The following is a 56570-nucleotide window of genomic DNA, read 5'->3' on the forward strand; positions in this document are numbered from 1 at the left end:
GCGCCATCGCCGCGACGCCGGTGCGCGCGACTTCCTCCAGCCCCAGCGGGCGCATCAGATCGACGAAGGCGTCGATCTTCTTCACGTCGCCGGTCAGCTCGAAGACGAAGCTCTCCAGCGTGGTGTCGACCACCTTGGCGCGAAAAACGTCCGCGAGGCGCATCGCCTCGACCCGCTTCTCGCCCGTCCCGGCGACCTTGACCAGCGCCAGCTCGCGCTCGACGGCCGGCCCCTCGACCGTCAGGTCGTGGACGCCGTGCACCGGCACGATGCGCGACAACTGCGCCTTGATCTGCTCGATCACCTGCGGCGTGCCGGTGGTGACGATGGTGATGCGGCTGAGATGGCCGAGATGGTCGGTCTCCGCCACCGTCAGGCTCTCGATATTGTAGCCGCGCCCGGAGAAGAGCCCGATGACCCGCGCCAGCACGCCGGCCTCGTTGTCGACGATCACCGAGAGCGTGTGCCGCTCCTCGACATCGGAAAAAGTCGGCCGGAGGTTATAGGCGCTCTTTCGGGAAGAGCCTTTCTTGATGGCGAGGGCGTTCATCGGGCGTCTCTCTCACTCTCATGTATCGGGGCGCGGCGACGGGCCGCCGCGCCGGTCTCCGGCGTCGGGGTCAGACCAGCACCGCGCCTGCGTTCTCGATCGCGCCGGCCGTCTCCGCCGCGCCGAGCAGCATCTCGTTATGCGCCTTGCCGGAGGGGATCATCGGGAAGCAGTTCTCGTGCTTCTCGACCAGGCAGTCGAAGATTACCGGCCCGTCATAGGCCAGCATCTCCTCGATCGCATCGTCCAGCCCGTCCGGATCGGAGCAGCGGATGCCCTTGCAGCCGAACGCGTCCGCCAGCTTTACGAAATCCGGCAGCGCCTCCGAATAGCTGTGCGAGTAGCGTTCGCCGTGCAGCAATTCCTGCCATTGCCGGACCATGCCGAGGCGCTCGTTGTTCATGATGAACTGCTTGACCGGCAGGCGAAACTGCACCGCCGTCGACATCTCCTGCATGTTCATCATCCACGAAGCCTCGCCGGCGACGTTGATCACCAGCGCGTCCGGGTGCGCGATCTGCACGCCGACGGAGGCCGGCAGGCCATAGCCCATCGTGCCGAGCCCGCCCGAGGTCATCCAGCGGTTCGGGTCCTCGAAGCCGAGATACTGCGCCGCCCACATCTGGTGCTGGCCGACCTCGGTGGTGACGTAGCGATCGCGGCCCTTGGTCAGCGCCTCCAGCCGCTGGAGCGCGTATTGCGGCTTGATCGTGGTTTTGGACGGCGCGTAGCCGAAGCAGTCGACTGCGCGCCAGCCGTCGATCACGCCCCACCATTTCTTCACTCCCTCGGCGCGCGTCTTGGCGCCGCGGGCTTTCCAGATCTTCAGCATGTCCTCCAGCACGTGGCCGACATCGCCGACGATGGGCACGTCGACGCGAATGTTCTTGTTGATCGAGGACGGGTCGATATCGATATGGATCTTCTTCGATTTCGGGCTGAACGCCTCCACGAGCCCGGTGATCCGGTCGTCGAACCGCGCGCCGATGCAGATCATCACGTCGGCGCCATGCATCGCCAGATTCGCCTCGTAGGCGCCATGCATGCCCAGCATGCCGAGCCAGTTGTCGCCCGAAGCCGGATAGCAGCCGAGCCCCATCAGCGTCGAGGTGATCGGGAAGCCGGTCCGCGCGACCAGTTCGCGCAGGAGCTGGCTGGCGCCGGGGCCGGAATTCACCACCCCGCCGCCGGTATAAATGATCGGCCGCTCCGCTGTCTCGATCAGCACGACAGCCTCCTCGATCATGGCGATATCGCCCTTCATGATCGGCTGGTAGTGCGACGGCTTCGCGCCCTTCAGCCCGGCGTAGCGGCCGGAGGCGAACTGGACATCCTTCGGAATGTCGATCAGCACCGGTCCGGGACGCCCCGAGGTCGCGACATGGAACGCCTCGTGAATGATCTCGCCCAGCTTCGACGGGTCCTTCGCCAGCCAGTTATGCTTGGTGCAGGGCCGCGTGATGCCGACGGTGTCGGCCTCCTGGAACGCGTCGTTGCCGATCAGGAAGGTCGGCACCTGCCCGGAAAGACAGATGATCGGGATCGAATCCATCAGCGCGTCGGTCAGCCCCGTCACCGCGTTGGTCGCGCCCGGGCCGGAGGTGACGAGCAGAACGCCGGGCTTGCCGGTGGAGCGCGCATAGCCCTCCGCCGCGTGCGCCGCGCCCTGCTCGTGCCGGACGAGGATGTGGCGGATGTCGTTCTGCTGGAAAATCTCGTCATAGATCGGAAGGACGGCGCCGCCCGGATAGCCGAATACGGTGTCCACACCCTGATCCTTCAGAGCCTGAACCACGATCTGTGCGCCGGTTTTCTCACGCGACATCGTCTCTCTCCGTCTCCGCCCCGCCTGTCGTCGTCCGGGGTCGTTCAGCCAATAAAAAAGGCCCCGTCGGGGCCCATGCGCGCACTCTCGCCGGATGTCCTACATCCGCCGGGGGGCGCGCTTCGCAATTACGAGAATGCAGCTTCGCATCGTGCCTCTCCAAGTTTGCGCTTCCCGCTTAGCCGCCCCGGGCGGAAGGGTCAACCCGAAAGCAGGAAAGAAAACTGCGAATTTTTCGATCCTGAGACATTTAACGGCGCTGATGGGCCAATTTCAGCAACTTTCGGAAATTCTGCTCAGCCCGACTCGGCTTTCGGCCAGTCATTCATGCGGCTGCGCGCCCAAGTCATCTGCCGCTTGGCGTAGTTTCGCGTCGCCCGCCGGGCGCGCTCGGCGGCCTCATCCAGGCCGATCTCGCCGTCGAGATGGGCGAAAAGCGCCGGCGCGCCGACCGCCTTCATCGCCGGCAGCGCCGGGTTGAGCCGGCGCGCCCGCATCGCCCGCGCCTCCTCCAGAACGCCCTCGGCCAGCATCGCGTCGAACCGCCGGTCGAGCCGCGCATAGAGCGCGCCGCGCTCGGGCAGGATCAGCATGCGATCGGCGTCGCCGATCAGCGGCGGGCCGGTCTCTTCGCGCCAGGAGGCGAGGCCGCGGCCCGTCGCCTCCAGCACTTCGAGCGCGCGCGCGACCCGCATCGGGTTCTGCAGGTCGGCCGTGGCGGCGGTTTCCGGGTCCCGCGCCGTCAACTCATGCGCCAGCGCCGCGAGGCCCTCCGCCGTCAGTCGCGCCGCCACCCCGGCGCGCACCGTCTCGGGAACCTGCGGGATCGGCGCGAGCCCCTGCGTCGCCGCCGCAAAATAGAGGCCGGTGCCCCCGACGATCACCGGGCGAAGCCCGGCCTCGCGCGCTTCGGTCAACGTCAGGGCGAGATCGCGCAGCCAGTCGCCGACCGAATAGCGCCGCGCCGGATCGACATGACCATAAAGGCGATGCGGCGCCAGGCCCTCATCCGCCGCCGAAGGGCGCGCCGTCAGGATGCGCCAGCCCGCGTAGACCTGACTCGCGTCCGCATTGACGACGACGCCGCCTTCCGCCGCCGCCTTTAGCGCGAATGCGGACTTTCCCGCCCCTGTCGGCCCCGCGATCAGCAATGGGCGCATGGCCGCTCCCCCCTTCGATAAACCGGCGCGCCTCACCCCTAGCACCCGCGCCCCGGCGGCGGGAGGGGCGCGCAGGCCCGCCGCCCGCGCAGATCGGGCTTTGCGCATCGCGTTGACCAGCATACCATACTACCATATTTCCAGCCTTGAACCGGCGAAGGCCGGGGCGAAAACCGGCGAGAAGGGAATACCGACGATGGCCCGACTGGACGCGGACAGGCTCTTTCCACTCGACGAACGCGCGCGCGGGCTCGCCCGGGCGCTTTATGACGAGATACGCGCGCTGCCGATCGTCAGCCCGCACGGCCATACCGATCCGCGCTGGTATGCGCTGAACGAACCCTTCCCAGATCCGGCGCAACTCTTCATCACCCCGGACCACTACGTGTTCCGGATGCTCTTCTCGCAGGGCGTGGCGCTGGAGGCGCTCGGCGTTCCCCGCATCGACGGCGGCCCGGTGGAGACGGACGGGCGGAAGATCTGGCGCCTCTTCGCCGCGAATTATCACCTTTTCCGCGCCACCCCCTCGCAGATGTGGCTCGACCAGGCGTTTCAGGATGTCTTCGGCTTCGATGAGCAGCTTTCAGAAGCGACCGCCGACGCCGCGTACGATCATATCGCCGAGCGCCTCCAGCGTCCCGACTACCGCCCCCGCGCGCTTTTCGAGCGTTTCGGGATCGAGGTGATCGCGACCACCGAGAGCCCGCTCGACGACCTCGAATGGCACCGGATGATCCGCGATTCGGACTGGGGCGGCCGCGTCGTCACCGCCTATCGGCCCGACGCGGTAATCGACCCCGAAACCCCGGATTTCGCCGCCAATATCGTCCGTCTCGGCGAGATGACCGGCGAGGATGCGACGACATGGGAGGGGTATCTCGCCGCCCACCGCGCCCGGCGCGCCTTTTTCAAGTCGATGGGCGCCACCTCCACCGATCACGGCCACGCCACCGCGCGGACCGAGGACATGAAGCAGCAAGACGCCGCGGCGCTGTTCCGCAAGGCGCTGACAGGCGATTGCAGCGCCGCCGAGGCCGACGCCTTTCGCGGCCAGATGCTGACCGAAATGGCGCGGATGAGCCTCGACGACGGGCTGGTGATGCAGATCCATCCGGGGAGCTTCCGCAACCATTCCGCCCCGATCATGGCGCGTTTCGGGCGCGACAAGGGGTTCGACATCCCGACCCGCACCGATTACGTCCGCGCCCTGAAACCGCTTCTCGACGCGATGGGAACCGACAAGCGGCTGACGCTGATCCTCTTCGGGCTGGACGAGACCGCCTATTCGCGCGAACTCGCGCCGCTCGCCGGGGTCTACCCGGCGCTGAGGCTCGGCCCCGCCTGGTGGTTCTTCGACAGCTACGAGGGGATGCGCCGCTACCGCGAGACGGTCACCGAGACGGCGGGCTTCTACAACACCGTCGGCTTCAATGACGACACCCGCGCCTTCTGCTCGATCCCGGCCCGCCACGACGTCGCCCGGCGCGTCGACTGCGCCTATCTCGCCACGCTGGTTGCGACCGGGCGGCTGGCCGAGGAAGACGCGCACGAGGTCGCCCATGACCTCGCTTACCGGCTCGCCAAACAGGCTTATCGACTTTGACCGCAGAGCGAGGACGCGCCCCGTGAACCCCTCCGCACCCCGCCTCGCCCGCTCCGCCGCCGCGCGGCCCGGCGCAGGAATCGTCCATCTCGGGCTCGGCGCGTTCTTTCGCGCCCACGGCGCCTTCTACATCGCCGAGGCGATCGCGAAATCCGGCGGCGACTGGGGCGTCGTCGGACTCAGCCTGATGAACCCGGCGATGCGCGACCGGCTCGCGCCGCAGGATTTCGCCTACACCGCCGTCGACCTTGGCCCCGAGGGCGAGATCCCGCGCGTCGTCGAGGTCGTGCGCGACGTCCTCGTCGCCCGCGAGAATCCCGAAGCGGCGCTCGCCGCGATGGCCGATCCCGCCATCCGCATCGTCAGCCTTACCGTCACCGAAAAGGGCTATTGCCATGAGCCGGCGACCGGCCGGCTCAACCCGGATCACCCCGACATCGTTCACGATCTCGCCAACCCGGCCGCGCCGCGCTCCGCGCCCGGCTATCTCGTCCGCGCCCTCGCCCGCCGACGCGAGGCGGGACTGCGCCCCTTCACCGTCCTGACCTGCGACAACCTTCCGCAAAACGGCCGCGTCGTCCGGAGCGTCGTCCTCGATCTCGCCGCGGCGGTCGATCCGGCGTTAGCGGACTGGATCGCGGCCGAGGGGCGCTTCCCCGCCACCATGGTCGACCGCATCGTTCCCGCCACCAGCGCGGCGGACATCGCGCGCGTCACCGAACTCACCGGCTTCGCCGACGCCGCGCCGGTGGTGCACGAGCCCTTTCGCCAATGGGTGATCGAGGACGATTTCGTCGACGGCGCCCGCCCCGACCTCGCCGCCGCCGGCGCGCGGATGGTGAAGGATGTCGCCGCCTTCGAGCACATGAAACTCAGGATGCTGAACGGCGCGCATTCCGCTCTCTCCTATCTCGGCTATCTCGGCGGCCATGAGACCATCGCGGAGACCGTCGCGGACCCGGTCTATGCGCGCTTCGTGAAACGGCTCTGGCGCGACGAGATCATTCCGGCGCTGACCCCGCCGCCCGGCGAAGACCTCCACGCCTACGCCGACGCGCTGTTCTCGCGCTTCGCCAACCCGGCGATCCGTCACCGGACATGGCAGATCGCCATGGACGGCAGCCAGAAACTGCCGCAGCGGATCCTCGGGACCATCGCCGAAAACCGCGTCGCCGGGCGCCCTTGCCCCGGCCTTCACCTCGCGGTCGCGGCCTGGATGCGCTATGTCGGCGGCGTCGATGAAAAGGACGATCCGATCGACGTGAGGGACCCGTTGGCGGAGCGGCTCCGGGCGCTCTCCGACGCCGCTCCGGACGGCCCCGCCAAGGTCGCGGCGCTTCTCGGCCTCCGCCAAATCTTCACCCCGGAACAGGCGGCGGCGATGCGCGATGACGTGAGCGCAGCCTACGCGACGCTGACCCGCCTCGGCGCACGGGCGGCCATCGAAGGAGCCGCATGATGAAGGAGACTTGGCGCTGGTATGGCGGCCTCGACCGCATCGGCCTCGACGAGATCGCCCAGACCGGCGCCGCCGGCGTCGTCACCGCGCTCCACGAGATCCCCTATGGCGCGATCTGGCCGCGCGAGACCATCGCCGCGCGCCGCGCGCAGATCGAAGCCGCCGGGTTCGACTGGACCGTCGTCGAAAGCCTGCCGATTGATGAGCGCATCAAGCGCGGCGAGGGCGATCTCGGCCCGCTTTTCGCCAATTACCGCCAATCCATGGCCAATCTCGCCGCCGAGGGCGTGACGGCGATCTGCTACAATTTCATGCCGCTTCTCGACTGGACGCGCACCGACCTCGCCGCGCCCGTGGCGCGCGGGGGAACCTGCCTTCGGTTCTCCGCCCCGAAGATGGCGGCGTTCGAGCTTCACATGCTCGGGCGGGCGGCGGCCGAGGACGACTATCCCGAGGATGTCCGCCGCGAGGCCGCGGTCTGGTTTCAACGCTCGGACGAGACCGAGCGCGAAACCCTCCTGACCTCGATCATGGCGGGCCTCCCCGGCGCCTATGACCGCTATGACGTCGCCGGGCTCAAGGCCGCGCTCGCCCGCTATGACGGGCTCGACCGCGCCACGCTCCGCGCCGGTTACAAACGGTTCCTCGCGGAAGTGACGCCGGCGGCGGAGGAATTGGGCGTTCGCCTCTGCGTCCATCCCGACGATCCGCCGCGCGACATTCTCGGCCTGCCGCGCGTCGTTTCCAACGCCGACGACATCGCCTGGATCATGGCGGCGGTGGAAAGTCCGATGAACGGCCTCACGCTCTGCTCCGGCTCGCTCGGCGCCAATCCGCTGAACGACGTGCCTGAAATCGCCCGCCGCTTCGCCGACCGCATCCATTTCGCGCATCTGCGCAACGTCGCCAAGGCGCCGGACGGCTCGTTCGAAGAGGCCGCGCATCTCGACGGCGACACCGACATGGTGGCGCTGATCGCGGCGCTGCTGGACGAGGAACAGCGCAGACGAGACGCCGGCCGCGCCGACAGCGAGATTCCCTTCCGTCCGGATCACGGGCACGAATTGCTATTCGACGCCGCGCGCGGCGCGCATCCCGGCTATCCGCTGATCGGGCGCCTGCGCGGGCTGGCGGAGCTGCGCGGCGTGATCCGCGCGCTCGCGCATCAGGGCGCCTCGCCCTCCGGGCCGAACCCGCCGCGCTTCAGCGCTTCGACCGATGCGGGCGATATCTCTCCATCGTGAACGATGATGGTACAACGCTGAATGGTCTCGTCCCCCGCCTCCAGCGTCAGCGCCCGGTCGCGGAACGTCCCTACCGTGACGACGCCCCAGTCCGCGACGAACCAGGTCGCCGTCTCCCCCGCCGCCGGGCGCGGGATGACGGTCAGCCCGGCCCGCGCGCCGCCGCCGACCGGGCCGGTGAAATCCACCCATTCCGCCCCCGCCGCCGAAATCGCCGCGCCGTCCGCAACACCGCGCTCGCTGCGGATCACGCCGCCATTCGCACGCACCATCGTCTCCGCGACCCGCACATTGAAATAAGCGTGCCGCGTCGGGCCCAGCCGAACCGGGATCTCTCCCGCCGCAAGTCGCGACGAGATGTCCATCCGATAGGCGCCCTCGATCTCGCGGATCGTCGTTCTCCGCGTCTCGCGGAGCGCCAGCCGCCCTTCCGGCGCGCCCCATTCGGCCGGGCCGCGCCAGTCGATCTCCTGCGTCACGGCGAAACCCGCCGCGCCCAAGGGCGCGCCTTCGCAACTTCGCTCGATCAGCCGCCCCGGCGCGCGCCCCTGGAAAACCTCGTCGACATAGAAATTGTACTCGTAGCTCTCGACGCCACCCTCGCCCGCCGGGACCTGAAGCCCGACATGATCGGCCGCGATCCAGAGCGAGTTGTGATGCGGATGATCCGCCGGGGATTCCGCCGTCGTGGCGAACCCGGCCGGCGTCAGAACGGGGTGGCAACAGGGCCGGAAGCGCCCCGCGACAAACCCGAGAACGCGCGTTCCCCGATGAACCACATGCCGCCGCGCGGCCCGCGCCACCGCGCCGCGCGGCAGGGCGAGCCGGTCGGTCAGAAAGTCGTAGTCGTCCCTGCTCATCGAACCTCTTCGTCCCTCCGCCCGCTCGCCGGCGCCCGCGTCGCCGTTCACTTTACCCGCCCGGAGGCGCTCTCTGGTCTTGGCCCGCGCAAGCGCAGCAGCTAGGGTGGTATGGTAGTCGTCATGAAACAAGGCCACAAAGCAAAAAAGGGGAGGCGCATGAAAACCGAGTCCGCCATTCACACCGCCGTCGGCAGACGGTTCTTTCTGAAAACCGGCGCCGCCGCGCTCGCCGCGCCGGCGCTTCTCGGGCGCGCCCGCGCGCAGGAGGTCTACGTCTTCAAGATCGCCCATTCCGAGGCGATCGGCTCGCCGCTCACCAACGCCTTCCAGCGCTGGGCGGACATCCTGAACGAGCGGAGCGAAGGCCGGATCGAAGCGCAGCATTTCCCCGCCAGCCAGCTTGGCGGCCTCTCGCAACTGCTCGAAGGCAGCCGCATCGGCACGATCCAAGCGACCACCGCCGGCCCCGACAGCGAAGAGGCGATCGCGCCCGAGATCGCCGCGTTCGGCGGCGCGCCCGGCTTCATCTACAAGGACGAGGCGCATGTCGACCGGGTCCTTCAGGGCCCGCTCGGCGAGGAAGTCTCGATGATCGCCCGTGAGAAGACCGGCGTCGAATTCGTCGCTTACGGCGAAAGCGGCTTTCGCCATGTGCTGGCGAAGGAGCCGGTGACAGATCTCGCCACGCTCGAAGGCGTGAAGCTCCGCGTTCCCGAACTGCGCGTCTGGGTCGATTTCTGGAGCATGCTCGGCGCCAACCCGACGCCGCTCCCCTATTCGGAGCAGTATTCCGCGCTCTCCACCGGCGTGATCGACGGGCTGGAGTCGGATTATTTCTCCGTCCTCGGCTTCAAATGGCATGAGCAGGCGGCGCATATCACCCCGACCTATCACTGGTTCCTGCCGAAGGCCGTGCGCGTGAACGCGGCGTGGCTGGACAGCCTGCCGCCCGAACTCGCCGAGATGGTCAGGGGCGTCGCGGTCGAGGTCTTCGCCGAACAGCGGACGGAAAACCGCGCCAAGGCCGGACAGGCGCTCGAGGACCTGAAGGCGGTCGGCGTCACCGTCCACCCGTTCCCGGCCGAAGAGCGCGCGCGGTGGGAGGAAAAGACCGAACCCCTCTTCGCCGAATTCGGCTCCAAGAGCCCGAAAACCGCGGAGATGATCGCAAAGATCAGGGCGCTGGGCTGAGCGTCGTCCGGAACGGCCGGCGGGCGCGTCCCGCCGGCTTGCCGGAACGGGGCCGACGCGACGAGGGCGACGGGAGCCGAGCATGAGCGATACGGCACAATCGGCCGGCCGGGCCGCCGCGCCGCGGCCCGCCAGAGGCGGGGCCTTCGCCATCTGCGACGCGCTGCTGGAGGCGATCTCCGTCGCGCTCCTCCTCGGCGCGGCGGCGGTGGCGATCCTTCAGGTGTTCTGCCGCTACGTCCTCAACGCCTCGCTCCCCTGGCCGGAGGAGCTGGCGCAATGGTTCTTCGGCTGGGCGGTCTTTCTCGGCATGGCGCTCCTGACCGGGCGGAACAGCCACATCGCCATCGGCTTTCTCGGCCCGCGCCTGCCGCCGGCGGCGCGCGCGGCGCAGCGCTTCCTGATCCGCGCCGTGGTGACCGCCGCCAGTCTCGCGCTCATCCTGCACGGGATCGACTTCATGGGCCGGGCGATGCAGGTCTCGCCGGCGCTCGAATGGCCGATCAGTTATCTCGTTCTCGCCGTGCCGGTCGGCGCCGCGCTCAACATCCTCTTTCTCTTTCGCGCCGGCCCGCCGGTCGCCACCCTCGCCGCGGCGCTGGCGGGCGGCGCGCTCTATTTCGCGGTGCGCGCGGGCGCGCCGCTGCTCCTCTCGCCGCAGGACGGCGCCGCGGCGCTGATGATCGTCGGCCTCACGCTGATCTTCCTCGAAGTCCCGATCGCATTCGCCCTCACCTTCGGGGCCTTCGCCGGGCTGGCGCCGATGGGCGACATGATGCTGATGACGGTGGCGCAGAACATCTCCGCCTCGCTCAACTCGTTCACCCTTCTCGCCATTCCCTTCTTCATCATGGCGGCCGCGGTGATGAACGCCGGCGGCGTCACCGGCCGGCTGCTGGAGCTCGCAACGCATCTGGTCGGGCATTTCCGTGGCGGGCTGGGGCAGGCGAATGTCGTCACCAACGTGATGCTCGCCGGTGTCTCCGGCTCCTCCACCGCCGACGCCTCGGCGATCGCGAAGCTCCTCGCGCCGGAGATGGAGCAACGCGGCTATTCCCGCGCCTTCGCCTGCGCGCTCACCAGCGCCTCCTCGACGCTGGCGAACCTGATTCCGCCGGGGCTGGGGCTGATCATCTACGCCGCGCTCGCCTCGGTTTCGGTCGGCGCGCTCTTCGTCGCCACCATCGTTCCGGGGCTTCTCGCGGCGACGGCGCTGGCGTTCGTCGTCTACGCCGTCTCCCGCCGGCGCGGCTATGGCGCGGGCGTCGCGCGCTCCTCCGGCGAAGAGCGGCTGACGGCGTTCTGGTATGCGATCCCGGCGCTTCTCCTGCCGGTGTTCATCGTCGGCGGCGTGCGGTTCGGCGTCTTCACCGCGACCGAGGCCGGGGCGATGGCCCTGGCTTTCGCCATCCTCTGCGGCGCGCTGGTCTATCGCGGCCTGACCGCGCGCAGCTTCGTCCACGCCGCGCGCGAAGCGGCGTCCGACACCGTCGCCGTGGCCATCATCATCGCCGCCGCCGCGCCCTTCGCATGGATTCTCACCTTCGAACAGGCGCCGCAGAAGATCGCCGCCGCCCTCAGCGCGATTTCCGGCGATGAAATCACCCTGCTGCTGCTGATCAACGCGTTCCTGCTCTTCGTCGGCCTCTTCATGGAGATGATCGCGGCGATGGTGATCCTCGTCCCGATCCTCGTCCCCGTCGTGGCTGCGGCGGGGGTCGATCCGATCCAGTTCGGCGTCGTCCTCGTTCTCAATCTCGTCATCGGCGCGCTCACGCCGCCGCTCGGCGTCCTCGTCTTCACGACCGCCCGCGTCGGCGGCGCCGATGCGGTGGCGGTCTTCAGGGAGATCATCCCTTTCGTCATCGCACTGATCGTGGTGCTCCTGCTCGTCACCTTCGCGCCGGCGCTCACGCTCTGGCCGGTGGCCTGGTTCGGGCCCTGATCGCGACTGAAACCGCCTTTCGAAGGAAACTCCCCATGTCCGGAAAAATCCGTCTCGCCATCATCGGGCTCGGCATGGCCGCGAAACCACATCTGGAGGCGCTGGCCGAGCTGGAGGACGAGATCGCGGTCAGCGGGGTTCTGACCCGCAGCGGCGCGAAGGCCGCGGCGACCGCAGAACTCTTTGGCTGCAAGACCTTTTCATCGCTCGAAGAGCTCGCTTCGGACAACGGGACCGACGCCGCGCTCGTCCTCACCCCGCCGAACCAGCGGGCGGAGATCGTGCGTGCGCTCGCAGGCGCCGGAAAGCACATCCTGATGGAGAAACCTGTCGAGCGGACCGGCGCCGCCGCTCGCACCCTCGTCGAGACCTGCGAAGCGGCGGGCGTCACCCTTGGCATCGTCTTTCAGCACCGATTCCGCGCCGGGGCGCGCCGCCTGGCGGAGTTGATCCGCGAGGGCGCGCTTGGCGAAGTCGCGCTGGCGCGCATCGATGTGCCCTGGTGGCGCGATCAGGCCTATTACGACACGCCCGGACGCGGCTCCTATGAGCGCGACGGCGGCGGCGTGCTGATCTCCCAGGCGATCCACACGCTCGACCTGGCGCTCAGCCTGACCGGGCCGGCGAAAAACGTCTCGGCGCTGACCGCGACGACCGCGATCCACCGGATGGAGTCGGAGGATTTCGCCGCCGCCGGTCTCCGCTTCGCCTCCGGCGCCGTCGGCGCGCTCATGGCGACGACGGCGTCATGCCCCGGCCATGTCGAAAGCATCGCCATCGAGGGAACTTCGGGCGCGGCGATCCTTCGCGGCGGCGAGCTGACCGTCACATGGCGCGACGGGCGAGAGGAGTTCGTAGCGGAATCGGCCGAGACCGGCGGCGGGGCCGACCCGATGGCCTTCCCCTGCGACTGGCACCGCGACCTGATCGCCGATTTCGCCCGCGCGATCCGCAGCGGCGGCGCGCCCGCCGTCACCGGGCGCGCGGCGCTGCGGGTTCACGCCCTGATCGACGCCATCACCGCCTCCTCCCGCGAGGGGCGCATGGTCGAGGTCGCGGATATGGAGGCGCTCTGATGCGCGCGCCGCTCCGCTTCGCCGCGCTCGGCCTCGACCACCGGCATATCTACGGCATGGCCGAGGGGATGATCGAGGCGGGCTGCGAATTCGCCGGCTGGTGGACCGAGGGGGAACCGCAGCCGCTTGAGGGTTTCCTGAAACGCTTTCCCGACATCCCCCGCGCCGAGGACCGCCGGCGCCTCCTAGATGACGAAAGCATCGCCCTCGTCCTGATCGCCTGCCCGCCCGACCGGCGCGCGGCGCTGGCGGTGGAGGCGATGCGCCATGGCAAGGACGTGATGCTCGACAAGCCCGGCTGCATCACCGAGGCGGAACTGGCGGGGATCCGTAAAACCGTCGCCGCCACCAGCAGGATCTGGTCGGTAAATTTTTCCGAGCGGTTCGAGGTTCGCGCCGTCACGCGCGCCACCGAGATGGTGCGCGAAGGCCGGATCGGCAAGGTGATCCAGACAATCGGCCTCGGCCCGCACCGGCTGAACGCTCATCTTCGCCCGGACTGGTTCTTCGATCCCGCGCGCTATGGCGGCGTCCTGACCGATATCGCCTCGCACCAGATCGACCAGTTCCTGCATTTCACCGGGCTGGAGACGGCCGAGATCGCCCATGCCGCGATCGGCAACTTCGCCAATCCCGACCACCCCGCCTTCCAGGATTTCGGCGAGATCGCCCTCGCCGGCGCCGGCGCGCAGGGCTATATCCGCGTCGACTGGTATACGCCCGACGCGCTGCCGAACTGGGGCGACGGGCGGCTCTTCATCTCCGGCTCGGAGGGCGCGATCGAGTTGCGGAAATATGTCGATCCGGTCGGCCGGCCCGGAACCGATCATCTCTTCCTCGTCAACGGAACCGAATACGAGCATTTCGACTGCTCCGGGTCGGAACTCCCGTATTTCCGCAATCTCGCGGCGGATGTGCGCGAACGCACCGAAACCGCCTGCGCGCAGGCCCACACCTTCACCGTCACCGAACTGGCGCTGGAGGCGCAGGCCCGCGCGACGCGGCGCGGCGCCCTCGCCGGCGCAGGCTGACGGCCCCCTTTCCCCCGCGCCGCGGCGCCGCTATAGCCCGGCTTCATGAGCCGCACGCACAACGCCCCCGAACTCCCACCCGAAATCGCCCGCCGGCGCACTTTCGCGATCATCTCGCATCCCGACGCCGGCAAGACGACGCTGACCGAGAAACTCCTCCTGCATGGCGGCGCCATCAACATGGCCGGCCAGGTCCGCGCCAAGGGGGAGGCAAGGCGCACCCGCTCCGACTTCATGAAGATGGAGCAGGAGCGCGGCATTTCCGTCTCCGCCTCCGCCATGTCCTTCGAATTCGCCGATTACTGGCTCAACCTCGTGGACACGCCCGGCCACGCCGACTTCTCCGAGGACACCTACCGGACGCTGACCGCGGTCGACGCGGCGGTGATGGTGATCGACGGCGCCAAGGGGGTCGAGAGCCAGACGCGGAAGCTCTTCGAGGTCTGCCGGCTACGCGACATGCCGATCCTCACCTTCTGCAACAAGATGGACCGCGAAAGCCGCGACCCGTTCGAGATCATCGACGAGATACAGGAAAGCCTCGCCCTCGACGTCGCGCCGGTCTCCTGGCCGATCGGCATGGGGCGGGACTTTCTCGGCGCCTATGACCTCGTGAACGACCGGTTAGAGTTGATGGACCGGGCGGAGCGCAACGTGAAGGGCCGGTCCATCGCCATCGCCGGGCTCGATGACCCGAAACTGGCCGAGCATCTCCCCGCCGACCGGCTTGAGGAGCTGCGCGCCGAGGTGGAGATGGCGCGCGGCCTCCTCCCCACGTTCGACCGGCAGGCCTTTCTCGACGGGACGCTGACGCCGATCTGGTTCGGCTCCGCCATCAACTCCTTCGGGGTGAAGGAGCTGCTGACCGGCCTCGGCGCCTACGCCCCCGCCCCGCAGCCCCGCGCGACGGAGACGCGGCAGATCACCGCCGATGAACCGAAGGTCGCCGGCTTCGTCTTCAAGGTGCAGGCGAACATGGACCCCAAGCACCGCGACCGGGTCGCCTTCGTCCGCCTCTGCTCCGGCCATTTCAAGCGCGGCGCGAAGCTGAAACATGTCCGCTCCGGCAAGCAGATGGCGATCTCCAACCCGGTGCTTTTTCTGGCCAACGACCGCGAGATCGCCGACGACGCCTGGGCCGGCGACATCATCGGCGTGCCGAACCATGGCCAGCTTCGCATCGGCGACGCGCTGACGGAGGGGGAGGACCTGAGATTCACCGGCATCCCCTCCTTCGCGCCGGAGCTGCTGCAATCGGTGCGCGCGGGCGATCCGCTGAAGGCGAAGCATCTCGACAAGGCGCTGACGCAATTCGCCGAGGAAGGCGCGGCCAAGCTCTTCAAGCCCGAAATCGGCGCCGGCTGGATCGTCGGCGTCGTCGGCCCGCTGCAGTTCGACGTGCTGGGGAGCCGGATCGAGATCGAATACGGCCTGCCAGTGCGCTTCGAGCCGACGCAATACGCCTCCGCCCGGTGGCTGCGCGGCGCGGCGGCGGATGTCGACGCCTTCATCAAGGCCAATCGCGGCCAGATGGCCCGCGACCATGACGGCGACCCGGTGTTCCTGACCCGTATCCAGTGGGACATCGACCGCGCGGAGAAGGATTTTCCGAATGTCGAACTGGCCGCGACCAAACAGATGATGGTCTGAGCCGAGCCCCGGTCCCGGACCCCGCCCCGCGCCGCGCAACCGCTCGGGACCTCGCGCCGCGCCCGGCGCCCTGATCCGCCGCGCGCCGCTACAGGTCGAGCGCGCCCTGCCCGCCGCTTTCCTCGCGCTTCGCTCTCCGGAACGCGTCGTCGCGCCGCGCCGGCAGCCGCACCGCCCGGTCGCGGAGCGTCAGCGCGTCCTCGACCGTGACGATCTGGATGCGGGGGACGGCCGAGAATCCCTCCATCTCGAACTGCCCCGCCGCCGCCGCCTCCGCCACCATCGGTTTCGTCGGCGCGGTCAGGGTCAGGAAAACCCCGATCTCCGCCTTCTCCCGCTCCACCACCCCGCGCAGATCGCGGATCATCGCGACGCCGACATTGTCGCCCGCCTTCACCGAGACCACGGCGCGCTGCGTCTTGCCGAAATAGATATTGCCGTCGATCCCCCGGTCGGCGCCCTTTTTCGACTGGTTCCCCGGCTGCGCGGCGATGAGCGAAAGCGCCCATTTCTCGAACTCGAAATAGTAATTCTTGTCCTCCCGCCCCCGGCGGGCGAGGTCCCGCGCCCCGGCGAGGTCCTCCGGCACCCCGTGCGTGGTGAACTCGACCCCCGCGAACGCGTCGCGCAGCCGCTTCTCGATCAGCCCGATGGCCAGATGCGTGACGTCGATGCCGATCCAGCCCCGCCCCAGTTTCTCGGCGGCGTGAACCGTGGTGCCGCAACCGCAGAACGGGTCCAGCACCACGTCGCCGGGATTGGACGAGGCGGAGACGATGCGTTCGAGTAGGGCGACAGGTTTCTGGGTCGGGTAGCCGAGGCGTTCTTGGGCGCGGGCGTTCACCGGCGGGATATCTGTCCATAGGGATTGAACGGGCATGCCCTTAAGTTCATCGGCAAAACTCTTTCGTCGAATTCGCTTAGATTTATCTGCTGGAAAGTGGAGCCTCCCCTCAGCATCCCACTGCTCCATCTTTGCCTTGGAAATCATCCACCCATTTGATGGGGACTGATAACCCTTATAATCGTATCTTAAATTTGGCCTAGGCGCTGGGTTTACGAGGCTAGTTGCTTGATAAAGGCGGCCGTCTTTGTCTTTAAGGGTAAATCTAGTATCAATATAATTTTGATATTCTGGACTATCTCGATTGTATTGCACGGAAAACTTGGCTTCGGACGACTTTGCGAAGAAAAAAATCGTGTCAGTGGTTCCGCCAAAGCGGTTGGCCTCGTGGACCGCGCTACTCATCCCCGGACGGCGATGCCAAATAATCTCATTCCGAAAATTCCGCGCCCCAAAAATCGCATCCAGCAAAATCTTGAGATAGTGGCTCGCGGTCGGATCGCAGTGCAGGTAGAGGCTCCCGGTCGGCTTCAGCACCCGGTGCAGCTCCAGCAGCCGCACCGCCATCATCGCCAGATAGGCCATCATGTCGTTCTCGCCGAGGAACGACCGCATCGCCCGCAGCATCTCCGCCGCCGCGCCGTTGCCCGACCGCAGCACCTCCCCGAACGCCTCCTCCGCCGCGTCGGTCCAGTGCCATGTGTCGTCGAACGCCTCGATCTGCGCCGCGCTCTCCTTTCCCTTCGGTCCCTTGAAGAGAACGTTGTAGGACGCGTTCGAATTGAACGGCGGGTCCAGATAGATCAGATCGACGCTCTCGTCGGCGATGCTGTCGCGCAGCACCGCCAGATTGTCGCCGTAGTAAAGATGATTCCCCATCGCGCCCTCCCGCACGCATCAGCCTAGCCGCGCCCGCCCCGCCGGGGCAATCGACGAACCGCGCCAGCCCCGGTCCCGGCCCGGGGCCGGAATCGCGGAGCCCCCTCACCGCCGCAGCTTCATAGCCGCTTTCGTCCGCTCCATGATCCAGTCCGCCGCCAGCATCACCCGCGTCAGCCGTTTCGATTTTCCCGCGATCTCCATCCAGAGGTCGCGTTTGCGCGTCAGCTCCATGTCGCGCGGCTCGATTCCCGGCTCGCGCATCGCCAGCGGCGTCGGCAGCCAGCCCCGGCCCGCCCCGCTGCGGATCAGCGCCAGCGCGCTCGCCTCGTCCTCCGCCTCCGCCCGCGCCCAGCCCGAAGCCGCCGGCGCGTCGTCCAGCCATTCCCTGAGATCGGAGCCCGGCGGCCCCTGTTCGATCCAGAAGGGGCCGAAGGGCGTCTGCCGGTCCGTCCACGGCGCGGCGTAGACCCGGTATTCGATCCGCCCGATCCGCCGCGCGAACGGGCCGGGCCGGAAGGCCAGCGTGATGTCCGCCGCCGAGCCGGCCGCATCCGCCCCGACGAAGAGCAGCCGCACATGGCGGGCCTCGAAACTCTCCGCGAAGGGCGCCAGCAGCCAACTCGCCAGCCCCTCCGGCGCCGCGATCCTCACGGACCCGGCCTCCCCCGACGGCCCGGCGACGCCGAGCAGCGCCGCATCCCACACCGCCGCCATCTCGTCGGCATGGTCGAGCGCGTCGCGCCCCGCCTCGGTCAGCCGCAGCCAGCGTCCCCGCCGCTCCAGCAGGCGGGCGCCGAGCACCCCCTCCAGCGCCCCGACCCGGCGCCGGATGACATGCCGGCTGATTCCCAGCATCCGGGCGGCGGCGATGAAGCCGCGCCGCTCCGCGACAGCGCGGAAGATGCGCAGATCGTCCCAGTTCTCAGCGTGCATGAGGCGGCCTCTGGAATCGCGAAAAACCCGGTCGAGACCTTACCGCGCCCCCGTTAACGCGCCGGAAACCCATCGCGCGCTGGCCCGAATCGAAAACGCCCCGGCGGTTCGGGCCGGGGCGTTTCGGACGCACGAAAGGGCGGGGTGCGCCTCAGTCGTCGCGATAGACTTTCTCACGCCGCTCATGGCGCTCCTGCGCCTCCAGGCTGAGCGTGGCGATCGGCCGCGCGTCCAGCCGTTTCAGGCTGATCGGGTTGCCGGTGTCCTCGCAATAGCCGTAGCTCCCATCCTCGATCCGCCGCAGCGCGGCGTCGATCTTGCCGATCAGCTTGCGCTGGCGGTCGCGGGTGCGCAGCTCGAGCGCCCGGTCGGTCTCCTCCGAGGCGCGGTCGGCGACGTCGGGAAGATTGCGCGCGTCCTCCTGCATCTCGCGCATCGTGCCCCGGCTCTCGTCTAGAATGGAGGCTTTCCACTCCTGCAGCTTGATTCTGAAATATTCTTTCTGCCGTTCGCACATGAACGGCTCATCCTCGGACGGAACGTAGTCGGAAGAAAGTTCGACATGTTTGTTCATGGATCATTGGTCCCCAACACATGCGACGCCATGGCGCCGCTCTGGTCTCGCGGGCGGGTTATAGGGTGGATTCGTCGGGAATGTCACCTAAAACCCTCGCTGGGGTGAATCAATTTTCCTTCAAACCCGCGAGGCGTTAGAAGGCCCGGCTGAGAGATGAAGGGGTGAGACGTGCGATTCGACGGAACCAGGGACTATGTGGCCACTGACGACCTGACGGTGGCCGTGAACGCCGCGATCACGCTGGAGCGCCCGCTCCTCGTGAAAGGCGAGCCAGGAACCGGCAAGACCGAACTCGCGCGCCAGGTCGCCAGCGCGCTCGATCTTCCCATCATCGAATGGAACGTGAAGTCCACCACCCGCGCGCAGCAGGGCCTGTACGAGTACGACGCCGTCAGCCGCCTCCGCGACAGCCAACTCGGCGACGAGCGGGTCGGCGACGTCGCGAACTATATCCGCAAGGGCAAGCTCTGGGAGGCGTTCGAGGCCGAGGGCAAGGTCGTCCTGCTGATCGACGAGATTGACAAGGCCGATATCGAGTTTCCGAATGACCTCCTGCAGGAACTCGATCGGATGGAATTCTTCGTCTACGAGACAGGCGAGACCATCCGCGCCCGCCATCGCCCGATCGTTATCATCACCTCGAACAACGAGAAGGAGCTGCCGGACGCGTTCCTGCGCCGCTGCTTCTTCCACTATATCCGCTTCCCCGATCTCGACGTGATGCAGGCGATCGTCGATGTGCATTTTCCGGGCGTCAAACAGAGCCTCGTCCGCGCCGCGCTCACGCAATTCTATGAGCTGCGCGAAACGCCCGGCCTGAAGAAGAAACCCTCCACCTCGGAAGCGCTAGACTGGCTGCGCCTCCTGATGGCGGAGGATCTCTCCGCCGCAGATCTGCAGGGCGAGTCGAGCGACGCGCTGCCGCGCCTTCATGGCGCGCTGCTCAAGAACGAGCAGGACGTCCACATGCTGGAGCGGCTCGCCTTCATGAACCGCGCGCGCCAGAGACAGTAAGGAGCGCGCCGCCGGCGCTCTTGCGGGGCCATTCCGCGCGGCCCCGGGGCCGGATAGGGGCGAACTCGTCCCGCATGACGCTCCGCCGTTGCGACGAAGACGTCGCGCCGCCGAATCTCGGCGCCAAACGCCAGATTGGTTGCAATGGTGAGACGCCACTCCAAGTGGATCATCCTGCGCCGCGCGGAACCGAAAACAACCTTCGGGTGCAAAAACCAGGACTTCAGCCCATTTCATGTTGACCATGCCGCGTGACTGCGGTGTGAGTCGGGCATGTGTAATTGTGTATTTCATGCAGACCAGATGATGGGGGAAAATTCATGCGTAATCTCGTATGTGCGGCGGCGCTTTCCGTAAGCGCCGGCGCCGCCCACGCCGCGACGTTCGAACCACTGACGCCGGGCGCGCTCGGAATAGATTCCGGAACGGAGATCAGAGGCAGCATAACGGTCCTCGACCCGACGCGTCAGGAGCGCTTCAATACCGTTTCGACCGGCGCCCAGAACGTCGAGCGGACGCTTCTCGACGGCGAATTCAAGAACCGGGCCAGTCTCGCGACCGGCGAGGTGGGCGCGTTTCTGGGCGTGACGCCCAGCACGAGTTTCGCCGGCGCATCGACCAATGCGCTTCTTTTCGACGTCCTGAGCTTCGATTTCGGGGACGCGGAGAGCGGAAACGTCAGCTACGCGGTCAATTATGACGGCATCCTCTCCAACACCGATGACGGAACGGGTTCCGACAACCTCGTCATAGGGTCCACCTCGATCAGAATATTCGATGTGACCGACCTCGACTCGGCCTTCAAGGTGTTCGGCAGCGAAGGAAGCCTCGGCAACCTTGTCGGTCCGAATTCGGTCGGGGAATACGATCCCGAACTGGACGAGTTCGTTTTCGAGAATCTCGTCTCGAGCACCAGCGGCGGTCTCGCCGTGATCGGCGCCGGACTCGAGGCCGATGTTCTGAGCGGCAATTTCTCGATCGGCGGCGCGGACAGTTTCATCGTCGATGGAAGCGGGGCGGCGAACCTGTTCGACGGCACGCTCACGGACACCTTCTTCGCCGAGGAGGGCCGCATTTATGCGCTTTCCCTGACATCGTCCGTGACCACCAACGGCGATCAGCCGAGCATCGGCGACCTGTTCTCGACGTCGGTGCTTTCACTATCCGCCGATCCGGGAGCGACGATCTTCAGCGCATCCGGCATGCTGCCTGGAACGGACGCCGCGCCCGACATCGGCGCAGTGCCGCTGCCCGCCTCGGGAGTTCTTCTTCTCGGCGCGCTCGCGCTCCTTACAGGGGGGGCCGTCAAGCGTCGCAGGGGCGCGGCATAGATCGCAGAACGGTGTGACCACGCGCGCCGGGCGCGCTCCCGAAGAACGAGCAGGGGCTTCAACTTCGGGAACGGCCGACCTCCATGACCGGAAGAAGCCGGGACCGGCAAGCCTCGCCTGATGGAGGCTCTGCTCGGTCCGCTGCAATACGCGATTCTGCCGGTCTTCGCCTTTCCGGCACTCGGCTTCGTTCTGGGGCTGCGCGGCGCGTTCAGCCGGACAGCGGCGGAGGGGACGAACACCTTCGTCGTCAGCGTCGCGGTTCCCTGTCTCCTCTTCCGGCTGATCGCCCTCGCCGATCTCTCGAAGATCGACTGGCCGGTTCTCGTCGCCTATGAGGGCAGCCTGATCGCGCTCTACGCGCTCGGTTATCTCATCTGCCGCCACGTCTTTCGGCTCGCCCCGCTGGAGGCGCTGCTGATCGGCATGACCGGCGCCTTTCCGAACCACGTCTTCTTCATCCTTCCCATCGTCGAGACGCTCTACGGCCAGGGCGCCACGCTTCCGGTGGCGACGACGGTCGTGTTCGACACGATGATCATCTTCGCCGGGACGATCATGATTCTGGAGGCGATGACCGGCGGCGCCGGGCCGCTGGCGACGCTGGGCTCGATCCTGAAGAACCCGCTGATCGTGGCGATCTTCGGCGGCTTCGCGGTGAACTGGGCGGGGATCGGCCTTCATGACGGGCTCGAGCGCTTTCTCGCCCTCGCCGGCGCCGCCGCCGCGCCGGGCTCGCTCTTCGCGCTCGGCGTCATCCTCTCCGGCGCCGATCTGCGCCGCGTCGGCGGGCCCGCATGGTCGGCGACCATCCTCAAAACCTTCGTCCACCCGCTCTGCGCGCTTGCGCTCTTCGGGACGGTCGTTCCGGTCTCGCCCGAATGGGAGGACCCGGCGCGCCTCGTCTTCGCCGCACCCTGCGGCGCGATGGCCTTCATCCTCGGCCTCCGCTACGGAGTTCCGGTGGACAGCGTCGCGAAGGCGGTTATCCTCTCGACCGTTCTGTCCGTCTTCACCGTCGCCCTTCTCGCCTGAGGCTCCATGCTCACGATCCGTCCGCTCAAAGCCGCCGATCACGCCGAATGGCGCAGACTCTGGACGCGTTACCTGGAGTTCTACGAAACGAGCGTTCCGGAGGAAGTCTACGAGACGTCCTGGCGCCGGCTTCTCGGCGACGATCCGCAGGATTTCCACGGCCTGATCGCGGAGGCGGACGGGCGCGCCGTCGGCCTCACGCATTACGCATTTCAGCGCCACGGCTGGAAAGTGGAGAATGTCTGCTATCTTCAGGATCTCTACGTCGATCCGGAGATCCGCGGGACCGGCGCCGGTCGGGCGCTCATCGAGGCGGTCTACAAGGACGCCGACGAAGCCGGCTGCCCATCGGTCTACTGGCTGACGCAGGATTTCAACGCGACCGCGCGCAGGCTTTATGACCGGATCGGCACGTTGACGCCGTTCATCAAGTACCAGCGCTGATGCGACGAGCGCTGGCGGCGCTCGCGCTCGTCGGCTGCGCAGCCCCGCCCGAACCGGTTTCAATCTATCGCGAGCCGGCGCGGACCACGCCGCACATCGTCGCGCCGCGCCCCGACTGGCCGGGCTGGGGCGCCGCCCTGAACCGCGAGGAAATCCGCTGGAGCGCGGAGACCCTTGCGGACGACTTCATCGAGTTGACCTTCGTCTCCGAGTGGGGCGCCGTGCGCGACAGATTGCTGCGCTGGGAGGAGCCAGTGCGCGTAGCGCTCTCCGGACCCGAACTCGCAGCCTATCGCAGCGACGCGGCGGCGCTGATCGCCCGGATCGCGGCGGGTGCTCCGGGGCTAGACATCGCGCTGGCGCCAGAAGACGAGGCCAACATCACCCTTCGCACCGCGCCGGCGGAGGCGATGGCGCAGGTCGCGCCCGACGCGCTCTGCTTTCTCATTCCGTTCTCGGGTGAATGGCGCGCCTGGCGCGAAGCGGAGGCGCGCGGCGTGAGGGTCTGGGAAGGGCTTGAACGGCTCGACGCGATCACGATCTTTCTCCCGACCTTCGCCGCGCCGCACGAGATTCGCGCCTGCATGGAGGAGGAGATCGCGCAGGCGCTCGGGCCGATGAACGACATCATGCGCCTTGAGGATTCCGTTTTTAACGACGACAACGCCCGGGGCGCGCTGACCAGCTTCGACCTTCTGATGCTGCGCATCCTCTACGATCCGGAGATGCGAACCGGAATGTCGCCGGTCGAGGCGCGACGGACGGCGCTCACGGCCCTCGCCCGCCCCGGCACGCCAAGGACGGGCGACAGGCTAAGGCGGCGCGCCCCGGCGGACCCGATCTACGCCGACCTCGTCACCCGCGCGGCCCTCGCCCCCGTTCCGGCGGCGGAGGCGCTCTGGGCCGAACGCGCGCTGGTCCTCGCTGAGAGCTTCGGCCCCTACGACCACCGCCGTGGCGCCGCGACGCTGGAGGCCGGCCGCGCCGCGTTTTTCGACGGGCGATCGAAGGATGCGATCCGGCTCTTGCGGCGGGCGGAGGAAATATTCCTCGCCACGCTCGGCCCCGACAGTCCGCGTCTGGCTGATACGCGCACGGATCTCGGCGCGATCCTGACGCAAGCCGGCCGGCCAGAGGAAGCGCTCGTCGTGCTTGACGCGGCCATCCCGGCGCTCGGCGCCAACGCCGACGCCTGGTCTTTGGCGCATGCGTTTCGCTGGCGCGCGCTGGCGCTCGCGGAGAGCGGGAACCTTCACAATGCGGCCGAAACTGCGCGCGAGGCGCTCGACTGGGCGCGCTATGTCTACGGCGCGGACAGCGCGGCGGCGCGGGGTTGGGCGCTCGACTTCGCGGCGATCGGTCTCGCCCCAGGATGAGCGTCGCCTCTTGCCCACGCCGCGCCAATGGTTCAGGGGTTCGGGCGGACCCGCTGAAAGGATCGTGACGCCGTGCTCCCGCTGATCTCGTTCATTATTGGCCTGATATTCGGCTGGGTCCGCGCCGCGCGGCGCGGCGGTGGAACCGCCGACCGGCTGCAATACGCAATCGGGCATGGCGTCGCCTTCGGGATCGCCGGGCTTGTGTTCGGGGTCATTCTTCTGCGCGCCGGGCTTCTCGGCCCGGCCTGAGCGGAGTAAACTCACCCGATGTTCAATCGCTTCTTTCTCTCCCTTCGCGAAGCGAAGGTGCCCTGCTCGCTTCGCGAATACCTGACGCTCATCGAGGCGCTCGACCGGGGCGTGGCGATGTACGATGTCGAAGCTTTCTATTACCTCGCCCGCGCGGCGCTGGTGAAGGACGAGCGCCATATCGACCGGTTCGATCAGGTCTTCGCCTCCTGTTTCAAGGGTCTTGAAGGCGTCGACCTCGCCGAGGCCGTGGCGGAAGTCGATCTGCCAGAGGAATGGCTCCGCCGGCTCGCCGAGAAGCATCTGAGCCCCGAGGAAATGGAGAAGATCGAGAGTCTCGGCGGCTGGGACAAACTGATGGAAACGCTTCGCAAGCGCCTCGCCGAGCAGGAGAAGCGCCATCAGGGCGGCTCGAAATGGATCGGCACCGCCGGCACCTCGCCCTTCGGCGCCTATGGATATAACCCCGAGGGCGTGCGGATCGGCCAGAAGGAAAGCCGCCACAAGAAAGCGGTGAAGGTCTGGGACAAGCGCGAATACCGCAACCTCGACGACACCGTCGAGATCGGCACCCGCAACATCAAGGTCGCGCTCCGGCGCCTGCGCCGCTGGGCCCGCGACGGGGCCGAGGAGGAACTCGACCTCGATGGAACGATCCGCGCCACCGCGGAGCATGGCTATCTCGACGTGAAGACCCGACCCGAGCGGCGGAACGCAGTGAAGGTTCTGCTTTTTCTCGACAATGGCGGCTCGATGGACGGCCATGTGAAGATCGTGGAGGAGCTGTTTTCGGCCGCGTCTTCCGAGTTCAAGCACATGGAGCATTTCTACTTCCACAACTGCCTCTACGAGGGTGTCTGGAAGGACAATCGCCGGCGCTGGGACCAGCAAACCCCGACATGGGAGGTACTGCGTACATTCGGGCCTGACTATCGCGTGGTTTTCGTCGGCGACGCCGCGATGAGCCCTTATGAGGTCGTGCAACCCGGCGGCGCGGTAGAGCACTGGAACCCGGAATCCGGAGAAACCTGGCTCCGCCGCGCGCTCGACTGCTGGCCGCACAGCGTCTGGATCAACCCAACGCCGGAAAAGCACTGGCGTTACACCCATTCGACGCAGCTCATCTCGCAGATCTTCGCCGAACGCATGTTTCCAATGACGCTCCGCGGCATCGAGGGCGCGATGAAGGAACTGACGCGCTGAGGGGTGCGGGGTGGTTCGAAGCGGGTCGCGGTCCCGGCCTTGCGCCGGGATCTCGCGCGGTGGCTCGCGAGGCGGCTCGCGAGGCGGCTCGTAGCGAGCCGGCCTCGCCTCAATCCACCAGTTCGTAGTTGATCGTGCTGACGACGCGGATGCGCTTTCGCCGCTCGGAGCGTTCGTCGTAATCGCCATCCGCGGCGAAGATCGCGACCACGCCCTGATTGGCGGTGATGATCCGGCCGACGGCGGAGCCGCTATCAGCGGCGAAGCGTTGTGCGGATTCGCGGGCGTTCCGCGTCGCTTCGGCGATCATTTCCGGCTTGATCTCGTTCAGCCCGGTGAATGTGTAGACTGGCCGCGCGGCGCCGGAATAATCGTCTCCACCGAGAAGAACGCCGCGGTCAAGCAACTCGGCTGTCCGCCCGGTCAGCCCCTCAATCAACCCGGCGTCGTCAGAGCGCATCCTGACCGCGCCGGCCGCGACAAAGCGCTGTTTCTCCTCCTGCCCGCCGCCCGGTTTCTGTAGAAATGTGCGCTCGATCGACAATGCGAACGGCTCGACGCTCATGGCCTCCGCCGGCAACCCGCCGTCACGGCCCAGATCCAACACCGCGTCGCGTGCGCGCATCGCCTCGTCAATCGCCGCATCGCGCGTTGCGCCCACGCCGCGAAACGGCGCCCGCCAGACGGCGGCGTCCGCCTCCACAACCCGCTCGGCGAGGCCCTTCACCGTTACCTGTCGCGCGGGCGCCCGCGATTCCACCAGCGCGGCGCCAAGGAGCCACCCGCCAACCGCGGCGCCCACCCCCAGGCAAAGTCCTGCGACGGCCATTCCGGCGCCAGTGAGTTTTCCAGCCATTTCGATTTCCCCTTTTCGCCTTGCGACACGATCAAACTCCGGCCTCGGCGCCGAAGCTTGGCGCGATGGTGAAGATTTGACGCAGTCGACGGGGAGAAGCTGGTGGCGTCGCGCCCGCGCACGGCCTATCTCCGGTGTTGTTCAACGGGAGCAAAGCGATGAGATCCAGAAAATTGGCCGCGCTGATATTCGGTTGCGCGCTTGCGTTATCGGCGCCCGCCATCGTCATCGGGGCGGAGGACGAAGCGCTGGCCGCGCTTCGCGCGCTCGCGGCCGATCCGGCCGCGCCGCAGCCCGCCGCCCTCGCCGCGCTCGAATTCACGGACGCGACCTATCTGCTCGACGACCTTTCGCCGGGCGAGATCAGGCGGCTCTCCGAATATCTCGAAAAGGGCCGGCTGACATTGCCCCCCGACGTCGCAGGCGCGATCGAAGCGCGAACGCTGAAGATCCAGGGGCCGGGCGATCAGGGCGGCCGCTGACGCGCGAGACAAAGAGGGCGGCGCCAGCAACGCCGCCCCCACTCTGCAAGCCGATCTTCAGAGCGCGGCCGAAAGCTCCCGCACCGCGGCGACATATTTCGACGGCACAAAGCGTTCATCATCCGCGACGGCGTTGTAGACGTCCTCCATCATCGCCGACATCCGCTTGTAACCGGCGCCGTCGATATACCCCGCGACGCGCATCGCCTCGATGATCGAACCCAACGCCATGGTCGACTGTTCAGCAGCTTCGTAATCGACGAAGTAACCGTCGACGCCGCGGGCGATCAGCCCCTCCATCGCCTTCTTCATCGTCGCCGCGTCCATCTCCTTCGCGGCCAGCGCGTTCACTGCGGCGCGCGCGGTCGCCTTGGTCTTCTTCGCCGCCTCAACCATCGCCGCGCGCGACGTTTGGCTACCCTTGTGGATCGCGAGGATGTTCTGGCTCATCGCCTCCACCATTTCCGGGCCGGCCATGTCGAGCGCGATCTCCAGCATCAGCATGTTGGCGTCGTTGAATTTCGGCACGCCCGGCCCAAGCCCAGTGCCGGGGCGCGGGGTCCATGCGGTCGGGAAATCGCCATTCTTGTCCGGCAGCGCGCTCGACATCGGCTGATGGCAGGCATGGCAGTCAAAGAACGCCAGTTCAGGAAACAGACCATCGGTCGCGTATTTTGTGCTGATCAGCAGGTCCATGCGCCGCTCGACCATCAACGCCTGGCCGATCGCCCAGGTGCGAACCCCGTCGACCACCTTCTTGCGCTCGCGGTAATCGTCATCGATGACGAAATGCGCCGGCTGGAAATCGGTGAAACTGTCCATTTCGAAACTGATCCGCGGATGGCCCGCACCCATGATCCGATGCGTCGCGAACTGGCTGTCGTCGCCGAGATGGCATTGCAGGCAGACGCCGGCGCGGACGATCGGGTCCTCGAGTGGGCGAAGCCCGTTCTGGACATTCTGGTCATGCGGAGAGCCGCCGATATGAAGCCCCATCCAGGGCGCCGCGCCGGCGCCGTGGCACGCTTCGCAGCCGACGCCGTCGGCAAGCACGAATTGCGGTCCGCGCAGTTCGGCGGCGACATTGTCCGCGTGGCAGTCGAGGCAGATCTTCGCCTCATGCGCGTTCGGGAGTCCGAGATTCTTCGCGATGCGCTGCGAACGCGGCTCCATGAGGACCTTGTATGCGGTAGCGTGGCTATCGTATTTCTGCCAGGTGACATACTCGTTGAGAAGCACCGGCGAGGATGAGGAGGCGACCTGCCCGTGGCAGCCGCTCGAGCCGCAGCTCTTGACCCCAAGATGCACATCTTGCGCCATGGCCGGCGGCGCGAGCCACCCGAAAACCATGAATAATATTGCTACCGCGCTTAGCCTCGACATCGCGTCCTCCTCTGTCGCCGCCGGCTGGGTGAATTAGGCCCCCCACCCAAACCACATTTGAGCGAGAATACGGCTTGCGCGCCGATACGCCAAACTCGAATATGGGATTCATGTCGAAAAACGACGCCATTTCAGGGGTGGAGCCGCCGGATTCGCCGGCGGACGCGTGTATTTTGACACTGATCGATGAAGGCGCGCTCGCGGTCGCCGACGCTGAACGCGCGCGAAAAGCCGCCCGGCGAGGCGAATCCGGCCTCGCCGCCGCTCGCCGTCTCGGGTTGATTCCCGCGGCGCGCGCGGCGGCGGCGGCGGCGGAAACGCTCGGTCTTACGCTGCTCACGGACGCGGAGACCGCGGCGCTCGGTCCACCGCCGGAGACGGGCGCCCCGCAACCCGCCTTCGTCGCCTCGCACTGGATGGCGCTGGCGAGGGCGCCGGATGGGTCCGGGCTGATCGCGGCGCTCGCCGACCCGTTCGATGACAATCTCCGTCGCGCCGTGACGATGGCGGCGGAGAGCCCGGTCCGCTTCGCGGTGACCACCGAAGCCGGGATCGCCGCCTGGCGAGCCAGCCGGGTAGAGAAAGGCGCCGCCGCACCCGCCACGCCCCGCGCGGAGCCTGTTGCGGAGGGCGCGGCGGTAGAGGCGATCGAGGCGTTCCTTGAGACCGCGGCGCGGCTCGGCGCCTCCGATCTGCATCTCGAACCGGTGGAGGCGACCGGCGGAGGACGCGTCCGCGCGCGGGTCGACGGCGCGATGCGCATCCTCGGCGCGCTGGACGCCGCGACCTATCCCGCCGCGCTCGCACGCGCCAAGGTGCTCGCCCGGCTCGACGTCGCGGAGCGCCGCCTGCCGCAGGACGGCCGCGCGCGGATGGACCTGGCCGGGCGACGCATCGATTTGCGCCTCTCCACCGCCCCGGCGATCGGGGGCGAGACGCTCGCGATCCGGTTGCTCGACCCGGAGGCGGCGCCGGGCGATCTGGCGAAGCTTGGATTTCCGGCCGAATACGCCGAGGCCGTGGACGCGGCCAGCCGCGCCGCGCACGGGCTTTTCCTGCTGACCGGCCCGACCGGGGCCGGCAAGACCACAACGCTCCATGCCGCGCTCTCCGGCCTGAACGGAGCGGAGCGCAAGATCATGACGGTGGAGGATCCGGTCGAATACGCCCTGCCCGGCGTCGTCCAGATGCAGGTTCGCCCCGAGATCGGCTTTGATTTCGCCCGCGCCCAGCGCGCGATGCTGCGCCACAATCCGGACGTGATGATGGTCGGCGAGATTCGCGACAAGGAGAGCGCCGCCGTCGCCGTGCAGGCGGCCCTGACGGGTCATCTCGTCCTATCCACCGTTCACGCCAATTCGGCCGCCGGCGCCGCGATCCGGCTGCTCGATCTCGGGGTCGAGCCGTTCCTCGTCGCAGCGGCGCTGATCGGCGCCGGGGCACAGCGCCTGGCGCGGCGGCTCTGCGACGCCTGCGCCGAAGAGGACGCGCCGGCGCAGGCGTCGCTCCGGCGGATCGGCGCGCCCGAGAACGGGGACTGGCGACGGGCGCGCGGTTGCGCGTCCTGCGGCGGGACCGGAGTGAAGGGCCGGGTTCCGGTCGCAGAAGCCTTCCTCGCCTCGCGCGCCTTCGCCGACGCAGTGCGCGGCCCTTCGCCGTCAGAAGCCGCGCTCGGCGCGCTAAGCGGCGCGACGCCCCTCCATCTGGCGGCGCTTGAACTCGCGGCCAAGGGACTGATTTCACTCGACGAAGCGCTGCGCGTAGCGCCGCCGCAGGGCGCATGAGCGCCAGCCTTTTTCGCTACCGGGCGACGCTTCCGGGCGGTGGGCGCCGGCGCGGCGTTCTCGCCGCATCATCCGAGGCGGAGGCCGCCGCGATGCTTGAGCGCGCGGGATTGACGCCGCTTACCCTCGCCCCCGGGCGCGCGCCGTCGCGCCCGCGCGCCCGACTCAGCCATCGCGCCGCGGCGATGCGTCGTCTCGCGGCGCTGACCGCGGCGCGCGCGCCGCTCGACCGCGCGCTCCGTCTCGCGGGCGGGACCGAGAGCGCGCAACCGCTCTTCGCCGACCTCGCGATCGCCGTCGCGTCGGGGCGTCCGCTTTCGACCGCGATGGCGGACTGGCCGGCGGATTTTTCGGAGGCCGAGGTCGCGCTGATCGCCTCCGGCGAGACCTCGGGCGGCCTCGCCCGCGCCGCCGAAGCCGCCGCAGCACTGGTGGAGCGGCGGGCGGCGGGGCGCGGCGCGCTGGTTTCCGCTCTCGCCTATCCGGCCTTTGTGCTGGTCGCGGCGCTCCTCGCGCTCGGCGTCTTCGTCGGCTTCGCCCAACCCCGGTTCGAGGAGGTGCTGCGCGCCACCGGAGCGGAGGTCTCCGCCGCAACAACGGGTTTCTTCGCCGTCTCGCGCGCGCTCCGCGAATGGGGCGGGCCGCTTCTCGCGGTCCTCGGCGTCTCTGGCCTCTGCGCGCTGATCGCATCGGGAACCGTCGCCAGCAAGAAATGGGTTGCGGGGGCGATGCTCCGCGTCCCGCTGGTCGGCCCGCTGATACGCGACCGCGCCCTTGAAGCTTATGCCGGCGCGCTCGGCGCGATGCTGGCCGGCGGCGCGCCGCTACCCGACGCCGCTCGCCTCGCTTCGCGCACGTTGGGCGCGCCGCGGCTGGAGGCTGCGGGGGCGGACGCGGCGCGGATGGTGGCGGAGGGACGGCCTTTTTCCGAGGCGCTGTCCGCCGGCGCGGCCTTCCCAGAAAGCCTCTCCGCCTTCGCGGAGATTGGCGAGGAGACCGGCGCCCTCGCGCCGCTGATGACCGGCGCCGCCGGCCATTTCAGACAGGAGGCCGAGGCGCGCGCACGCCGGCTCTCCGCTGTCGCGGCGCCGGCGGCGACGCTGTTTCTCGGGCTGTTGATCGGCGTCGGCGCTTACCTGATGATGACCGCCGTGCTCGACGTCTATGACGCCGCTCTCTAAGGATCACGCCAGATGCTGTTTCGCCGCCGCCTTCGCCGCCCCAACCGCCGCCTTCGCCGCGGCGGCCCCGAGGCGGGCTATTCACTGATGGAGATCCTGATCGGCCTCGCGATCATCGCGCTGCTCATCGGCGTCGCCGGCCCGCGCGTCTTCTCCCTTTTCGAGCGTGGCAAGCAAAAGGTCGCGACGATCCAGATGGAGCAATTGCAGGCCGGGCTTGACCTCTTTCGGCTCGACATGCGTCGCTACCCGACCGGCGAAGAAGGACTTCATGCGCTCATCGAGCGCCCCGTTTCGGGGGCGGAGCGCTGGTCCGGACCGTATCTCGACAAGGCCTCCGGCCTGATCGATCCCTGGGGCACGCCGTATCGGTATGATGTCGCGGGCGCCGGCGCATACGATCTCATCAGCTATGGCGCCGATGGCGCGCCGGGGGGCGATGGCGAGAACGCCGATATCAAGGCGGAATAAGCCGGAACGCGGCGCAGCGTTGATCGAGGCCGCGCTCGCGCTCGGCCTCGTCGCGCTGATCGCCGCGACCGGGCTATCCGCCTTCAGTCGCGCATCGACGACCGGCGCAAAAGCAGAGGCGAGGCTGGAGGCGCTCACCCTCGCAGAAAACGCGTTGGAGCGCGCCTCCGCGCCGGATTTCCTCGACCGCGCCCTGAACGAAGGGAGCGCCTCGCTCGAAGGGCCGGGCTGGCGTGTCAGCGGCGCACCTTACGTTGATGCGGCGACCGAGGATGGAGAAGCCTGGGGCTCTCGTCTGGCTCTCATCCATCTGGTCGCCGAAGCGGGGGCGGACGCTGATGGCGCGCCGCTCGTTCGCCTCGAAACGCTGCGAAGCCTGCCACGATGAACATGAAAGAAAGCGGGGCGGCGCTTCTCGAGGTGCTGATCGCCGTCGCCCTTGCGGCGATGCTGGCCGGGGCGGCGGGTGGCGTCGTCAGGTTCGGACTCACCGCGATCGAACGCGCCGGCGCCGCGTCGGATCGCGGCTCGGCGGCGCTGTCGCGACGGCGAGCGATCGCCGATATGCTCACTCGGATCGATCGCGCCGCGCCGGGTGCGCCAGCGTTCGAAGGCGCGGCTCACGGGGTGAGATGGCGCGGCGTCGTCATAGACGCCTCAGGCGAATGGCGAAGCGGAATCTGGCGGCTCTCCGGCTCCGGGCTCGCGCTTTCGCGCTGCCGGAGCTTCGACGGCCCGTGCCCGGCGGAGGCGGACCTGCGCGCCGCCAGCACCGATGTCCGTTTCGCATATGCGGGCGCGGACGGCGAGTGGCGGGAGGAATGGCCGCCAGGCGCGCCGCCCATGCTCATCCGTTTGATGCTGTCCGACAGCGCCGGCTCCACCGCACCGCTAGGGGAGATCATCATCGCCCCCCGCGTCAATAGCGCGTTCCGATGAGGACGGGTATGCGGAACGCCGAGCGCGGCGCGGCCTTCCTGATCGCGCTCGGCGCCCTGGCGCTCGTCGCCGCCCTCGCCGCCGCCGCGCTCTCGCTCTCCACCGGCCCGGCGACGCGCGCGGCGGCGGCGGTCGAGCAGGCGAAAGCCGCGCGCGCGGCGGAGGCGGCGATCCACCGGCTCGCCGCTGCGATGGCGACCGACGCCCTCCGCAGCGCGGCGCCACTCGACGGCACGGTGATCTCGACCGAGTTTTTCGGCGCGAAGATCGACTTCGCTGTTCAGGACGTCGGCGGCCTGATTGACATGAACGCGGCTTCGGGCGCCGTCCTCGCCCGCCTGCTTGTTCTCACTGGCGCAAGCGGAGGCGACGCGACGGAGATCGCCGAAATCTGGACCCGCGCCCGCGCCGATCTGGAGGGTCGCGCCGGCTTTCTGACACCGGAATCCGTGCTCACCGTCCTACCTGAACGGCTGCAACCGATCGCGCATCCCGCGCTCGCCCATGCGACGGTCTGGTCCGGCCGCGCAGCGGTCGACCCCTGGCTCGCCACCGCGCCCGCGCTCGCCGCCGCCGCCGATCTGCCGCTTGCGACGGCGCAGGGTTTCGTCGCTCGCCGCGCGCTCGAAGGGCGCGGCGCGGAACCGCCGCCGGACGCCGATATCGACGGGCTTGCGGTCTCAGATGGGCGCGTCGCGCGGCTAACCGTCAGGGCGGAAACCGAGGGCGGCGGGCGCGCCGCGCTCAGCGCGACGATTCGCGTCTCGGATTCGCTTCGCGCGCCGGTCGCGATCCTCGCCTGGCGATAGGACAAACGCGGGAATGGGTCATGGACAGCGCCGGCCCTCCCCTTATCATGTCCGTCCGCCGCGACGCGGGCGGCGGCGAAAGGGTGAGGCATGAGCGGGCTCGAACGCATCGGCGATTTTTTCATCTGGCTGGGCGAAACAGCTGCGGCGCTCTTCCCAACGCGCCCGCCCGCGCGCGCGCTTGGCGTCGAGGCTGGCGGCGCGGCGCTGTATCGCCACGCCGCCAGCGGTTATGTCGTCGAGCGGCCCGCGCAATCCGGCGATTCCGCGCCGCTTCTGCTTTCCAGCGAACAGGCGTTCACGGCGCGTATCACCGTTGCGCCGGAAGCCGCGCCGCACGGCTCCGGCCCGGCCCGACTGGAGGCGGCGCGGCGCTCGCCTGTGCCGCTAGAAGAGGCCGAATGGGCGCTCACCCGCGCGCCGGACGCCTGGGACAACGGCGCGCCCTGGCGCTTCGCAGCTTCGCCCCGCCGCCGGGTGGCGGCGCTGCGCGAGACGCTGCGCGCCGCCGGCGCGCGCCCCGGCCCAGCCTTTACGATGGTCGAAGGCGCGCCGCTCCACCTCACGGCGAATGGACCGCGCGCGCCGCGCCTGGTGCTCGCCGCCGCCGCGCTGGCGGTCTTCGCAATTCTCGGCGCGGCGTTGTCCGCTCCGCTTGGCGCGGCGCGCATAGAAGCGGCGGCCGAGGCGCGGCTCGCGGACGCGCGCGCCGCGCTCGACGCCGCAGAATCGGAGGCGGCGGAGGCGACCGGACGCCGGGACGCCGCCACCGCCCCGATCCGGGCGGCGCGCGCCGGACGCGCGCTTCTCGCCTCGAACCCACCCGCCGCAGCCGCGCTTGCACGTCTCGCCGCGGCGACGCCGGACGACGCTTACGCGACGCGTCTCACGATCCGCCCCAACCGGGTAGAGGGAGAGTTCAGCGCGCCCGACGCCGCGAAACTCGCCGCAACCCTCGCCGCGACGCCCGGTTTCGCGGCGGCCCGGTTGCGCGGCGCCGCGCGCGCCGCGCCTGGCGGGTTGCAGCGCGCCGCGATCGAACTGACGCCAGCGCGGGGTTCAGAATGAGCGGCGCGCCCCCGTGGCGACGGCTCGCGCCAAACGGTTTCAATGCGCGGCTCGCCGCCGCCGGCGCGGCGCTAGTCGGGGCGGCGCTTCTGGCGCTTTTTGTCGCGCTGCCGCTGATCGAGCGGATCGAGGCGGCGCAGGAGCGCGCGGCGCGGCTCGACCTCAGAGCCGCCGCCCTTTTGACCATGGCCGCCGAGCGGAGCGCGGAAGCGGGTTTCGAGAGGAGCGACGCCGCGCGAATCGACGCCGCCTCAACTTGGCTCGACACCAACGCCCCCCGCCTCAGTGATGGGACCGCCATGCTCGAGCTTCTCTCCGGCGTCCGCCTGCTCGCGGAAGCGACGGGCGTCGAACTCGGCTCCGCCGCGCCGCTCGACGCAGACCGCGCCGACGCCGCGCTTTTCACCGCGGCCGACCTAGCCGGATTGCGCGTCACCGCGGTGGAGGCGCGGGTCACCGCCGACCATGCGGGACTTGCGCGGTTTCTGGCCGCCGTCGAAGCCGCCGAACCTGCGATGCGCGCTGCCGCCATCGAAATCACGGCGCGAAGCGACGCGGTGCTCGATGAAAAGAACCGCCTCACCGCCAGCGTCGTGATCGGCGCGCTTTCACGCCCGGAGGACGGCTGAAACCATGCGCATGGTCGCCATCCTCACGCTCTTCGCCCTCACAGCCGGCTTCGGCTGGATCGGCGCATTCCCTTGGCTGCAACGGACGCCGCCGGCGGCGCCCGCCGCGCCGTCTGCGGCGCTTGAGACGCCCGCCCCCGCCCCAACGCCGGAAGCCGACGCGAAACCGACCAATCTCGCGCCCTTTGTCGCGCGCCCGCTCTTTTCCGCTGCGCGTCGTCCTCCGCCGCCGCCGGAAGCTCCCGGAGTCGCGATCGAGGCGCCACGGCCAGATCTTCTCTTCGGGCGATACGAAATCGCCGGCGTGGTCATGCTGGGCGACTCCGCCCTCGCGCTCTTGCGCGACGCCGATGGCGGACTTATCCGCCTGCGCGCTGGCGACAGCATCGCGACGGGCCCGGCCGGGCATGAAACAGGCGAAGCGGATATCGTCAAAATCACACTAGATTCCTTGACCTTCCGCCATGACGGGGCGACGGTCGCCGCGCCGGTCAGACGCGAGGGGTCGAAGACGGAATGATCTTTGTTTCGGTGGGAATTCTCTCCACGCGCCGCCTCGCGGCGCCGCTGCTGACATTCGCGCTGATGGCCTGCGTGGAGGGACAGGGGCTCGCGCCGCCCTTCTCCGACGCGGGGCATCTTGGCGAGCCGGACGCAGCGGGCGCCGCCGCCGGCGGACCAAACGCCTCGATCATCGCCGAAGCCGGCGCCGGACGCGCCGGCGGCGGCGCGACGCTGCTCGGCCAGTCGCGCGGCGGCGCGTCGGGCGCGACGCTGCTCGCCGGCGATCCGCCGCTCGCCGGAGAGCCGATCAGCCTCGCCATCGAGGAGGCGCAGATTTCCGAGGCCGCCGCCATCGTCCTCGGCGACGCGCTCAACCTGCCCTATGTCGTCGCACCCGAAGCAAGGGGAACGATCAGTTTTCGAACAGCGGCGCCATTGGCGCCGAACGATCTGCTCTCCGCCTTTCGCGGCGCGCTGGAAGCGCGCGGATTCTCGCTGGTCCGCGTCAACAGCGTCTGGCGTATCGCGCCCGCCGGCGCGGGCGCCGGCGCGACCGGCGACACCGAACTGATCCCGCTCCGCTACATCGCGCCGGAGGAGATCGCCAAGGCGCTGGAGCTCGCCCTGCCGGCGGACCGCATCCGCGTCGTGACCGGGCCGAGCGGAAACGCCGTCGTCGTCACCGGCTCGGCGGAGGAGCGCGACCTCGCCCGCGCCACCGTCGCAGCGCTCGACATCGACGCTCTGGCGGGAAATTCGGTGATGCTCGTCGGCCTGACGCACGCGCCCGCCGACGCGCTCGCGGCGGAACTTTCCGCGATCTTCGGCGGCGACGCCTCGCCCGGCGTCCGCAACGACGAAGGACCGATCAAGGCGGGCGGGCTCCGCATCGTGCCGCTGGTCCGGCTCAGCGCCGTCATGCTGCTGGCGCGCGACGGCGCGACGCTCGACCGCGCCTTCGCCTGGGTTCGCCGGCTCGACCAGCCGCGCAAGGCCGAGGCGCAGCGGCTCTTCGTCTATCGCGTGCAGAACCGACCAGCCGCCTCGCTCGCTGAGGCGTTGAACGCGCTCTTCGCCGGTCAGGCGGTGGAGGGCGAGACCGCCGCGCCGGTCGATTTTCGCGGCGAGCCGGCGCCGCGAATCGTCGTCGACGCGGAGAAGAACGCGCTCGTCATCTCCGCCGCCTCGCGCCAGTTCGACACTCTGGTCGATCTGATCCGCCAACTCGACAGCGCCCCGCTCCAGGTGCTGGTCGAGACGACGATCCTTGAGGTGACGCTCGGCGACAGCCTGCGCTACGGCGTGCAATACGCCTTCTCGGTCGGCGAGCTCTTCAACGATCGCGACGGCGTGGTGACGCTGACCAACACCGGCGCCCAAATCACGCCCCAGTTCCCCGGTTTCGCCTTCACCATCGGCACGAGTCTCGGCGCAGAGGCGATCATCGAGGCGCTGGACAGCGTCACCGATCTCACCGTCGTCTCCTCGCCCAAACTCCTGGTGCGCGACGGGCAGACGGCGACGCTGCAGATCGGCGACCAGGTGCCCATCGTGACCCAGACGGCCGAGGGTTTCGACGACAACGCGCGCATCGTCAACGCCGTCGAATACCGCGACACCGGCGTCACGCTCCGGGTGACGCCGCGCGTGAACTCCGGCGGATTCGTCAGTCTCGAGGTGGATCAGGAAGTCTCCTCGGTCACAGCGACGACCACTTCCGGCATCGACAGCCCCACGATCAGCCGCCGCTCCGTCACGACCGACGTCACCATTCGCTCGGGTCAGACGGTGGTGCTCGGCGGACTGATCCAGGACAGTTCCTCGGCGGGGCGGAACGGCATTCCAGTGCTCGGCGAAATTCCGGTGCTCGGCGCCGCATTCGGGAGGCGGAACCAGTCCGCAGGCCGGACCGAACTGCTCGCGCTGCTGCGCCCGCACATCCTCGCCTCGCCAGAACAGGCGGAGGATTTGACCTCGCGGCTTCGCGCTGAATTCGAAGCGATCGCACGCAGTTCAGCTGTCCGGCTCCGCACGCCGGGGCGCACCAAGCTCCCTGATTTCAGCGCCGCCAATCAGTAAGTCGCCGCTCAGAAACGCCCCCGGGATGCGCCGCGCGAACTGTTGTCCAACCGGCGGAGCCACGCCCGCGGCGCGCCGAGAACCTGGCGCATGTCGGAATGAACCCGCGGCCGCCGCCGCCGCATATCCGGCATCGGCAGCGCACCGCGAGCGGAGCGATGCGGGGAAGAAACGGCCGACGCCGCGCCTCTTTCACGCTACGCCGCAGCGCCTTCCGTGAATTGTAGGCGCGCGAGCCGCGCGTAAAGCCCTCCCTCCGCGACCAATGCGTCGTGACCACCGGTCGCAACGATCCGTCCGCCCTCCATCACAACGATCCTGTCCGCCTGCTTCACCGTCGCCAGTCGGTGCGCGATGACGATCGTCGTCCGCCCTTCCGCCAGCGCCGCGACCGCGTACTGTACAAGGCGTTCGGATTCCGCGTCCAGCGCCGAAGTCGCCTCGTCGAGCAGAAGCACCGGCGCATCACGCAGAATCGCGCGCGCGATGGCGATGCGCTGCTTTTGGCCACCGGAGAGCATCACGCCGCGCTCGCCGACGAAACTGTCGTAGCCCTCCGGCAGCGCGGCGATGAACTCATGCGCGGCGGCGGCGCGCGCCGCCGCCTCCACATCTTCATCTGAGGCGCCGGGCCGGCCGAAGCGAATATTCTCGCGCGCCGAAGTGGCGAAGATCACCGGCTCCTGCGGCACCAGCGCGATGCGCGCGCGAAGCGCCGCCGGATCGGCTTTAGCAACGTCCACACCGTCGATCAGGACCTCGCCCTGATCGGCGTCATAGAAGCGTTGAAGGAGCTGAAACACCGTCGTCTTGCCGGCCCCCGACGGACCGACCAGCGCAACCGTCTCTCCCGGGCGGATTGTAAGATCGAAATGTGATAGCGCGGCGGTCGCCGGGCGTTGCGGATAACAAAAGGAGACATCTTTGAAAACGATCGCGCCGGCCGGCCGCTCCGGCAGCGGCGCAGGGGGTGATGCGGCGGCGACCGGATCCGGCGTCGCGAGCATCTCGACCAGCCGGTCGGTCGCGCCGGCTGCGCGCTGCAATTCGCCCCATATCTCGGCCAGCGCTCCAACGGCGCCCGAGACGAGAACCGCGTAGATCAGGAATTGCGCCAGTTCGCCCGGGCTCATCGCCCCGGCGCGCACATCCCTCGCCCCGATCCAGAGCACCCCTACGACACCGGTGAATACGAGAAAAATGACGATCGCTGTCATCCAAGCCCGCACTGCGACCCGCTTTCGCGCAGCGTCGAACGCCGCCTCCGTCAGCGCGCCGAACCGCGACCGGCTCGCGTCCTCGGCGGTGAACGCCTGCACCGTCTGCGCCGCGAGCAGCGTCTCGGAGGCCTGAGCGGAGCTATCGGCGACCCGATCCTGGCTCTCGCGGCTCAGCTTCCGCACCCGTCGCCCGAGGATTAGGATCGGCGCCACCACCAACGGCACGATCAGCAGCGAAAACCCGGCGAGCTTCGGCGAGGTCCAGACCATCAACCCCATCCCGCCGACGAACATCAAAACGTTGCGAAGCGCGATGGAGACCGAAGAAGAAATCACCGAGAGCAGAAGGGTCGTATCCGTTGTGAGGCGCGAGATCACCTCGCCCGTCATCACCCGCTCGTAGAAACCCGGGCTCAAGCCGATCACGTGGTCATAGACCGCGCGGCGGATATCCGCGATCACGCGTTCGCCCAGCCGCGTCACCAGCCAGTAGCGGAGCGCGGTCGCGACCGCGAGGAGCGCGGCGATCGCGATCGCCGCGGCGAAATACTCGTCCATAAGCGCCGTGCTCTCCTCGGAGAACCCGTCGATCACCCGGCGCACCGCGAGCGGCAGGATCAGACTCAGCGTCGCGGTCGAAACGAGCGCGCCCAGCGCGCCGACGATCCAGACGCGGTAGGGGGCGAGAAAGGGCGCCAGCGCCTTCAGCGGCTTCACCGTCCTCGATTTTTCTCTCACCTCGGCCATGCGTCCTCCCTTTGGGCCGGGCGATCTAACCGGCGCCGGACGCCGGCCGCAAGGCGGCGGTGCGCCACGGCCAACGCGGTGCGCCGCCCGGCGCAGCGCGAAGCGGGCGTCAGGATGCGGCGCGCTCCGCCTTCAACGTCTCTATCGCGCAAGGGCGCAACTGGCGCCGCATCGGCGTGAACGCGCCGGCGCCACCCGCCGCGAGAAGGGGAGACGAGACCCGCGCTCGCCTCCCTCGCCCTCCCCCGGCCGATCCGCTATACCCGCGCGAGTCATCAAGGAAGGTCAGCATGGCGCGCATTCTCATCACCTCCGCCCTGCCCTACATCAACGGCATCAAGCATCTCGGGAATCTCGTCGGCTCTCAGCTGCCGGCGGATGTCCACGCGCGCTACATGCGCCAGCGCGGTCATGAAGTCCTCTTCATCTGCGCCACTGACGAGCACGGCACCCCGGCGGAGCTCGCCGCCGCGGCGGCCAACCAGCCCGTCGCGGATTTCTGCGCCGAGATGTGGGGCATGCAGAAACGGATAGCCGACGGCTTCCGGCTGTCCTTCGATCATTTCGGTCGCTCGTCTTCGGCTCGCAATCACCGGCTGACGCAGCATTTCGCCGAGCGGCTCTCCGGCGCCGGCCTTATCGACGAAGTCGAAGAGAAGCAGGTTTACTCCAACGCCGACCACCGCTTCCTTCCCGACCGCTATATCGAGGGAACCTGCCCGAATTGCGGTTATGAGCGCGCCCGCGGCGATCAGTGCGAGAACTGCACCAAGCAACTCGACCCGACCGACCTGATCAACCCTCGCTCTGCGATCTCCGGCTCGACCGATCTTGAAGTCAGGACGACCAAGCATCTCCACCTTCGCCAGTCGGCGATGCGCGAACATCTCAGGGAATGGATCGACAGCCAGAGCGGCTGGCCGATCCTCACCACCTCGATCGCGAAGAAATGGCTGGATGACGGTGAAGGGTTGCAGGACCGCTCGATCACCCGCGATCTCGACTGGGGCATCCCCGTCCGCAAGGGCGAGAAGCCTTGGCCGGGGATGGAAGGCAAGGTCTTCTACGTCTGGTTCGACGCCCCGATCGAATACATCGCCGCGACGGCGGAATGGGCCGACGCGCACGGGCTGGGCGAGGCCGCTTGGCGGCGCTGGTGGCGCACCGACGAGGGCGCGGATGACGTCCGTTATGTCCAGTTCATGGCGAAGGATAACATCCCCTTCCACACGCTGAGCTTCCCGGCGACGCTGATGGGCTCCGCAGAGCCATGGAAGCTGGTCGACTACGTCAAGGGGTTCAACTGGCTGCTCTACGAGGGCGGAAAGTTCTCCACCTCGCAGGGGCGCGGGGTATTCATGGATCAGGCGCTGGAGATCCTGCCCGCGGATTACTGGCGCTGGTGGCTCCTCTCCAACGCGCCGGAGGGCGGCGACGCCGATTTCACCTGGGAGAATTTCCAGAATGGCGTGAACAAGGATCTCGCCGACGTCCTGGGCAATTTCGTTTCCCGCGTCACCAAGTTCTGCCGCGCCCGGTTCGGCGAAACGGTTCCCGAGGGCGGCGCGCCAGGGCCGGAGGAAGCCGCGCTTGCCGCCGAACTCGACGCGAAGCTGAAAGACTACGAGCGCGCGATGGAGGCGATCGAGATTCGCCGCGCCGCGCAAGCGCTCCGCGCGATTTGGGTCGCCGGCAACGAGTATCTTCAGCGGGCGGAGCCCTGGGCGAAATTCAAGACCGAACCGGAAGCGGCGGCGATGGTGATCAGGACTGCGCTCAACCTCGTCCGGCTCTACGGCGTCCTCTCGCGCCCGTTCATCCCCGACGCGGCGGAGGCGATGCTCGCCGCGCTCGGGTTGGAGGCCGACCAGCCCTGGCCGGAAGACGCCGCCTCCGCGCTTGACGCCCTCGCCCCGGGTCACGGTTTCGAGACCCCCGAAGTGCTCTTCGCCAAGATCGACGACGAGAGCCGCGCCGGACTCGAAGCACGTTTCGCCGGCGATGAATAGACCCGGTATAGACGACCGTTCGTCGCTTGCCGCCGTGCTGCAGCGCGATCCGATCGCTCCGGCTTCGCTTTCTCGAGGGGCGTCTCTTACGGAGACCACTGCTCAATGGCGGCGCCTTCCGTCGTGCCCTCTGGCGGTTTCAGACTTAGAGCCTGCCCCGAAATGAGTTGAGCGATATCAGAGGGTTGTGATTCACGTCGGTTTGCAACGACTGACGGAGGCCCGATGCCCTGGGATGATATCGCCCGCGCGGAATATGCGCGACGGTCAGCGCGCTATGCAAGCGACCTGACGGATCGGGAATGGGAGGTGATCGCCGCCTACATGCCTGATCGACGCGGTCTGGGCCGCCCGCGCACGACCGATCTGCGGGAGGTGATGAACGCGATCCTTTACATCGCCTCGACCGGCTGCCCTTGGCGCTATCTACCGACGGAGTTTCCGCCTGTTTCGACCGTGCAGCGTTACTTCTACCGCTGGCGGGACGAAGGCTTCTGGCCCGCACTCAACAATGCGCTGGTGATGGTGTCACGGGAGCTGGAGGGGCGCGAGGCGTCTCCGACCGCAGGCGTGATCGACAGTCAGAGCGTGAAAACCACAGAGGCGGGAGGGGTTTGCGGCTACGACGCTGGGAAAAAGATCAGGGGCCGCAAGCGCCACATGGTGGTCGATACGATTGGGCTGATGGTTGGCCTGGTCGTTCACGGCGCCGGCGTGCAGGACCGCGACGGCGCCCCGCTCGTGCTGGCGTCCATCCGCAGACGCTGACCGTGGCTGCGCCACGTCTTCGCAGACGGCGGCTATGCCGGGAAGAAACTGCGCCGCGCCCTGACCGGGTTCGGCGACTGGCGCATCGAGATCATCAAGCGATCTGATCGCGCCGAAGGGTTCGAGATCATTCCAAGGCGATGGGTTGTCGAGCGCACCTTCGCATGGCTTGGAAGATGCCGCCGTCTCGCCAAGGACTGGGAGCGATCCATCGCCTCGTCCGAGGCGTGGGCGAACGTCGCGCATATCCGACTGCTCACCAGACGCCTCGCAAGGTATTGTTATGTTTGACCGAGTTTCGAGCCAGGCTCTGATCTGTGTCGCCTGAGATTTCTGTAGGGGCGAAAGGCTGAATCATAAATCTTGTTGCGATACTGCGTCCGCGCGGGTTGGGCTGGCCTTCAACGATGGGCCCGCTACTCAACCGTTTGGGTACGATATCCGCGATCAACACTGATCAGACAGACGGCATTCTAGCATTCGACATGAAGACAGCAGTGCTCAACTATAATATCAATCATACTCTCGATATCATCTACTAAATTTTCTGAAGCGCATAACTTGGTGGGTATTGCCGTTCAAAAGTTAAGCCAATAATCTTGAATTCCTGTTCGACACAAAATTTTGTTACGGCTTCAATTACGCCGCAACGATATCCAAAACGCCCCCATCGCACATAGTCGTGTCCTGCAATGATTCCACCGGGCTTCATTTTGGGCAACACCGCCATGAGGTCCTTCGTTACACTGTCGAAATCATGCCCCGCATCTATATAGACCCAATCCAGTTGAGCATCTTCAATCTGCTTCAAACCACCCCACGACCAATCTCGGATCAGCCTTACTCGGCCACTTTCAATATGTTTACTGAATCTCGACTTGACGTGTTCATAATCGCTTCCAACAATACCCTTACCTTTCTCAGCATTAGGAGCCTTTCCGTGCGCGTATTTTCCCTCCCTCCAGTAGTCAATCAGGATCAGACGCTCGGGCCCTGTGGCATTGAATATGCTCTGAGAAAAGCTTCCACGAGCGACCCCAACTTCCGCGACAACGCCGCCGCGCCCGAAGCTTGAAATAAGCTCCAAGCGGTCAGGATAAGCCTTGCAGTCAGATAAATGTTTCTCCGTGAGAGTGTGGGGAAGCTCTCTCAATCTCAATGTTTCGGCTCTGCTTTTCCTGTATCGGCATAGCGCCAAAGAGGGGCCGGCGATCCTGAGTTAACAAAACGCTTCATCCCCGACCTCATATTCCGCCCCCTCCAAGAAACGATCAAATCAAATTCGCACCCAATTTTCAAAAAACTCCAATATCATTCATAATATAATTATCGTTACATAACATTACTATGCCACCGAAATCCACACTATATGCATTTACTATTGCATCCCACCTAAAACGTTAATCCCTCCGCGCCCAGATGAGATCTGGTAAAGCCCGAGATCCTCTTCATACAGATGCGCCACCTCTTGCATCAGCGCCGAATCGTACCTCGCTGCGTTAGCGGGCGCGTAACCTCTGCCCCTCATTCTAGCCAATTCGGCAAGAGGCGTATCAGCATAGCATGAGTCAATCAGCATCTTGAGGCTATCGGCGCCATGACCCGATAGATTTCGCGTATCGTGAATCGGCATTCCGGTGACTTCGGTGATCCGCGCGAAAGCCGCGCCCAACGTATGCATACCAAAAATATCAGAATATCGGTAGCCTCGCGCTTCCAGGCGCATTCTTACTTGCGGAGTCCAATGATGATCAATATCCAGTGCGCTCGGCGCAGAAAGGAGTAAAAAAAAAGCCCGAAAGGTAAATCGTTCAGGGTCCATATACTTTAAAAGCCGCGACCGGTAAACGCGTGCAAGTTTGCGGCCACCGGAAGACGATAACGATATTTGTTGTCGTTTATCCTTATCGCCCGGCCCGACCGCTTTCCTCCAACAAACTTTTCTAAGAAAAGAATATAAAGATGAGACCACAGGCAAATAATAATAACAAAGCGATGATTTGCCTCCTGTATATACCCCTCAGTCGCTACATATTTCGGAACCATATTCGCCATCTGGTCAAAAAACACAGGCGGAGATTCATGAGTATTACTCAATACGATCGCATAGCGAAGGGTCGTGAAAGCGTTCTTTGGGATATAGGAATAAATGGCGTTGATGGGCTCAATATAAAGCGCATGGCTGGCGTCAAGCGACATGGCTGCCTCCATGCCATTGTGATCGAGACGCCCCCGATGCTCCGATGTTCGTAGCCTGTAGCAAGCTACCCGCCGCGCCAGGATCGTCAAGTCCAGCGGTCACGACGTCTACACAGTTCTGCGCCATGTGTCGCTCCACTCCCCGATCATTACTGCTTTCGTCTACGCGGCCAATCAACGCGCTCTGGCGCCGGGCGCCTCGGACTATTACTCTGCGGGCCATGGCGCATGATGGGCTCATAGAGGAAATTGAGAGCTGGCTGATCGACAGGTCGCTTGGCGACCCGGATATCGAGCAGCTTTTTCAGACCCTCTGCGTGCGACTGGCCGGCGTCGGCCTGCCGCTCGACCGGGCGGCGCTGACCTGGCCGACGCTGCACCCACTGTTTCAGGCCGAACAGATCTTCTGGAACCCGACCGACGGCGCCAAGCTTCTACAATATTCACACGCCAACCAGGCGACGGAAGGCTGGCTGAAAAGCCCGTTCTTCCATGTCCTCACCAACGGTCTGGACCGTTTGCGCCGGCGCCTGACCGGCCCCGAGTCGCTGCTCGATTTCGACGTGCTCAAGGAACTGCGCGATCAGGGCTTCACCGATTACCTGATGACCGCCGCGGAGTTCCGGATCGGCGAGGTCGAAGAATTCGCGAAACGCGGCACGGGAATCATCGCCTCTTGGGCGACGAAGCGGGAGTCCGGCTTCACCCGCGCCGACCTCGAGGCGCTGAGCCGGATTCAGCGGATTTTCGCCGTCGCATGCCGGGTCGCGATCCAGCGGCGGGTCACGGCGAATCTGGTGAACGCCTATCTCGGCCCGACCGCCGGCTGGAAGGCGCTATCCGGCGAAATCAGACGCGGCGACGGCGAAACGATACGTGCGGTCGTCTACTACGCGGATCTTCGCGGTTCGACCACGCTTTCGGACGCGATGGAGCCGGACGAGTATCTCGCGTTGCTCCGACGCTATTTCGATTGCGCCGCGCAACCGGTGATCGACGAGGGCGGCGAGATCCTCGACTATGTCGGAGACGCGGTTCTGGCGATCTTTCCGATCCAGGGAGAGACAGGCGGGCCGGAAGCGGTGCGCGCCGCGACCCGGGCGATGGAGCGGGCATTGGTGCTGCGAGCCGAAACCACGGTCGCGGCGCCCGACCCGGAAATGCGCTTTTCAATCTCGCTCGCCGCGGGCGAGGTGATGTTCGGCAATATCGGCGTGCCGACCCGGCTCTCTTTCTCCGTCATCGGCGCCGTGGTGAACGAGGTTGCGCGGATGGACGACGCTTCGAAATCGCTCGGCCGGGCGGTGCTGGCGACCCGCGACATCGCTTCGGTCGAACCGCAGAATTGGGTCAGTCTCGGGATGAGGGAGTTGCCGGGAGTCTCTAGACCGCGCGAAATCTTCGTCCGGAAGTGTGAACTCGACGCTTTCGACACCTCCCTCGCCGAATCGGCTTGAGCCTTCAGCCGCCGAGCGAGCGGATGCGATTCAGGAGCCAGGGATCCTTGTGGCCCAGTTCAAACGCGCGGCGAAACCGGCGATTCGCCTCCGCCTCTCTCCCCAGCCGGTCGAGGAGCTGGCCGGAAACGAAATAGGGCAACGCCCATTCGGGGCTGAGCTCGGTCGCTTGGTCGAAGTCCTGAAGCGCGCCGGAATCATCGCGCCCTTCGCGCGCCCGGCCGCGCTGAAAATAGGCGCCGGCATCGTTCGGATAGCTGCTGATCACCGCGGAGAAATCGGACGCCGCCTCGCCTCCCCGGTTGAGCGCGATCAGCGTCAAGCCGCGGTTGAAACGCGCATCAGCGTCGTCGCCATCGATGCGCACAGCGGCGTTGAACTCCTCCAGCGCTGCTTCCGGCTGGCTGATCCGCAAATAGAAAGCGCCCCGCGCCAAGCGCACGTCGAGGCTCTGTGGCGCAAGTTCGAGCGCCCGGTCCAGCTGGCGCGCCGCCGCCATCCGGTCGCCAAGCGCCTCCTCCGCCCTGGCGCGGCCGACATATAACTCGACCCGTTCAAGTCCCGTCGCCGCCGCCGCGGCGAAGGCGTCGCGCGCCGCCCCCGGCGTGCCCGTGCTCAGCAGCGCATCGCCGAGATTGAGATTGGCGACGAATTCCTGTTTCTTCGTCAGACCGCCCCGCGACAACGCCCGCCGGCAATGGTGGATGACATCGCGCACCGGCGCGGAGAGCGAGCCACACTGCTCCAACGAACCGTCGCGCGCGACAGCCGCGTCCGGCGCCGAGAGAAGAAGCCCGAGCGCCATGCAGGAACCGGTGAATGATCGTGCTTTCATACCGGCAGCATATGCCGCGACGCGCCGGGCGCCAATCGCGACTGTCTTCGCCCGATTCTCGCCCAATCGCGGCCATAGGCGTTTCGTATCGAATGGTTGCGCGGGGGCGAGGCCTCGCGCATGATTTTGACGCCGCTCCCTGACGAGGGGAAAACTCGGGAAGCGCGGTGCGGCGACCGATGCAAAGCAACAGGGAGAAAACGATGGCTGGCGAGAATGACAAGTTCGAGGTCTATCAGGACAAGCGCGGTGAATGGCGCTGGCGGCGGAAAGCTTCGAACGGCCGGATCGTCGGCGCTGCTTCCGAGGGTTACAATCGGAGATCGGATTGCGAGGCGAACATGAACCGGGGCGCGGTCCCCTCGGACAAGTGGGAATTCTACCAGGACAAGCGCAGCGAATGGCGCTGGCGGCGGAAAGCTTCGAACGGCCAGGTCGTCGGCGCGTCATCCGAAGGCTACGACAAACGCGCCGACGCCGAGGCGAACGCCGCACGACAGGGCTGGTCGGCCTGATCAACTCGGGCGCGTCGCTGGCGCGCCCACTCCGCTCCCGTTCGATTCCAGGATGATGCGAACCGCCCGCGGATTGCGGAGTGGACCGCGTCCGGCCTATATCGGCGCGTCCAACCGGGAGCAGACATGACCCGCATCGTCCTTCGCCGCCCCGACGACTGGCATCTGCATCTGCGCGACGGCGCGGTGCTGACTGCCGTGACGCCGGAGAGCGCGCGCGATTTCGCCCGCGCGATTATCATGCCCAATCTCGTCCCACCTATCGTCACCGCCGCCGACGCCGAAGCCTATCGCGCGCGAATCGTCGCCGCGGCCGAAGGCGCGGACTTCACTCCGCTGATGACGCTCTACCTAACCGAGACGACCGACCCCGCCGCCATCGCGGCCGCGCATGAGGCCGGACTGATCGCCGCGGTCAAGCTCTACCCCGCCGGCGCCACCACCAACTCCGCCTCCGGAGTGCGCGATCTCGACAAGGTGCGCGGCGTCCTCGAGCGCATGGCGGATATCGGCCTGCCGCTCTGCGTCCACGGCGAGGTGACCGACGCGGAGGTCGATATCTTCGACCGTGAGGCGGTGTTCATCGACCGCGTGCTCGACCCCTTGCGGCGCGCGACGCCCGGACTGCGCGTCGTGATGGAGCATCTGACCACGGAGGAAGGCGTCGCCTACGCGCGCGAGGGCGGCGCGGATCTCGGCGCGACGATCACCACCCATCACCTGATCATCAACCGCAATCATATCCTCGCGGGCGGGATTAGGCCGCATTACTATTGCCTGCCGGTCGCCAAGCGCGAACGTCACCGCCTTGCGCTCCGCGCCGCCGCGACCAGCGGCCATCGGGCCTTTTTCCTCGGCACCGACAGCGCGCCGCATGTCGATCCGCTGAAGGAGGCCGCTTGCGGCTGCGCCGGTGTCTTCTCCGCCACCAACACGCTCTCGTGTCTCGCCCATGTGTTCGAGGAGGAGAACGCGCTGGACCGGCTGGAGACCTTCGCCGCCATCAACGGCCCGGCCTTTTATGGCCTGGCGCCGAACGAGGACCGGATCGAACTTGAAAAGACCGCCGAGCCGATCGACTACCCGACGAAGATCGAAACCGACGACGGACCGGTCACGGTCTTCGATCCCGGGTTCCCGCTACATTGGCGCGTTAGGAGATAAAGCCATGTTCCAGAACAGCTTTCCGGACGATGCGCTAATGGCGGAGCAGACCGCGCGAATGCTGCTTGAGGTCGAAGCGGTGCATTTTCGCAGCCGGGACCCGTTCAAGTTCACGTCCGGCCTTCTCAGTCCGGTCTATATCGACTGCCGCAAGCTCATCTCCTATCCGCGCATCCGCAGCGCGCTGATGGATTTCGCGGTTTCGAAACTGATGCGCAACGCCGGCTTCGAAGCGTTCGACGCCGTCGCCGGGGGCGAGACCGCGGGCATCCCCTTCGCCGCCTGGATCGCCGAGCGGATGGCGCTGCCGATGCAGTATGTCCGAAAGAAGCCCAAGGGGTTCGGCCGGGACGCGCGGATCGAGGGCGTGATCGAAGAAGGTCAGCGCGTGCTGCTTGTGGAGGACCTGACCACCGATGGCGGCTCGAAGCTGAGCTTCGCCGAGGCGATCCGCGAGACCGGCGCGCGCTGCGACCACACGCTCGTCCTTTTCTACTACGATATCTTCGAAGGCTCGACCGCGCGACTGGCGGACGCCGGCCTCACCCTCCACCATCTCGCGACCTGGCGCGACGTTCTGAGCGCGGCGCGCGCCGGCGGCCATTTCGACAAGGCGACGCTCGACGCCGTCGGCGAATTCCTGGCCGACCCCTTGGGCTGGTCGGCGGCGGCGGGCGGCGCGGAGCCGACGAAAACCTGAGTAACGGCTTTCGCCTCTTGCTCTCACGCCGCGTCTCGGCTTCCTTGCCGGGTGCGACAAGGGAGCGACGACAATGATCATGCAGGGGTTTCCGCCGGCCGAGAGCGACCGCGCCACACTGGCCAACTGGCGCAGCGCGCCGTGGTCCTCCTGGGCGTTCCATCATGTGCGCGAAATCGTGCCAACCGCCGAGATTGCCAACGACCCCTCCGATATATGGGAGTTGCCTGAGGGCCGCGTCGACCTTTCCGGCGTCGATCTCGACGCGGCGATGGCGGAGACGTCCACCGACGCCGTCGTCATCGTCCACGAAGGGCGCCTCGTCCACGAGGTCTATCGCAACGGCATGGAGCCGACCGACCCGCACATCATCTTCTCGGTCTCGAAATCGCTCCTCGGCCTCGTCGCCGGCACGCTTGTCGATCGCGGCGAACTGAAGGAGGATGACCTCGTCACCACCCATGTCCCTGAACTGGGGGGCACGGCCTTCGAGGGCGCCACGATCCGCCAGCTTCTCGACATGCGCGTCGGGGTGCTCTTCGACGAGGACTACCTCGCAACCGAAGGGCCGATCATCGATTATCGCTTCGCCGCCAACTGGAATCCGGTTCCGGCGGGGCTCGAGGCGGGCGATCTGCGCTCCTTCATGTCGAAACTGACCGAGCGGGACGGCCCGCATGGCGGCCGCTTCCACTACGTCTCGCCGAACACCGACCTTCTCGCCTGGATCTTCGAGCGGGCGAGCGGCGTGCGCTACGCCGATCTGGTCTCCGAGCGGCTCTGGCGTCCGCTGGGCGCGGAACGGGCGGGCTATATCACCCTCGACAGGATCGGCGGCGCCCGCGCCGCCGGCGGTGTTTGCGTCACCGCGCGCGATCTCGCGCGCGTCGGCATGATGCTGGCCGATAACGGCAGCCGCGACGGGCGCCGGGTGATCCCCGCTTCCTGGATCGAGGATATCGAGAAGGCGGGCGACCCCGCCGCCTGGAACGAGGGCGACTTCAAGGACGATTTCGCCGGCAGGGCGATGCACTACCGCTCCAAATGGTATGTTCAGCGCCGGCCGGAGCCGCTGGTCCACGGCCTCGGCATTCATGGCCAGTATGTGTTCTTCGACCGCGCGAGCCGCCTCTCCATCGCGTGGATGTCGAGCCGCCACGAGCCGATCGAGAAGACGACGACCGAGCGGGTTCTGGCGGCGGTGGAAGCGATCCGGGGGGCGGTCCTATGAGCGATCTCTGGCGCCTTTCGGCGGGTGAGACGGCGGCGACCGTCAGGGCGGGCGACGCGACGGCGCGCGAAGTCGCCGAGGCCGCACTCGCCCGTATCGACGCCGTCAATCCCAAGATAAACGCCGTCGTTCACCGCATGGACGAAGAATCGCTGGCGGCGGCCGACGCCGTCGACGCCGCGCGAGCGGCCGGCGCGCCCCTCGGCCCGCTCGCCGGGGTTCCCGTGACGGTGAAGGTGAACGTCGACCAGAAGGGCCACCCGACGACGAATGGCGTGCGCATCCAGCAGGATCTCGTGGCGAAGGAGGACAACCCCGTCGTCGCCAATCTTCGCCGCGCCGGCGCCGTGATCGTCGGGCGCACCAACACGCCCGCGTTCTCGCTCCGCTGGTTCACCCGCAACTCGCTCCACGGCGCGACGAGAAATCCACGGAATGCGGCGCTGACCCCAGGCGGCTCCTCCGGCGGCGCCGCATCCGCCACCGCGGCCGGCATCGGCGCCATCGGCCACGGCACGGATATCGCGGGTTCGGTCCGCTATCCCGCCTACGCCTGCGGCCTCCAGGGGCTTCGGCCCGGCATGGAGCGCGTCCCCGCCTGGAACCCGTCCTCACCCGACCGCCATATCGGCGCGCAGCTGATGGCGGTTTCCGGCCCGCTCGCCCGCTCCATGGCCGATCTCCGGCTCGCATTCGAGGCCATGATCCAGCCCGACTCGCGCGATCCCTGGCACCGGCCGGCGCCCGTCGAGACCGGCGCTATCCCGAAGCGCGCCGCGCTCTGCGTCGCGCCAGAAGGCATGGCGACAACGCCATCCGTCGAAGCCGCGCTCCGCGACGCCGCTTCCCGACTGAAAGACGCCGGCTGGCAGGTGGAGGAGGTGGAGAGTCCGCCGCTCCGCGAGCCCGCCCGCCTCCAGTTCCTGCTCTGGCTCGCAGAGATGCGGCGCGGCGGCGACACGGTGGCGAAGGAGAACGACCCCGACGCCGTGCGCTATTACGCCGAGATGCGGAAAATCTCACCCGCGCCCGACCTGAACGCGTTTCTCGACGCGCTTCAGGCTCGGCTCGGTCTGATCCGACAATGGCGCGCCTTTCTCGCCCGGTATCCGGTGCTGATATGCCCGGTCTCCGCCGAGCCCCCCTTCCCCGATCATCTCGACATGGAAGATTTCGCCCGCGTCTACGAGGCGCAGCTGGTCCAGATCGGCCTGCCGCTGATGGGGTTTCCCGGCCTCTCCGTATTCACCGGTTTCGCCGAGACCGAGCACGGCGCGGCGCCGCTCGGCGCGCAGCTCATCGCTGACCGTTTTCGCGAGGACGCGCTCTTCGCAGCGGGCGAGGCGATCGAAGCGCGCGGCGCGAAGATTGAAATCGCCGAACCCTGAGGCGGGTTCGCCACACTCCGGCTAAAGTGCAGAGAAAAGGAACGCAAGATGCGGGATTTCGAAGGGCGCATCGCGCTCGTCACCGGCTCGGCCACCGGTCTTGGCCGCTCGATGGCGGTGAAACTGGCGGAGCGCGGCGCAACGGTGATCGTAAACTATTCGCGAAGCAAGAGCGACGCCGAGGAGACCGCGACCGAGATCGGCGCGGCCGGCGCGCAATCCGTCGTCGTCAAGGCCGACGTCTCGTCACCGGAAGGGTGCGCCGCGCTCCGCGACGCCGCCACGGCGTTCGGCCGCCTCGACATCCTGATCAACAATGCCGGCATCACGCGCCACGCCCGCGACCATGGCGATCTCGACGCGCTCTCGAAGAACGACTTCATGGACCTCTACGCGGTCAATGTCGTCGGCCCCTATCTGGCGATGCAGGCGCTGAAACCGCTTCTTCAGAAGGCGCATGAGGCCTCCGGGCGGGCGAGCGCGGTCCTAAACACCTCCTCCATCGCCGGCACCACCGGCATCGGCTCTTCGGTCGCCTACGCCGCCTCGAAGGGGGCGCTGAACACGATGACGCTCAGCCTCGCCCGCGGACTTGCGCCCGCGATCCGGGTCAATTCGGTCTGCCCCGGATTCATCGGCACCCGCTGGTTCAAGAACGCGATGGACGAAGAGGCGTTCGCCAAGACCGTGAAAAGCGTCGAGGCGACAACGCCGCTGAATGTCGCCTCCGGCCCCGACGATATCGCCGATTCCGCGCTTTTTCTGGTCTCGGACGCCGCCCGCCACGTCACCGGCGAGCTTCTTCATGTCGACGCTGGCCTTCATCTCGGCTTTTCGCCCCTGGCGGCGCGATAGGCTGATATTGAGACGCCCCGACGATCCATAGCGGAGCAGGACCCTTGAGCCAGAGTTCGAACATCGGCGCCGTCGAGAGCTTTTATGAAACACACCCGATCAGTGAAAAGCAGATACGCGACAAGCTGAAGGCCGAAGGCGTGGACCTCAGCCGCCTGACCGAGGACATCCTGCAATCTCACGATCAGGACCATTTCGGCGGAACCGGCGCGAATGACATTCTGGCCGCCCGCGCCGACATCGACGAAGGCGTCGGCGTTCTCGACGTCTGTTCCGGCCTCGGCGGCCCAGCGCGTTATCTCGCGCAAAACTACGATTGCCGCGTCACCGGCGTCGATCTGACCGAAAGCCGCGTCGAGGGCGCGCGAAGGCTGACTGCGCTGACCGGTCTCGACGACAGGGCGAACTTCGTCTCCGGCGACGCTCTGGCGCTGCCGTTCGAAGACCGGCGCTTCGATGTGGTGATCGCACAGGAGGCGTTCTGCCATATTCCGAATAAGCCAAGGCTGGTCGCCGAATGCGCGCGCGTCCTGAAACCGGGCGGCCGCATCGCCTTCACCGACATCCTTGCGACCGACACGACGGCGGAGGCGACGCGCGTCCGGCTCACCCGTGAGATGGCGTTCAATGAGCTGGGCTCGTTCGCCCTCTATCGCTCGCTCCTCGAGGACTCGGGCTGCGCCGTCGTCCAGGTTGACGATCTCGGCCGCGAATGGACGAAAATTCTCGTGGACCGCCTGGCGATGTATCGCAGCCTGAAGGACCAGACGATCGAAAGGTTCGGCGCCGCGCATTTCGAGACATGGGACCGCGCTTACAGTTTCTTCGTGGCGCAATACGCGACCGGGGAGTTGAGCGGCGGCCGCTTCCTCGCGCGGCGCGTGGCCAACTGAGGGTTTTCGTCGTCCCGTTGTGACGAAAGCCCTACTCGACAGCCGGCGGCGACGTTACTAGATATCGCACATCACAGCAATTCCGGGAGACGCAGCATGACACTTCGCATCGGCGACACAGCGCCCGATTTCCAGGCAGAGACCACGGAAGGGCCGATCAGCTTTCACGACTGGATCGGCGACAGCTGGGCGCTGCTCTTCTCGCACCCGAAGGATTTCACCCCGGTCTGCACCACCGAGCTCGGCAGCCTCGCCAACATGAAGCCCGAGTTCGACAGCCGCAACGTCAAGCTGATGGGGCTTTCGGTCGATCCGGTCGAGAACCATGTCAAATGGGGCGAGGATATCGCGGATGTTTGCGGCCGCGCGCCCAACTACCCGATGATCGGCGACACCGACCTGAAGGTCGCGAAGCTCTACAACATGCTGCCGGCTTCGGCGGGCGAGACCTCCGAGGGCCGCACCCCGGCCGACAACGCCACGGTCCGCACCGTCTATGTGATCAACCCTGACAAGAAGATCATGCTGATGCTGGTCTATCCGATGGGCACCGGGCGGAACTTCCAGGAAATCCTGCGGGTGATCGATTCCATGCAGCTCACCGCCAGCCACAAGGTCACGACACCGGCGGACTGGAAACAGGGTGAGGATGTGATCATCGCCCCGGTCGTCTCCAATGACGACGCGGAAAAGATGTTCCCCGGTTACAAGACCGTGAAGCCCTACCTGCGGACCACGCCGCAGCCGAAGTAAGCGCGGATCAGCCTTCGGTGATCCGCGCGCGGATGAAGGCGCCGGCCCGGGCCAGCGCCTTGTCCGCCTCCGGCGCGTAGCCGCAGAAGATCTGCCATGCATGCGGCGCGCTCTGGAACCATTCCAGCCGAACCTCGCCGCCTGCGGCGCGGAGCTTTTCGGCCATCGTCGCCGCCTCGTCCTCGAGCAATTCGATCCGGCTCGCCTGGATCAGCACCGGCGGCGGCGCCGGGATGGCCGCCAGCAGCGGCGAGGCGGTCGGCGCGCCGGCATCCGCGGCGGAGACGTAATAATCGCGCGTCTCCGCAATCCTCGAAGCCGGCAACATCGGGTCCGAGCGCGCGTTCCGCTTGAGGCTCTTCTGGCTCAGCGTAAGATCCACCCAGGGCGAAAAGGCCGCGATGCAGGCAGGGTCCGGCAGCCCCGCCTCGCGCGCCGCGAGAAGCGTGGCGAAGGCGAGCCCACCCCCCGCGCTATCGCCGGCGAAGGCGATGCGCCGCGCCTTGTATCCGCATTCCAGCAGGTTCCGATAGCAGGCCAGCGCGTCCTCCACGGCGCAGGGCCAGCGGTTTTCCGGCGCCAGCCGATACGCCGGCGCGAGCGCCCGCGCCCCGGCATGACCGGCGAGCGTGGCGACGAGATGGCGATGCGTGGCCGGCGAGCCCATCAGATAGGCGCCGCCATGCAGATAGAGGACCACCGCGCGCCGGTCCGGCCGGCCCCGGCTGACCCATTCAATCGGGATCGGGCCTGCCGGCCCCTCGATGCGGCCGTCGATCATGTTCGCGCCCGCCGGCATCCGGAAAAGCCGTTCCGCCGTCGTCTCGAAACCCGCCCTGACCGCTTTCGGGTCCCGTGTCCGCGCGAGGCGCGGTTTCTCCACCAGCCGCAAGTAGAGCGATATCGCGGCGAGGCGGAGCGACATCAGCCGGCGCCGGCGCCCTCGGCGCGCCGCCTCTCGATGGCGTCCCAGATCAGCCCGGCGATATTGATCCCGTCGAAGCGCTGTAGCTCCTGTATGCCGGTCGGCGAGGTGACGTTGATCTCGGTCAGCAGGCCGCCGATCACGTCGATGCCGACGAAGATCAGCCCCCGCTCCCGCAGGAGCGGGCCGATCCTGGCGCATATCTCGCGGTCGCGGTCATCCATCGCGATCTTCTCTGCCCGCCCGCCGACATGCATATTGGAGCGGGTCTCGCCCTTGAGCGGCACGCGGTTGATCGCGCCCACGGCCTCGCCGTCCACCAGGATCACCCGCTTGTCGCCTTCGCTGACTGCAGGCAGGAACTTCTGCGCGATCAGCGGCTCGCGGTTGATCCCCGTGAACAATTCGTGCAGCGCGTTGAGATTGCTGTCGCCACCCTTGAGCTTGAACACCCCGGCCCCGCCATTCCCGTAGAGCGGCTTCAGAATCATGTCGCCATGCCGCTCGCGAAAGGCGCGGATATGGCTGAGGTTGCGGGCGATCATCGTCGGCGGCGAAAGATCGGCAAAATCCAGCACCAGCAGCTTTTCCGGGCAGTTCCGGACCCAGAACGGGTCATTCACCACCAACGTCTTCGGATGAATCCGCTCCAGGATATGGGTATTGGTGATGTAGCTCATATCGAAAGGCGGGTCCTGACGAAGCAGCACCACGTCCACCTTCGACAGATCGCGGGTCTCCGGCGCGCCGAGGGAGAAGTGATCGCCGCGCTTCCTGCGCACCGTCATCGGCCAACCCGAGGCGATCACCTTCCCCTCGTCGAGCGCCAGATCCTCGACATGGTAATAGAAGAGCGTGTGGCCCCGCGCCGCCGCCTCCTCGGCCAGTTGAAAGGTGCTGTCGGCGTCGATATCGACCTTGTCGATCGGGTCCATCTGTATGGCGACGGTCAGGCTCATCTGGGTTCCCCCGAAAGCGGCGGCGGATGTCTCAGCCGACAGCCCGGCGCGCGTCATGTTTGGTCAGCACATGACTGACCACTTCCTTCACGCCGTCAATCCGGCTGGCGAGATTCAGGACCCGTGAGAGTTCCGCCGCGTTCCGCGCGACGCCGATCACATGGACGACGCCGTTCACCGTCTCAACATTGTAGTTCACCCCGGAGATCTGCGTGTCCGCGAGAATCTCCGCCCGAAGCTGGGTGCTTATCCAGAGGTCGCTACCGTAGCTCATCAGCC

At 67.2% G+C, this 56570-nt stretch carries 53 protein-coding genes and 1 pseudogene (2 of these 54 running past the window's edge); 37 read left to right on the forward strand and 17 right to left on the reverse strand.

Annotated features, from left to right (window positions below):
- The 3 genes from ilvN to miaA form a co-directional block, all read right to left on the reverse strand.
- A protein-coding gene (gene ilvN, locus G5B40_RS07105; protein WP_165096829.1) for an acetolactate synthase small subunit crosses the window boundary here: on the reverse strand, window positions 1-550 show its 5' portion. Its footprint begins 11 nt before the window's first position; only the first 550 of its 561 coding nucleotides appear in the window; the start codon lies at window positions 548-550; its stop codon lies beyond the left edge, outside the window.
- A gap of 70 nt (window positions 551-620) precedes the next feature.
- The gene (locus G5B40_RS07110) at window positions 621-2375 is read right to left on the reverse strand and encodes an acetolactate synthase 3 large subunit (protein WP_165096832.1); all 1755 of its coding nucleotides are present in this window, start codon (window positions 2373-2375) and stop codon (window positions 621-623) included.
- A 296-nt stretch (window positions 2376-2671) separates the two neighbouring features.
- Entirely contained in the window at window positions 2672-3535 is an 864-nt protein-coding gene (miaA, locus tag G5B40_RS07115) for a tRNA (adenosine(37)-N6)-dimethylallyltransferase MiaA (protein WP_165096835.1), read from the reverse strand.
- Between the two features lie 196 nt (window positions 3536-3731).
- Here miaA and uxaC point away from each other — a divergent pair, with 196 nt between their 5' ends.
- Genes uxaC through uxuA form a run of 3 tightly spaced genes read left to right on the forward strand, consistent with a single transcriptional unit; the run spans window position 3732 to window position 7841 of the window.
- Window positions 3732-5138, forward strand: coding sequence for a glucuronate isomerase (gene uxaC / locus G5B40_RS07120; RefSeq protein WP_165096838.1), 1407 nt, complete (start codon window positions 3732-3734; stop codon window positions 5136-5138).
- Window positions 5139-5160: 22 nt separating this feature from the next.
- Window positions 5161-6597, forward strand: coding sequence for a mannitol dehydrogenase family protein (locus G5B40_RS07125; RefSeq protein WP_246209742.1), 1437 nt, complete (start codon window positions 5161-5163; stop codon window positions 6595-6597).
- Window positions 6597-7841, forward strand: coding sequence for a mannonate dehydratase (uxuA, locus tag G5B40_RS07130; protein ID WP_165103363.1), 1245 nt, complete (start codon window positions 6597-6599; stop codon window positions 7839-7841). Before G5B40_RS07125 ends, uxuA begins: the two co-directional genes overlap by 1 nt.
- Here uxuA and G5B40_RS07135 read toward each other — a convergent pair.
- Window positions 7763-8701 carry a DUF6807 family protein gene (locus tag G5B40_RS07135; RefSeq protein ID WP_165096844.1) on the reverse strand — a complete coding sequence of 313 codons (939 nt, stop codon included), beginning with the start codon at window positions 8699-8701 and terminating at the stop codon, window positions 7763-7765. The genes uxuA and G5B40_RS07135 overlap by 79 nt on opposite strands.
- 159 nt (window positions 8702-8860) lie before the next feature.
- Between G5B40_RS07135 and G5B40_RS07140 the strand changes: the two genes are divergently transcribed.
- From G5B40_RS07140 to G5B40_RS07160, 5 genes are all read left to right on the forward strand, one after another.
- Window positions 8861-9895, forward strand: coding sequence for a TRAP transporter substrate-binding protein (locus tag G5B40_RS07140; RefSeq protein ID WP_165096847.1), 1035 nt, complete (start codon window positions 8861-8863; stop codon window positions 9893-9895).
- 82 nt (window positions 9896-9977) lie between these two features.
- Window positions 9978-11840, forward strand: a complete 1863-nt coding sequence (locus tag G5B40_RS07145) for a TRAP transporter large permease (protein ID WP_165096850.1) — start codon at window positions 9978-9980, stop codon at window positions 11838-11840.
- Between the two features lie 35 nt (window positions 11841-11875).
- Window positions 11876-12916 carry a Gfo/Idh/MocA family protein gene (locus G5B40_RS07150; RefSeq protein WP_165096853.1) on the forward strand — a complete coding sequence of 347 codons (1041 nt, stop codon included), beginning with the start codon at window positions 11876-11878 and terminating at the stop codon, window positions 12914-12916.
- Window positions 12916-13947: a Gfo/Idh/MocA family protein gene (locus G5B40_RS07155; protein ID WP_165096856.1), complete on the forward strand. Its 1032-nt coding sequence runs from the start codon at window positions 12916-12918 to the stop codon at window positions 13945-13947. Before G5B40_RS07150 ends, G5B40_RS07155 begins: the two co-directional genes overlap by 1 nt.
- A gap of 45 nt (window positions 13948-13992) precedes the next feature.
- Window positions 13993-15597 carry a peptide chain release factor 3 gene (locus G5B40_RS07160; protein ID WP_165096859.1) on the forward strand — a complete coding sequence of 535 codons (1605 nt, stop codon included), beginning with the start codon at window positions 13993-13995 and terminating at the stop codon, window positions 15595-15597.
- A gap of 88 nt (window positions 15598-15685) precedes the next feature.
- Here the strand turns inward: G5B40_RS07160 and G5B40_RS07165 are convergent, their stop codons facing one another.
- The 3 genes from G5B40_RS07165 to dksA form a co-directional block, all read right to left on the reverse strand.
- Window positions 15686-17320, reverse strand: coding sequence for a site-specific DNA-methyltransferase (locus G5B40_RS07165; RefSeq protein WP_165096862.1), 1635 nt, complete (start codon window positions 17318-17320; stop codon window positions 15686-15688).
- A 105-nt stretch (window positions 17321-17425) separates the two neighbouring features.
- Window positions 17426-18256: a LysR family transcriptional regulator gene (locus tag G5B40_RS07170; protein ID WP_165096865.1), complete on the reverse strand. Its 831-nt coding sequence runs from the start codon at window positions 18254-18256 to the stop codon at window positions 17426-17428.
- A 151-nt stretch (window positions 18257-18407) separates the two neighbouring features.
- Window positions 18408-18830 carry an RNA polymerase-binding protein DksA gene (dksA, locus tag G5B40_RS07175; RefSeq protein WP_165096867.1) on the reverse strand — a complete coding sequence of 141 codons (423 nt, stop codon included), beginning with the start codon at window positions 18828-18830 and terminating at the stop codon, window positions 18408-18410.
- A gap of 171 nt (window positions 18831-19001) precedes the next feature.
- Here dksA and G5B40_RS07180 point away from each other — a divergent pair, with 171 nt between their 5' ends.
- The 7 genes from G5B40_RS07180 to G5B40_RS07210 all read left to right on the forward strand — a co-directional run bounded on the left by G5B40_RS07180 (window position 19002) and on the right by G5B40_RS07210 (window position 25488).
- A complete protein-coding gene (locus G5B40_RS07180) occupies window positions 19002-19847 on the forward strand; it encodes an AAA family ATPase (protein WP_165096870.1) in 846 nt (281 codons plus the stop codon).
- A gap of 320 nt (window positions 19848-20167) precedes the next feature.
- The gene (locus G5B40_RS07185) at window positions 20168-21178 is read left to right on the forward strand and encodes a hypothetical protein (protein ID WP_165096872.1); all 1011 of its coding nucleotides are present in this window, start codon (window positions 20168-20170) and stop codon (window positions 21176-21178) included.
- A 120-nt stretch (window positions 21179-21298) separates the two neighbouring features.
- Window positions 21299-22213 (forward strand): AEC family transporter, encoded by a 915-nt coding sequence (locus G5B40_RS07190; protein WP_165096875.1) that lies wholly within the window; start codon window positions 21299-21301, stop codon window positions 22211-22213.
- Between the two features lie 6 nt (window positions 22214-22219).
- A complete protein-coding gene (locus G5B40_RS07195) occupies window positions 22220-22657 on the forward strand; it encodes a GNAT family N-acetyltransferase (protein ID WP_165096878.1) in 438 nt (145 codons plus the stop codon).
- A complete protein-coding gene (locus G5B40_RS07200; RefSeq protein WP_165096881.1) occupies window positions 22657-24033 on the forward strand; it encodes a DUF2927 domain-containing protein in 1377 nt (458 codons plus the stop codon). Before G5B40_RS07195 ends, G5B40_RS07200 begins: the two co-directional genes overlap by 1 nt.
- 72 nt (window positions 24034-24105) lie before the next feature.
- Window positions 24106-24285, forward strand: coding sequence for a hypothetical protein (locus G5B40_RS07205; RefSeq protein WP_165096884.1), 180 nt, complete (start codon window positions 24106-24108; stop codon window positions 24283-24285).
- A gap of 18 nt (window positions 24286-24303) precedes the next feature.
- On the forward strand, window positions 24304-25488 hold the full coding sequence (locus tag G5B40_RS07210) for a vWA domain-containing protein (RefSeq protein WP_165096886.1): 1185 nt from the start codon (window positions 24304-24306) through the stop codon (window positions 25486-25488).
- Window positions 25489-25597: 109 nt separating this feature from the next.
- Here G5B40_RS07210 and G5B40_RS07215 read toward each other — a convergent pair whose 3' ends face one another.
- Window positions 25598-26344, reverse strand: a complete 747-nt coding sequence (locus G5B40_RS07215; protein WP_165096889.1) for an SIMPL domain-containing protein — start codon at window positions 26342-26344, stop codon at window positions 25598-25600.
- A gap of 158 nt (window positions 26345-26502) precedes the next feature.
- Between G5B40_RS07215 and G5B40_RS07220 the strand changes: the two genes are divergently transcribed.
- Window positions 26503-26826 carry a hypothetical protein gene (locus G5B40_RS07220; protein ID WP_165096892.1) on the forward strand — a complete coding sequence of 108 codons (324 nt, stop codon included), beginning with the start codon at window positions 26503-26505 and terminating at the stop codon, window positions 26824-26826.
- A 57-nt stretch (window positions 26827-26883) separates the two neighbouring features.
- Here G5B40_RS07220 and G5B40_RS07225 read toward each other — a convergent pair whose 3' ends face one another.
- Window positions 26884-28176, reverse strand: coding sequence for a multiheme c-type cytochrome (locus tag G5B40_RS07225; protein WP_165096894.1), 1293 nt, complete (start codon window positions 28174-28176; stop codon window positions 26884-26886).
- Between the two features lie 206 nt (window positions 28177-28382).
- On the opposite strand from G5B40_RS07225, the gene G5B40_RS07230 reads away from it, so the two are divergent.
- The 10 genes from G5B40_RS07230 (at window position 28383) to gspD (ending at window position 37673) form a co-directional block, all read left to right on the forward strand.
- Window positions 28383-29993: a GspE/PulE family protein gene (locus G5B40_RS07230; protein WP_165096897.1), complete on the forward strand. Its 1611-nt coding sequence runs from the start codon at window positions 28383-28385 to the stop codon at window positions 29991-29993.
- Complete coding sequence (locus G5B40_RS07235) at window positions 29990-31174, forward strand: type II secretion system F family protein (RefSeq protein ID WP_165096900.1); 1185 nt, start codon at window positions 29990-29992, stop codon at window positions 31172-31174. Before G5B40_RS07230 ends, G5B40_RS07235 begins: the two co-directional genes overlap by 4 nt.
- 12 nt (window positions 31175-31186) lie before the next feature.
- Window positions 31187-31645 carry a type II secretion system major pseudopilin GspG gene (gspG, locus tag G5B40_RS07240; protein ID WP_165096903.1) on the forward strand — a complete coding sequence of 153 codons (459 nt, stop codon included), beginning with the start codon at window positions 31187-31189 and terminating at the stop codon, window positions 31643-31645.
- 19 nt (window positions 31646-31664) lie between these two features.
- On the forward strand, window positions 31665-32033 hold the full coding sequence (locus G5B40_RS07245; protein ID WP_165096906.1) for a hypothetical protein: 369 nt from the start codon (window positions 31665-31667) through the stop codon (window positions 32031-32033).
- Window positions 32030-32584, forward strand: a complete 555-nt coding sequence (locus tag G5B40_RS07250; RefSeq protein ID WP_165096909.1) for a hypothetical protein — start codon at window positions 32030-32032, stop codon at window positions 32582-32584. The genes G5B40_RS07245 and G5B40_RS07250 overlap by 4 nt, the downstream gene beginning before the upstream one ends.
- A gap of 8 nt (window positions 32585-32592) precedes the next feature.
- Window positions 32593-33393, forward strand: a complete 801-nt coding sequence (locus G5B40_RS07255) for a hypothetical protein (protein ID WP_165096912.1) — start codon at window positions 32593-32595, stop codon at window positions 33391-33393.
- A gap of 90 nt (window positions 33394-33483) precedes the next feature.
- The gene (locus G5B40_RS07260; protein ID WP_165096914.1) at window positions 33484-34461 is read left to right on the forward strand and encodes a hypothetical protein; all 978 of its coding nucleotides are present in this window, start codon (window positions 33484-33486) and stop codon (window positions 34459-34461) included.
- Window positions 34458-35090 (forward strand): hypothetical protein, encoded by a 633-nt coding sequence (locus G5B40_RS07265; protein ID WP_165096916.1) that lies wholly within the window; start codon window positions 34458-34460, stop codon window positions 35088-35090. Before G5B40_RS07260 ends, G5B40_RS07265 begins: the two co-directional genes overlap by 4 nt.
- Before the next feature lie 4 nt (window positions 35091-35094).
- Entirely contained in the window at window positions 35095-35610 is a 516-nt protein-coding gene (locus tag G5B40_RS07270; protein ID WP_165096918.1) for a hypothetical protein, read from the forward strand.
- Window positions 35607-37673 (forward strand): type II secretion system secretin GspD, encoded by a 2067-nt coding sequence (gene gspD, locus G5B40_RS07275; protein WP_165096920.1) that lies wholly within the window; start codon window positions 35607-35609, stop codon window positions 37671-37673. Before G5B40_RS07270 ends, gspD begins: the two co-directional genes overlap by 4 nt.
- Before the next feature lie 197 nt (window positions 37674-37870).
- On the opposite strand, the gene G5B40_RS07280 is transcribed toward gspD, so the two are convergent.
- On the reverse strand, window positions 37871-39640 hold the full coding sequence (locus tag G5B40_RS07280; protein WP_165096924.1) for an ABC transporter transmembrane domain-containing protein: 1770 nt from the start codon (window positions 39638-39640) through the stop codon (window positions 37871-37873).
- Between the two features lie 290 nt (window positions 39641-39930).
- Here G5B40_RS07280 and metG point away from each other — a divergent pair, with 290 nt between their 5' ends.
- Both metG and G5B40_RS07290 read left to right on the forward strand, forming a co-directional pair.
- A complete protein-coding gene (gene metG / locus G5B40_RS07285; protein WP_165096927.1) occupies window positions 39931-41649 on the forward strand; it encodes a methionine--tRNA ligase in 1719 nt (572 codons plus the stop codon).
- Between the two features lie 225 nt (window positions 41650-41874).
- Window positions 41875-42708 (forward strand): annotated as a pseudogene (locus G5B40_RS07290) (IS5 family transposase).
- Between the two features lie 247 nt (window positions 42709-42955).
- On the opposite strand, the gene G5B40_RS07295 reads toward G5B40_RS07290, so the two are convergent.
- The 3 genes from G5B40_RS07295 to G5B40_RS07305 all read right to left on the reverse strand — a co-directional run bounded on the left by G5B40_RS07295 (window position 42956) and on the right by G5B40_RS07305 (window position 44616).
- Window positions 42956-43570: a class I SAM-dependent methyltransferase gene (locus G5B40_RS07295; RefSeq protein ID WP_165096930.1), complete on the reverse strand. Its 615-nt coding sequence runs from the start codon at window positions 43568-43570 to the stop codon at window positions 42956-42958.
- Window positions 43571-43795: 225 nt separating this feature from the next.
- Window positions 43796-44239, reverse strand: coding sequence for a hypothetical protein (locus tag G5B40_RS07300; protein ID WP_165096933.1), 444 nt, complete (start codon window positions 44237-44239; stop codon window positions 43796-43798).
- A gap of 5 nt (window positions 44240-44244) precedes the next feature.
- On the reverse strand, window positions 44245-44616 hold the full coding sequence (locus G5B40_RS07305) for a hypothetical protein (RefSeq protein ID WP_165096936.1): 372 nt from the start codon (window positions 44614-44616) through the stop codon (window positions 44245-44247).
- Window positions 44617-44837: 221 nt separating this feature from the next.
- Here G5B40_RS07305 and G5B40_RS07310 point away from each other — a divergent pair, with 221 nt between their 5' ends.
- Window positions 44838-46073, forward strand: a complete 1236-nt coding sequence (locus tag G5B40_RS07310; protein ID WP_165096938.1) for an adenylate/guanylate cyclase domain-containing protein — start codon at window positions 44838-44840, stop codon at window positions 46071-46073.
- Between the two features lie 4 nt (window positions 46074-46077).
- Here the strand turns inward: G5B40_RS07310 and G5B40_RS07315 are convergent, their stop codons facing one another.
- Window positions 46078-46908: a tetratricopeptide repeat protein gene (locus G5B40_RS07315; protein WP_165096941.1), complete on the reverse strand. Its 831-nt coding sequence runs from the start codon at window positions 46906-46908 to the stop codon at window positions 46078-46080.
- 203 nt (window positions 46909-47111) lie between these two features.
- On the opposite strand from G5B40_RS07315, the gene G5B40_RS07320 reads away from it, so the two are divergent.
- The 8 genes from G5B40_RS07320 (at window position 47112) to G5B40_RS07355 (ending at window position 54407) form a co-directional block, all read left to right on the forward strand.
- Window positions 47112-47423 carry a YegP family protein gene (locus tag G5B40_RS07320; RefSeq protein WP_165096944.1) on the forward strand — a complete coding sequence of 104 codons (312 nt, stop codon included), beginning with the start codon at window positions 47112-47114 and terminating at the stop codon, window positions 47421-47423.
- Between the two features lie 126 nt (window positions 47424-47549).
- Window positions 47550-48587 carry a dihydroorotase gene (gene pyrC / locus G5B40_RS07325; protein ID WP_165096946.1) on the forward strand — a complete coding sequence of 346 codons (1038 nt, stop codon included), beginning with the start codon at window positions 47550-47552 and terminating at the stop codon, window positions 48585-48587.
- Between the two features lie 4 nt (window positions 48588-48591).
- The gene (locus G5B40_RS07330; protein ID WP_165096949.1) at window positions 48592-49287 is read left to right on the forward strand and encodes an orotate phosphoribosyltransferase; all 696 of its coding nucleotides are present in this window, start codon (window positions 48592-48594) and stop codon (window positions 49285-49287) included.
- 73 nt (window positions 49288-49360) lie between these two features.
- Complete coding sequence (locus G5B40_RS07335; protein WP_165096952.1) at window positions 49361-50518, forward strand: serine hydrolase domain-containing protein; 1158 nt, start codon at window positions 49361-49363, stop codon at window positions 50516-50518.
- The gene (locus G5B40_RS07340; protein ID WP_165096955.1) at window positions 50515-51906 is read left to right on the forward strand and encodes an amidase family protein; all 1392 of its coding nucleotides are present in this window, start codon (window positions 50515-50517) and stop codon (window positions 51904-51906) included. Before G5B40_RS07335 ends, G5B40_RS07340 begins: the two co-directional genes overlap by 4 nt.
- Window positions 51907-51954: 48 nt before the next feature.
- Window positions 51955-52761, forward strand: coding sequence for an SDR family NAD(P)-dependent oxidoreductase (locus G5B40_RS07345; protein WP_165096958.1), 807 nt, complete (start codon window positions 51955-51957; stop codon window positions 52759-52761).
- 44 nt (window positions 52762-52805) lie between these two features.
- On the forward strand, window positions 52806-53654 hold the full coding sequence (locus G5B40_RS07350) for a class I SAM-dependent methyltransferase (protein ID WP_165096960.1): 849 nt from the start codon (window positions 52806-52808) through the stop codon (window positions 53652-53654).
- A gap of 96 nt (window positions 53655-53750) precedes the next feature.
- Complete coding sequence (locus tag G5B40_RS07355) at window positions 53751-54407, forward strand: peroxiredoxin (RefSeq protein ID WP_165096963.1); 657 nt, start codon at window positions 53751-53753, stop codon at window positions 54405-54407.
- A gap of 7 nt (window positions 54408-54414) precedes the next feature.
- Here G5B40_RS07355 and G5B40_RS07360 read toward each other — a convergent pair whose 3' ends face one another.
- The 3 genes in view from G5B40_RS07360 to G5B40_RS07370 are tightly spaced (at most 31 nt apart) and all read right to left on the reverse strand, a layout consistent with a single transcriptional unit that may run on beyond the window.
- Window positions 54415-55332, reverse strand: a complete 918-nt coding sequence (locus G5B40_RS07360) for an alpha/beta hydrolase (RefSeq protein WP_165096966.1) — start codon at window positions 55330-55332, stop codon at window positions 54415-54417.
- Window positions 55332-56291 (reverse strand): glutathione synthase, encoded by a 960-nt coding sequence (gshB, locus tag G5B40_RS07365; RefSeq protein ID WP_165096969.1) that lies wholly within the window; start codon window positions 56289-56291, stop codon window positions 55332-55334. The genes G5B40_RS07360 and gshB overlap by 1 nt, the downstream gene beginning before the upstream one ends.
- 31 nt (window positions 56292-56322) lie before the next feature.
- Window positions 56323-56570 carry the 3' portion of a BON domain-containing protein gene (locus G5B40_RS07370; RefSeq protein WP_165096972.1) on the reverse strand. Its footprint extends 367 nt past the window's final position, so 248 of the gene's 615 nt are visible here — the last part of the coding sequence; its start codon lies off the right edge, out of view — the gene reads right to left on this strand; the stop codon is at window positions 56323-56325.

Source organism: Pikeienuella piscinae, assembly GCF_011044155.1.
Taxonomy (GTDB): domain Bacteria; phylum Pseudomonadota; class Alphaproteobacteria; order Rhodobacterales; family Rhodobacteraceae; genus Pikeienuella; species Pikeienuella piscinae.

Bases quoted from the DNA above. Each gene is read 5' to 3' on its own strand.
- G5B40_RS07110 (WP_165096832.1), bottom strand. From the start codon at position 2,375: ATGTCGCGTGAGAAAACCGGCGCACAGATCGTGGTTCAGGCTCTGAAG.
- miaA (WP_165096835.1), bottom strand. From the start codon at position 3,535: ATGCGCCCATTGCTGATCGCGGGGCCGACAGGGGCGGGAAAGTCCGCA.
- uxaC (WP_165096838.1), top strand. From the start codon at position 3,732: ATGGCCCGACTGGACGCGGACAGGCTCTTTCCACTCGACGAACGCGCG.
- uxuA (WP_165103363.1), top strand. From the start codon at position 6,597: ATGAAGGAGACTTGGCGCTGGTATGGCGGCCTCGACCGCATCGGCCTC.
- G5B40_RS07135 (WP_165096844.1), bottom strand. From the start codon at position 8,701: ATGAGCAGGGACGACTACGACTTTCTGACCGACCGGCTCGCCCTGCCG.
- G5B40_RS07140 (WP_165096847.1), top strand. From the start codon at position 8,861: ATGAAAACCGAGTCCGCCATTCACACCGCCGTCGGCAGACGGTTCTTT.
- G5B40_RS07145 (WP_165096850.1), top strand. From the start codon at position 9,978: ATGAGCGATACGGCACAATCGGCCGGCCGGGCCGCCGCGCCGCGGCCC.
- G5B40_RS07150 (WP_165096853.1), top strand. From the start codon at position 11,876: ATGTCCGGAAAAATCCGTCTCGCCATCATCGGGCTCGGCATGGCCGCG.
- G5B40_RS07155 (WP_165096856.1), top strand. From the start codon at position 12,916: ATGCGCGCGCCGCTCCGCTTCGCCGCGCTCGGCCTCGACCACCGGCAT.
- G5B40_RS07160 (WP_165096859.1), top strand. From the start codon at position 13,993: ATGAGCCGCACGCACAACGCCCCCGAACTCCCACCCGAAATCGCCCGC.
- G5B40_RS07165 (WP_165096862.1), bottom strand. From the start codon at position 17,320: ATGGGGAATCATCTTTACTACGGCGACAATCTGGCGGTGCTGCGCGAC.
- G5B40_RS07170 (WP_165096865.1), bottom strand. From the start codon at position 18,256: ATGCACGCTGAGAACTGGGACGATCTGCGCATCTTCCGCGCTGTCGCG.
- dksA (WP_165096867.1), bottom strand. From the start codon at position 18,830: ATGAACAAACATGTCGAACTTTCTTCCGACTACGTTCCGTCCGAGGAT.
- G5B40_RS07185 (WP_165096872.1), top strand. From the start codon at position 20,168: ATGCGTAATCTCGTATGTGCGGCGGCGCTTTCCGTAAGCGCCGGCGCC.
- G5B40_RS07190 (WP_165096875.1), top strand. From the start codon at position 21,299: ATGGAGGCTCTGCTCGGTCCGCTGCAATACGCGATTCTGCCGGTCTTC.
- G5B40_RS07195 (WP_165096878.1), top strand. From the start codon at position 22,220: ATGCTCACGATCCGTCCGCTCAAAGCCGCCGATCACGCCGAATGGCGC.
- G5B40_RS07200 (WP_165096881.1), top strand. From the start codon at position 22,657: ATGCGACGAGCGCTGGCGGCGCTCGCGCTCGTCGGCTGCGCAGCCCCG.
- G5B40_RS07210 (WP_165096886.1), top strand. From the start codon at position 24,304: ATGTTCAATCGCTTCTTTCTCTCCCTTCGCGAAGCGAAGGTGCCCTGC.
- G5B40_RS07215 (WP_165096889.1), bottom strand. From the start codon at position 26,344: ATGGCTGGAAAACTCACTGGCGCCGGAATGGCCGTCGCAGGACTTTGC.
- G5B40_RS07220 (WP_165096892.1), top strand. From the start codon at position 26,503: ATGAGATCCAGAAAATTGGCCGCGCTGATATTCGGTTGCGCGCTTGCG.
- G5B40_RS07225 (WP_165096894.1), bottom strand. From the start codon at position 28,176: ATGGTTTTCGGGTGGCTCGCGCCGCCGGCCATGGCGCAAGATGTGCAT.
- G5B40_RS07235 (WP_165096900.1), top strand. From the start codon at position 29,990: ATGAGCGCCAGCCTTTTTCGCTACCGGGCGACGCTTCCGGGCGGTGGG.
- gspG (WP_165096903.1), top strand. From the start codon at position 31,187: ATGCTGTTTCGCCGCCGCCTTCGCCGCCCCAACCGCCGCCTTCGCCGC.
- G5B40_RS07250 (WP_165096909.1), top strand. From the start codon at position 32,030: ATGAACATGAAAGAAAGCGGGGCGGCGCTTCTCGAGGTGCTGATCGCC.
- G5B40_RS07255 (WP_165096912.1), top strand. From the start codon at position 32,593: ATGCGGAACGCCGAGCGCGGCGCGGCCTTCCTGATCGCGCTCGGCGCC.
- G5B40_RS07260 (WP_165096914.1), top strand. From the start codon at position 33,484: ATGAGCGGGCTCGAACGCATCGGCGATTTTTTCATCTGGCTGGGCGAA.
- G5B40_RS07265 (WP_165096916.1), top strand. From the start codon at position 34,458: ATGAGCGGCGCGCCCCCGTGGCGACGGCTCGCGCCAAACGGTTTCAAT.
- G5B40_RS07270 (WP_165096918.1), top strand. From the start codon at position 35,095: ATGCGCATGGTCGCCATCCTCACGCTCTTCGCCCTCACAGCCGGCTTC.
- gspD (WP_165096920.1), top strand. From the start codon at position 35,607: ATGATCTTTGTTTCGGTGGGAATTCTCTCCACGCGCCGCCTCGCGGCG.
- G5B40_RS07280 (WP_165096924.1), bottom strand. From the start codon at position 39,640: ATGGCCGAGGTGAGAGAAAAATCGAGGACGGTGAAGCCGCTGAAGGCG.
- metG (WP_165096927.1), top strand. From the start codon at position 39,931: ATGGCGCGCATTCTCATCACCTCCGCCCTGCCCTACATCAACGGCATC.
- G5B40_RS07300 (WP_165096933.1), bottom strand. From the start codon at position 44,239: ATGGACCCTGAACGATTTACCTTTCGGGCTTTTTTTTTACTCCTTTCT.
- G5B40_RS07305 (WP_165096936.1), bottom strand. From the start codon at position 44,616: ATGTCGCTTGACGCCAGCCATGCGCTTTATATTGAGCCCATCAACGCC.
- G5B40_RS07310 (WP_165096938.1), top strand. From the start codon at position 44,838: ATGGCGCATGATGGGCTCATAGAGGAAATTGAGAGCTGGCTGATCGAC.
- G5B40_RS07315 (WP_165096941.1), bottom strand. From the start codon at position 46,908: ATGAAAGCACGATCATTCACCGGTTCCTGCATGGCGCTCGGGCTTCTT.
- G5B40_RS07320 (WP_165096944.1), top strand. From the start codon at position 47,112: ATGGCTGGCGAGAATGACAAGTTCGAGGTCTATCAGGACAAGCGCGGT.
- pyrC (WP_165096946.1), top strand. From the start codon at position 47,550: ATGACCCGCATCGTCCTTCGCCGCCCCGACGACTGGCATCTGCATCTG.
- G5B40_RS07330 (WP_165096949.1), top strand. From the start codon at position 48,592: ATGTTCCAGAACAGCTTTCCGGACGATGCGCTAATGGCGGAGCAGACC.
- G5B40_RS07335 (WP_165096952.1), top strand. From the start codon at position 49,361: ATGATCATGCAGGGGTTTCCGCCGGCCGAGAGCGACCGCGCCACACTG.
- G5B40_RS07340 (WP_165096955.1), top strand. From the start codon at position 50,515: ATGAGCGATCTCTGGCGCCTTTCGGCGGGTGAGACGGCGGCGACCGTC.
- G5B40_RS07345 (WP_165096958.1), top strand. From the start codon at position 51,955: ATGCGGGATTTCGAAGGGCGCATCGCGCTCGTCACCGGCTCGGCCACC.
- G5B40_RS07355 (WP_165096963.1), top strand. From the start codon at position 53,751: ATGACACTTCGCATCGGCGACACAGCGCCCGATTTCCAGGCAGAGACC.
- G5B40_RS07360 (WP_165096966.1), bottom strand. From the start codon at position 55,332: ATGTCGCTCCGCCTCGCCGCGATATCGCTCTACTTGCGGCTGGTGGAG.
- gshB (WP_165096969.1), bottom strand. From the start codon at position 56,291: ATGAGCCTGACCGTCGCCATACAGATGGACCCGATCGACAAGGTCGAT.